The organism is Streptomyces sp. NPDC059524, assembly GCF_042749255.1.
GTDB lineage: Bacteria > Actinomycetota > Actinomycetes > Streptomycetales > Streptomycetaceae > Streptomyces > Streptomyces xanthii.
The window spans coordinates 1-51636 of record NZ_JBHYTK010000043.1; the positions used below are offsets into that span (position 1 = coordinate 1).

Genomic DNA, 51636 nt, shown 5'->3' on the forward strand with positions numbered 1-51636 from the left:
TCGCGCAGTTCCCCGCGCCCCTGAGATGCACACCCTTCGGGTGGCATCTCCCCGAGGAAGGCGCAGCCTTCCCAGGGGCGCGGGGAACTGCGCGAGCAACCCCCACTAAGCCGCACTCGGCAACGAACCGGTCGGCCCAGTCGAGACGCCGATCGCCCGCGCGGCGGCCACCTCTTGGCGGACGGGTTCCAGGACACCCTCGGGCGACCCGGGGTCACCGAAGTCGGCCCGGACCTCTTCGAGGACCACAGACTCCCGCAGCCCCTCGGAGAGCTCCCGCAACTGCGCGGAAACCCGGCTCACCTCCGCCGAAGAAGGCGGAGGTGAACCATGCCCCACGCGCACCCGCGCAGCGGTCGTCGCGTCCACGATCCGCTCGACCGCCACGACGAGCGGCCACCACGCCGCCGCCCGCTTCCCCATGGGCGGCGGCTCGGTCAGCGCCCGCTGGAACTCGGCCCGGATCAGCGACAGGTCCCGGTACAGACGGCGCCGCATCCGCGCCCGCGCCGCCGTGTCCCGCTCCCCCGGCGCGCCGAACGCGCTGTCCACGTACGCCGCCGTGTCCCGCACCGCGTCCGCGAGCCGGTCCCCGATCCGGGTGTGCCAGCTCTCCGGCCACAGCAGATAGCCGACGACCAGCGCGATCGCGCAGCCCATCAGGCTGTCCAGCAGCCGGGGCCACAGCAGGGCCGTGCCCTGGTGGTTGAGGATGTCGGACAGGAGCAGGATCACGGGGGTGATGGCGGCGGTCTGGAAGGCGTAGCCGCGCGGGGTGAGGGCCGGGATCAGCGGGGCGAGCAGCATCATCACCGGCACGGACCACCAGCCCAGCGGCACCTCGGAGAGGACGGCCGCCGCGACGACGAGCCCGGCGGCCGTGCCGAGAGCGCGCAGCAGGGCCCGCGAGAACACGGACCCGAAGTCCGGCTTGAGGACGAACGTGATGGTCAGCGCCACCCAGTACGAGCGCGGCACGGCGATCAGCGACACGAGGGACTGCGCGATGCCGATGCAGAGCGCGAGCCGCAGGCCGTAGCGCCAGGAGGCCCCGGACAGCAGCACCCCGCGCGCCGCCCGCCGGGCCCGCACCCGCAGCGCGGCGGGCCGGCCGAGCCGGTCGGCGACGTTGGTGAAGTCGGCCTCGCCGCGCCGGGAGGCCACCTCGGCGGCGTGCCGCAGGGCCTGGTCGACGGCGCGGGCGGCGGGCCCTTCGGGGGCGGGCAGGTCGCGGGCCGCGCTCTCGGTGGTCCGCCCGGCGGCGACGGCCTCGGCGATCTCGCGGACGGCGGCCGGGATCCGCGGCGACAGCGGCACCCCGCACTGGTGGGCGGCGGGGGCCGCCTCCAGGACCGGGGTGAGGGCGTTCAACTGGCTGACCAGCCGGACCTGTTCGGGGTTGCGGCCGTGGGCGAGGGCGCGCCGGGCGAGGACGAGGTCGTAGGCCTGGTTGAGGGACTGGGTGACCGCGATGCGGGTCTCCGCGTAGCTGAGGTCGTCGGTGCCGGCGGCTTCGAGGAGGTTGGCGACGCTGCGGTACGTGGAGGCGACCGCGGCCCGTTCGGGCACGCCGCCGCGCAGCGGCCACGCCAGCAGGGCGAGCAGCAGGACGAGGAGGCCGCCGGTGAGGATCAGGAGCGGGGCGAGCCACCAGTCGCCGGGCATCGGGAGGCCCGCGCCGACCACGCAGTTCAGCAGGAGCAGCAGTCCGGAGACCGAGGCGACCGCGCCGATCGTGGAGATCATCCCGGAGACCAGGGCGACGGTGGTGACGACGGCGACGGCGAGCCGGCCCTGTCCGTACACCTGGGTGCCGAGGACGACGCCGAGGGCGCCGAAGAGCTGCGGCACGGCGATGTTCAGGATGCGCATCCGGTACGCGTCGGCCGTGTCGCCGACGACGCCGGAGAGGGCGCCGAGGGCGACGACGGCGCCGTACGTGAAGTGGTGCGTGGCGAGGCCCACCGCCAGGGGGGCGGCCAGGGCGATCGAGGCGCGGGCCGCGGCGGCCCACGGGACGGGGGCGCGCTGCGGCCGAAGCGTTCTGACCAGCCAGTCTGGAGGTGGCATGGGCCCATTATGTGGCGGGTCCGGCATCCGGCCCGGGTCGTTCCCGTGAACGCGCCTTCCTCCGACCACGGGCTCCCCGCGCCTCGGCGGGGACCGGCGGAACTACGGCGTCTTCCGGGCCCGCGCGGGCTCCTGGGCCAGCGCCCAGATCACGAACACCCCGATGCCGATGGCGATGACGGACCAGACCGGCGCGTAGGGCAGGAACAGGAAGTACTCGATGACGTAGAGCACGGCGAGGACGATGCCGACGCCGCGCGCCCAGTCCGCGCCCTTGAGGACGCCCCAGCCGGTGACGGCCACGAGGACGCCGATGACGAGGTGGATCCAGCCCCATGTGGTGAGGCTGAACTCGTAGACGTAGTCGCCGACGCGGCCGTACACGTCGTCCTGGGCGATGCCCGCGATGCCGTTGAGGACGCCGAGGATGCCGCTGGTCATCATCAGGACGCCGGCGAAGACGGCGCCGCCGGCCGCCCAGTCGGGGTTGCCGGGTCCCTCGCCCCGCGTGGGGTCGGGCTCGCGGCGGCGCTGCGCGGCGGACCAGGCGGCCGGGTCGGGGTCCGGGGCGGATCCGGGGCCGGGGGGCGGTGTGCTCTGGCTCATCGAGGCCTCCTCGCGACGGCGGTCCGCCCTGCACGGCGAGCCGCCTCGTGTCGTCAGGGGAATGCTCGTCCGGGCCGGACCTCGCGGCACTCCGCGCGCGGCTGTTCGGGTGACGCGGGGCCCGCCTTCGCTCTCGTCCCGGCGGCGGCCCGTGCGCGCCGGCCGGGCGGCCCGTACCGGCCGAAGGCCCAGGATCCGAGGGCGACGGCGAGGCCGGTCCCGACGAGGATCCAGGACGCGGTCCGCATCGACGAGGTCAGCGCGTCGTACACGGCTCCGGCGGCCGCCTTGTCGGCGTCGGTGTCCAGGTCGTCGAGGGTGAGGGAGCGGGCGATCGTGAGGGCGAGCAGCAGTGCGGCGGCGCCGAGCGCGACGCCGACGGCGGTCGCGGTGAGCGCCCGGCCCCGGCGCAGCGCGAGCAGCAGGCCCGCGACGGCGCACACGACGGCCGCCACCGGCAGCCAGATCCCGGCCACCTGCAGCATGTGGAACACCTCGCGCAGATCGGCGAGTTCACCGGCGGACAGGACGGTGATCTCGGTGTGGGTCACCGGGATCTGTTCGGCGAACGGCACGCCGTCGTCGATGAGCTGCTGCCTGACCTGCGCGGTGACGGGCGCGAGGTCGAGCGTGACGGCGCCGGTGCTGCCGTCGTCCAGGGCGTCCTGCACGGCGTCGTGGGCGGCCCGGTTCGCCGTGTCCCAGGCCCGCTGGAAGGTGGCGGTGCCGGTGAAGGAGACGACGGCGTCGTGCAGGTACTGGTCGACGGCGCCGACGAGCGGGCCCACGTCGAGGGAGCGCATGATCCCGGTGGTGACGGCGTCGGCGACCGCGTTCTGCACGTCGGGGTCGGTGGCGAGCGGCGCCATGGCCTCCACGTACCGGTCGCTGTCGCCGATCGCGTACTTCGCCCAGGTGGAGAGCGTGCCGAGGGGGACGAGGAGGCAGGCGAGGACGAGGAGGACGGGCGCGAGCACGCGGCGGACGGCGCGGGCGGAGGGGGCGGGGCGGGTCACCCTTCCCAGGCAAGACCCCGGCCGCGCGGGGCGCGACCGGGGCTCGTGCAGACGGACCAAACAGGGGTCACTTCCGGTTGTAGAGGCGCATCGTGACCGGCCCGAAGACGGCGACGAGGACGGCGGCCCAGCCCAGGGACCACAGCACCTCGTCGGTGGGCCAGTCGCCCTCCATGAGGCCGCGGACGGCGGAGGCGACGTGGGTGACGGGGTTGTTGTTGACGAAGGCCTGGAGCCAGCCGGGCATGGTCTCGGGCTTGACGAAGATGTCGCTGAGGAAGGTCAGCGGGAAGATCACCATCATGCTGACGCCCATGACGGACTTCTCGGTGCGCAGGAGCAGCCCGAACATCGTCCAGATCCATGAGAACGCGAACGAGAAGACGAGCAGCAGGGCCACGCCCGCGAGGACGCCGGGGAACCCGCCGTCCGGCCGGAAGCCCATGATCAGGCCGACGGCGAGCATGACGACGGAGGCGATCGTGTAGCGCAGGGCGTCCCCGAGCAGGTAGCCGACCATGACGGCCGGGCGCCAGATCGGCAGGGTGCGGAAGCGGTCGAAGACGCCCTTCTCGATGTCGGTGTTGACCGAGACGCCCGTGTACATCGTGATCATGACGACGGACATCACGAGGATGCCGGGCAGCAGGTACTGGATGTACTCGCGCGGGGAGCCGGCGAGCGCGCCTCCGAAGAGGTACGTGTACATCAGCACCATCATGATCGGGAACGCCGTCACATCGAACAACTGTTCTGGTACGTGTTTGATCTTCAGGACCGCGCGCCAGCCGAACGTGAGCGAGGCGGCGAGCGCGCTCGGGCGCCGCGGCCGCTCCGTGGCGACCAGCAGCGCGGCCAGCGAGTCGGCGCTGACCGGAGCGAGGTCCTGTGCCTCGCCCGTTCCGGTACCGGTGGCGGTGCTCATGCCGGGTCCTCCTCGGGGGTCCGGTCGGTCAGGGCCAGGAACACCTCGTCGAGGCTCGGCTGGCCCAGGGAGAAGTTGTCGACGGTGATGCCGGCCGCGGCCAGCTCGGCGAGCGCCCGGGACGCGGCCTCCGCGGCGCCCCGCCCGTTGCCCGCGCCGCCCACCCGCGCGGTGAGCGCGACCGGGTCCGGCTCCAACTGCACGGCCGCGTCGAGCACCCGCGCCAGCAGCCGCTCCGCCTCCGGCCGCAGGTGCGCGTCCCGCAGCCGTACGTGCACGGCGCCCGCCCCGACCGAGGACTTCAGCTCGCCCTTGGTGCCCTCGGCGATGACCCGGCCCCGGTCGATGACCGCGATCCGGGCCGCCAACTGGTCGGCCTCGTCCAGGTACTGCGTGGTGAGCAGCACGGTCGTGCCCTGCGCGACGACGGCCCGGACGATCTCCCACACCTGGTTGCGGCTGCGCGGGTCGAGGCCCGTCGTCGGCTCGTCCAGGAACAGCAGGTCCGGGGTGTTGAGGATCGACGCGGCGATGTCGATGCGGCGCCGCATGCCCCCCGAGTAGTTCTTCACCTGCCGGCCCGCCGCCTCGGCGAGCCCGAACGCCTCCAGGAGCTGCTCCGCGCGGGCGGCCGCCGACTTCCTCCCGTGGCCGGTGAGGCGCGCGAGCAGCACCAGGTTCTCCTGGCCCGTCAGATCCTCGTCCACGGACGCGTACTGGCCGGTCAGGCTGACCCGCGAGCGCACCGCGTCCGCCTCGCGCACCACGTCGTGCCCGAACACATGGGCCTCGCCCGCGTCCGGCCGCAGCAGCGTCGCGAGCATCTTCACCGTGGTCGTCTTGCCCGCGCCGTTCGGCCCGAGCACGCCGTAGACCGTGCCGGCCGGGACGCTCAGGTCGACGCCGTCCACGGCGCGGTTCTCGCCGAAGGTCTTGACCAGTCCCGCCGTCTCGATGGCGAGCCCGGTACGGGTCCTCGCGGCGGCTGCCGTGCTGCTCATGTCGGGATGCCCCTCTCGCGGTCACGTCACAGATGCAGACCCGCCCGGGCCCGCGAACTCATCGGCGTACGGCCCTGTTGCCACTGGGGCAGAAGTGGCTCCGGTGGAGCACTGGGCCGAACGGGTGTTTCCTGGGTGTGGGGAGCTAGGAGGACGATCATGCGCCGAACAACTCCGGCCATCGCCGCGGCCACGCTCGTCGCGGGCGGCGTGCTCGCCGTGACCGCAGCGGCCCCGGCCAGTGCGGGCAGCGGCGTCGTCTGGGGGACCGTCGTCTCCCAGAGCGAACTCAACGTCCGCTCGGGCCCGAGCACTTCGGACCCGGTCGTCACCCGGCTCGAACCGGGCGACCAGGACCGCATCGAGTGCGCGACCAACGGCTCTCGGGTGCACGGCGATCCGGCCTGGTTCTGGCTGATCGGCGCCCGCGGCTGGGTCAGCGCCACCTACATCGACACCGACGGCCGCTCCGTGCCGAGCTGCGAGACGCCGTGCCCGCCCGACCACCCGCAGCGTGACAGCCACAGCACCGACTACCGCGACAGCCCGACCTTCTGGTTCCGCTCGGAGACCAGCATCGAGTTCGGCGTCACGTACTGAGCCGCCGGCCGGCCCCGCACGGGGGGAGGCGCCCCGGAGGTCCTGGACCTCCGGGGCGCCTCCCGTGCTGCCGGTCGTCCCGGCGCCGTCAGACGTACTCGCTCGCCGAGTAGTAGCGGTAGTAGACCGCGATGAAGACGCCCGCCGCGATGAACGCGCCGAGGAACACCGACCACAGGATCCCGCCGTCGGCCAGGCTGTGCAGGAACCCGATCGAGACACCGGCCATCACGCCCCAGGCGCCCGCGCGGGCGAAGAAGTGCCGGCCCGCCTGCGCCGCCGACCACTGGTGGATGCCGAAGCAGAGCACCGCCACGAGGATGCCGGTGACGAAACCGAGCGCGATGTTGCCGCCGGTGACGGCCTCGCCGTAGCGCTGGATGTTCGCCGCCCAGAAGCCGTAGGCGGTTCCCGCGACGAACGGCAGGACCACGGCCGGACTGGTCGGGGCGAGTGCCGCGCCGCCGGGGCGCCGCCGGGATGCGGGTGCCGCGTGCTGAGCCATGTCGGGCTCCTTTCTCACGTCCCCCGGGACCCCTTTGGGCCCGGGTTCCCCGTCTTTCCATTGACCGCTCGCGGCGGGCGTAGTGCAACATGCGGGGCCGTCGGGCCCGTGTTTCGCTGGGCCCATGAACATCGTGCTGTTCGGCGCCACCGGCATGGTCGGCAGCCGCATCGCCGCCGAGGCCCTCGCCCGCGGCCACCGGGTCACGGCGGTCAGCCGGTCCGGCGGCTCCCCGCTGCCCGGCGTCACCGCGGCCGCCGCGGACTGCTCCGACCCCGTGAAGGTGGGCGAGCTCGCGGAGGGCCACGACGCCGTCGCCAGCGCCCTCGCGCCGCCACGCGACGGCTCGGACCCGACGCTGCCCTTCCTGGCCCTCAACGAGGCGCTGGTGGCGGGAGTGCGCAGGTCAGGGGTGTCGCGGCTGGTCGTGGTGGGCGGCTCGGGCAACCTGTTCGCCGAACCGGGCCGGATGCTCCTCGACCAGCCCGGCTTCCCCGACGACTACCGTGGCGAGGCCCTGGCCCACCGCGACGTCCTGACCTATCTGCGCACCGTCGACGACCTCGACTGGACCTGTGTGTCCCCGGCCGCGGACATCGCCCCCGGTGAGCGCACCGGCGAGTTCCGCGTCGGCGGCGACCGCCTCATGACCGACGAGCACGGCAACAGCCGGATCAGCGCCGAGGACTACGCGATCGCCTTCGTCGACGAACTCGAACGCGACGCGCACTCCCGGGGCCGCATGTCCGTCGCCTACTGACCCGGGGCCTCCCGTCCGGATCAGGCGCGGCCGAGGAGCTCCACGACGCGGTCGAGGGCGGCCGGGGCCAGATGCCGGCGCAGCGCCTCGACGACGTCCTCCGGGGTGCCCCGGCTGTCGATCTTGATTACGCCGTAATCGCGGCCGCCGCGCCGCTCGCCCCGGGCGGCCGGCACGGACGGGGCCGGCAGCGCGCCGTGGTGCCCCGGCAGTGCCTGGTCCTCGCGGGGGAGCCGGGCGATCCGCCGGGCGTCCTCGACCGAGACGCGGCCGTCCGCGAGCGCCTCCTGGATGTCCTCGCGCAGCTTCATCAGCGACAGGCGCTGCGAGACGAAGCCCTGTGTCTTGCCGATCCGGGCCGCGACCTGGCGCTGCGAGTACCCGTACGCGGTGATCAGGCCCTGGATGGCCTGCGCCTGCTCCAGCTCCGTGAGGTCGTCGCGCTGCACGTTCTCGATGAGCGCGTCCTCGTCGGACCGGCTGGCGTCGTCCCGCACCAGCACCGGCACCTCGTCCAGGCCCGCCATCCGGGCCGCCGCGAGCCTGCGGTGCCCGTGCAGCACGACGTACGGGGCCGCTCCGACGGCCTCCCGGTGGTGCGGGTGGGCGGCCAGGAACACGGCCGCCGGGACCACGCCGAGCGCCTGGAGCACCCCGCGCTCGCGCACCGTCTCGGCGAGTCCGTCCAGGTCGCGCAGCTCGTGGCGGGGGTTGTCGGGGTTCTCGGCGAGGTCGCCGACCGGCACCGTGAGCGGCGTGGTGTCGGGCCTGCGGCGCGGGCCCGGGGCGGTCGCCGCCGGGGTGTCCGGGCCCGTGGCCAGCAGCGAGGACAGATCCGTGCGGCGCCCCATCAGACGTTCACCTTCTTCTTCTTGGGCGTGCTCTTCGGCGCGCTCTTCGTGCGGGGCTTGCGCGCGGGCTTCGGGATCGCGGCGAGCCCCACCTCCAGGGCGAGCCGGAAGAAGTCCTCGCGGGCCTGGAGCGCGACGCGGTTGGCCCCGTACTGGGTGACGACCAGGCCGTCGGCGCTGGCCCGCGTGTGCAGCTTGTAGTGGCGCACGACGGTACGGGCCAGGGGCCAGCCCTGGGCCTCGACGAACGCGCGGGTCTGCGTCAGGTCGGCCTTGCCGTCGCGCGGGTCCCAGTTGTTGATGACCACGCGGAACGGCAGCCCGCGCGGCTTCACGACCCGTTCGATCGTGCGCTGCGTCGGCTGGAAGCTCAGCGGCTCCGGCTCGACCGGCACGATGACGTCGGTGGCGTTGGACAGCACGGCGCGCAGGGCGTCGGCGGCGGCGCCCTTGCCGAGGGGGTCGGCGCCGTCGTCCTCGGCGAGGTCGAGCCAGCCCGGGGTGTCGACGAAGACGTGCTGGGCGGACGGGATGCGGGACAGTGCGGCGAGGCCGGCCAGGTCGTCGTGGGCCTGCACGAAGTCGAAGGGCAGGTCCTCGCCGACCCGCTCGGACCACCACACGGCGGAGCCCTGCGGGTCGATGGACACGGCGACGACGGGCGGCTGCCCGTCGCCTCCGGCGCTCTTGGCGGTGCCGGCGCCGAGGACGTCCGCGGTGACGGCGGCGAGGTTCACGGCGAGCGTGGACTTACCGACGCCGCCCTTCTGATTGAGGATCACGTGTACGTGCGCCACGAGGTACTCCCGTATGGGGCGAGTTTGGGGGGTTTTGCTCGTGGTTACTTTGGCAGTGCGGGTTCTTTTGGGCGCGGGTACACGCCGTGCGTGGGGGCGGGAACGGGTGTGTCGGCGGCTGCGGGTACGTCGTGGCTGGTCGCGCAGTTCCCCGCGCCCCTGAAGGCATGCGGCTTCGCCGCGCCTTCCCCGCAGCCCCACCGGGGCGCACCCGGTCGCGAAGGGCCGGAGCTACGGTGAGGCCTCCAGGGACGGGGGTGTCATCGGGCGGACCGAACCGCCCGCCCAGCCCAGGACACCGAGCACCAGGAACGCGCCGAGCAGCATCTTCGCCGAGGCGCCCAGGAAGAGCGGCCGCGTCCCCGAAGGCCCCCGGACCACCCCGATCGCCGAGTCCACCGACCCCTGGTCGCCGAACAACCGCTTGGGGTACGCCGAGGACAGCAGCAGCATGTACGCCCCGACCCGCATCCGATAGCGCAGCACCGCCGCACTCGCCCCGAACAGCGGCAACGGCATCCGCCCGAGCGCCAGCACCACCAGCCATGTCACGAACGACACGGCCCACCACCCGGCCGTCACCAGCGCGCACACGAGCGCCGCGGGCAGCACGAGCGGCAGCCGGAACAGCACGGCGAACCGGTTCAGCGCCGAGGAGTGCAGCCGCATCTGCACCGGGTAGCCGAAGGGCCGTTCCAGGGCGAACGGCGGCAGCCGGTCCGTGAGCAGCATCGCCGACGCCGACAGCCGCGTCTCGTAGCCGAGGAAGCCCGCGAGCCAGCGTTCCAGCCGGTCCGGTGCCCGGCCGATGAGCAGCGCCCCGCACCAGGCGGCCACGACGACGGGCACGGAGACGAGCGACAGCACGACGAGCACCACCGCGTGCGGCAGCAGCAGGAGCAGCCGGAGCAGCACGGTGAGCCGGTTCTGCCGGCCGGGCGGCGGCACCTCGAGTTCGGGGAGCGGTTCGGCGCCGGGGACGAGCGGGACCGTGCCGAAGCCGGGAGACGTGGACATGCCGCAACTGTGCACAGCGCCGCAGGTCACGGCATCCGCTCGCACCCGTTCAGGTGGCGGCCCGCCCGGAGCCAACGGGCGTTTCGGGCACAACTCCCTTATGTCGTACGGGAGTTGAGAGGGCGGAGCAGGAGTGGCGTGGCCAGCAGGAGGACTCCGGCGGCGGCCAGTGCCGTCCGCGTCCCGGTCAGCGCCGCGAGCGCGCCCCAGGCCAGGGTCAGCGCCGCCGTCACCGCCTTGCCCGTGACCGTCCAGGCGGACAGCACCCGGGCCACCCGGTCCGGCTCCGTGCGCCGCAGCCGCTCCCCGGCGAGCACCGGGTTGAAGACGCCGCAGCAGAAGATGAGACCCAGCTCGACGGCCATCACGGTGAACAGGCCGCCGGTCCCGGTCCCCACGAACGCCAGGCCCAGTGGCCAGCAGGCGCGGGCCGTGCCGCTGACCCGGAGCACACGGTCCGCCCCGTACCGCCGGACGAGCCGGGGCGTCAGCCGGGAGCCGAGCAGGCCGCCCAGGCAGGGCACCGAGAAGGCGAGGCTGTACTCCCACACGGGGAAGCCGAGTTCGCGCAGCATCAGCACCGCCATCAGCGGGGCGCCGACCATGATCAGAGCGTTCACCAGGGTCGTGTTCAGGAACAGGGCCCGCAACTCGGGCCGCCGCCACAGATACGTCCAGCCCTCCGCGATCTCCGCCCGGCTCAGCGCCTTCCCGCCCCGCGCCGGCTCCGGCTCCGGGCGGCGGATCGCACGGACGCCGAGCGCCGACAGGACGTAGCTGACCGCGTCGCCCACGATCGCGGTCAGCGGCCCGAACACGCCGATCGCCGCACCGCCCAGCGGCGGCCCGAGCGCCGTCGCCGTCCAGGTCGTCGACTCGAAGCGCGCGTTGGCGAGCAGCAGCCCCTCCGCCGGGACCAGCGCCTTCAGATGCGCCCCGCTCGCCGCGCGGAAGACGATGTCGGCGGTCGCCACGACCACCGAGACCAGGACCAGCTGCGCGAACGTCAGCGCGTTGAGCACGTACGCGAGCGGCAGCGTCAGCAGCGCCGCGCAGCGCGCCAGGTCCGCCGCGATCATCACGGGGCGCTTGCGGCGGAACTCCACCCACGGGCCCAGCGGCACCGCGAGCAGCGCCCCGACCGCGATCCCGGCCGCCGCCAGGAACGACACCTGCGCCGGGCTGCTGCGCAGCGTCACCACCGCGATCAGCGAGAACGCGTCCAGGGCCAGCCAGCTGCCCGCCGTGCTCACCGCGAACGCGGCCCACAGCCACCCGAAATCCCGCCCGAGCCCCGCCCGGGCCCGCTCTGTCCCTGTCGCCACCCGGCGATCCAACGCCCCGCGCGCCCCGCCCGGCAAACAACCGCCGGGCCGATCCGTACAACCCGTGGTTGTATGAACAGGGTGGACCTCGAAGCCGTACGCACCTTCGTCGCCGTCGCCGACGAGGGACAGATCCAGATCGCCGCGCAGGAGCTCGGCATCACCCAGCAGGCCGCCTCCAAGCGCATCGCCGCGCTGGAACGGCGGCTCGGGGTCCGCCTGTTCACCCGGACCCCGCGCGGCGCCCGGCTCACCCTGGACGGCCAGACCTTCCTGCCGCACGCCCGCGCCCTCACCGAGGCCGCCGACCGCGCCGCCGCCTCCGTACGCCCCGGCAGCCGCCCCCTGCGCGTCGACGTGCTCGGCACCAACCTCATCACCAATGGTCTGCTCCACGACTTCCACCGCGACCACCCCGGCGTCCCCCTCGACGTCGTCGCGCTCGGTGACGGCCGGGCCGCCCTCGAAGGCGTGCGGGACGGCGGGCTCGACGCCGCGTTCTGGGTGTCCCGGGTGCCCGACCGGCGGCTGCCGCCCGGGATGAGCGCCGCCCGCGTCGTCGACGAACCGGTCGTCCTCGTCACCGGCCCCGCCCACCCGCTCGCCGACGCGGCCGAGGTCACCCCCGGCGACCTCGCCGGGCACCGCCTCTGGATGCCGGGTCTCGCCCCGGGCTCCGAATGGGCCGCGTACTACGCGCAGTTGGCGTCCGAGTACGGGCTGACCATCGACACGGGCGGCACCAACCTCGGCGGCGGGCACCTGCTGCGCACCGTCGCCGACGCGCCCGACGTCGCCACGCTCATGGGCACCCGCACCCCGCTCGTGCGCCCCGCGGGCATCGAGCTGCGCACCATTCCCGTACGCCGCCCCACCCCGCTCTACCCGCTCGCCCTGATGTGGCGCGACGACAACCGGCACCCTGGCCTCGCCGCCCTGCGCACCGCCCTGACCGCCGGCTACCGGCCCCCGGATCCGGCCGCGCACTGGCTCCCCGACTGGGCGTGAGCCGCGGGCCGTGGCAGCGGGAGGGCCGTGACATTTGTACGGCTGAGCCGGGGACGCTTCGCTCTGCCGGACACCCCCGCCTCCCCGCCAGGATCGGTGGTGTCGGAGCACGGACACCACATCAGCGGCACCGGGGGACTGGCCATGACCACGTACACGGACACGGAAACGCGCACGGACACGGACACGGAAACGCGCACGGGCGCCGATTCGCACATGGAGAAGGGCGGTGCGGACGCCCGCTTCGAGGGGCTGCCCGCCTGGTACTTCCCGATCATGGGCTGTCTCGCCGGGGTCTTCGACATCGCCCGCGTCCACCCCGCGCTCTATGCGGTGATCCCGGTCGTCCTCGTCCTCAACCTCGCGCTCTCCCTCACCGTCCTGCGCACCCGGATGCGCCTGATGAAGGCCCTCTGGAAGAACAAGCGCACCCGGCTCCTCGCCCTGGCCCTGCTCGCCCTGCGCCTGCTGATCCGGCTCGGGCTCGGCGCGCTCGGCTTCTCCCTCGGCACCGCGACCGGCGGCGTCGTGGTCGGCGTCCTCATGGGCGTCCTCGCGACCGCCATGGCCTGGGGCGACCAGTGGCTGATCCTGCGCGCCCTGCGCCGCACCGCCACGGCCACCGCCTGAGCCCTACTCCTCGCCCGCCGTCTCCTCCTCCTCCGGAGGCTTCTGCGCCGAACGGCGCTTGCGGACCTGCCACATCCGGAACCCGGCCGCGAGGACGATCAGCCCGACGCCCGCCGCGACGACCACGATCGCGCCGGTCGACACCGACGTCACGTCGACCTCGAACGTGATCGGATCGCCCCACGGCTTGCCGTCGCTGCGGGTGTAGAGCTGCGCGGTCAGCTCCGCCTTGCCGTTGGCGCGGGCCGTCACCCCGATGTGCGTCGTGTGGTTCGCTGAGCCCGCGGCCTGCACCGCCACCGCCGGGTCGTTGACCCGCAGCCGCTCCGAGTCGCTGGACGTGACCCGCAGTTCGAGCCCCGCGACCGGCTGCTGGAGCGCGTTGTCGACGGACACCGGGATCTGCGCGTCGCCCGACGTGAGCGTCACCGTCGTCTTCGGCACCAGGCGCAGCGAGGCCACCGACGCCGTCAGGAAGTCCGTCGTCCGCTCCTGGAACGCCTCCTGCTCCGCGGCCGGCCGGCCCCGCCAGGCCGTGGACAGCGCCCGCGCCATCGCCGCGTGCACGGACTCCGTCGTGGCCCGCGGGTCGGCGAGCACCTTGGAGAGCGTCGCGAGCCCGTCCAGATCCCCCGCGGCGGCCGCGAGCTGCCGCGCCGACAGCTGCTTCGCCCGCAGCGCGGCCGGATACTCCGCGCTCGGCCCGGCCGTCCCGTCCACCGCCTCGTTCCCCGCCGAGCGGAGCGTCTCCAGCTCGAGCCAGCCGTCCTCGCCGCCCGCGTCGAGCGCCGCGGCGAGCGTCCGCGCCCCGCGCCCGGACAGTTCGCGGGGCGGTACGACGACGTGGTGCGAGCCGGTCCGCAGCTGCTCGGACAGGTCGGTCACGGCGCCCTCGTCGGGCTTCTCGGCCTCGCTTCTGGACGACGCGCTCTTCGACGGGCTCGGAGAGGCTCCGGACGCGTCCGGGCTCGGCGACCCGCTCGCGGACGGTGCCGCCGACGGGCTCGGGGAGGCGGTCGGCGACGGACGCTCCGGGTCCTTGATCGCGGTGAGCGCCTTGGTGACGGCGGCGTCGTAGGGCAGCGCCGTCAGCGCGTCGTCGCCCTTGCCGAGGGTCACCGGGTCGGCCTCGTCCGGGTCGAGCCCCTGCCCGGAGGTGAGCATCCGGGTCACGCCGAACCGGGTGCCGAGCGCGGTGATCCGGCGGTCGAGCGCGCCGTCCGCCGGCCAGCCGAGCCCGGCCCGGCTGCTGATGCCGAGCAGCTGGTCGACCTCGGTGCGGGCGCCGCTCGCGAGTCCCGTCACGGCCTCCGTCAGGTCGTCGCGGTCCGGCCCGGGGTGATGGGCGAGCGACGCCAGGTCGGGGTCCGCGTACGGCAGCAGCCACACGTCGTGGCCGTCGACGGCGTCCTTGAGCGCCGCGAGCCAGGCGCGGGCGGCGCCCTGCCCGGTGCCGCGGACGCTGTCCTGCGGGTTGCTGGAGCCGTCCGGGCCCGCGACCCGGTAGCCGTCGGCCATCTCGTGCGCGGCGATCACCAGGTCCGGGTCGACGACCCAGTTGACGTCGTGGCCCTTGCCCGCGTCGACGACCTCGCGCAGCCGCCCGCCCTCCGCGAACAGGCCCGCGAGCGCGTCGTCGTCGAACACCGCCTGCGCGGTGGGGCCCGCGCCGAGGGACGCCGCCGTCAGGTGCGGGGGAGCGGTCACCGGCCACACGACGGCCGCCCGCAGCGGGTCGTCCTCGGAGTGGTCCGCCGCGCGCGCCTGCGGCCCCGGCAGGGCCGCGGCCCCCAGCACCACGGCGGACACGACCAAGGCCCGTGCCGCCGCCCCGTATCCCGCTGCCGCCATCCCGTCCCCTGCCTTCCCTGAGGCCTTTCCCTGAGGCCCTTGTCCGAGGCCCTTCCTTGCGGCCTCGAAGCCCTGTGGCCCTTCCTTGAGGCCCTTGAGGCCTGAGGTAACACCGTGCGGCGGACCGTCGCCGGTACCGCGCGCGGGCGGCGCGTCGGCGCCGGACCCGCGCTCAGAGCGCCGCCGGTTCCAGGTCCGCACCGATCCGCAGCAGGTTCCCGTCCGGATCCACCAGGGCGAACTCCCGCATCCCGTACACCGTGTCGTCCGGTTCGACGAGTCGCGGCGTCGCGTACGGGTCCGCCGGCGGGCCCGCCTTCCGCCACTCCTCGTACAGCGCGTCCACCGTCCGCGCCCCGCCGTCCAGCCGCAGGTACGCGGCGTGCGCACCGGCCAGCGGGTCGGTCTCCGGGGCGTGGAAGAAGTGCAGTTCGACGGTGTCCCGTACGAGGATCAGATAGCCGTCGTCGGGGTGGTGCCCGGCGACGGAGAACCCGAGGCCGGCGTAGAACGAGGCGGTCGCCGTCAGGTCACGTCCGGGCATGACCGGTGCGACGCGGCCGGTCAGCGGGGTGCGGGGCATCCTGGCTCCCAGGGGCGCTCGGCGGGGCGGCCGATGTCGCCCGATAGAGTGCGGCTCCCGGCGCGGTCGCGCTTGACGCCCGCGCCGGTGACGTGTCCCTCCCGAGCATGACGCACCCCGTACGAGGTACCAGGCAATGACTGCGCCGATACACCCCCCGGTGACGGTCGTCGGGATCGGGGCCGACGGCTGGCCCGGGCTGCCCGAGACCTCGCGCGCGGCCCTGCTCGACGCGGAGAGCGTCCTCGGCGGCGCCCGCCAGCTCGCCCTGCTGCCCGACTCCTGCACCGCCGAGCGTGTCCCGTGGCCCACGCCGCTGCGGCCCGCCGTACCCGGACTGCTCGCGGAGCGCGCCGGACGCCGGATCGCCGTCCTGGCCAGCGGCGACCCCATGTTCTACGGCATCGGCCGCACCCTCACCGAGACCGTCGGCGCGGCCGCGCTGCGGATCCTGCCGCACCCCTCGTCCGTCGCGTACGCGTGCGCGCGGCTCGGCCGGCCCGTCGAGGACACCGAGGTCGTCACGCTGGTCGGCCGCCCCGCGGACCGGCTCGCCGCCGCGCTGCACGACGGCCGTCACGTCCTCGTCCTGTCGGCCGGCGCCGACACCCCGGCCCAGGTGGCGGCCCTGCTCACCGACCGCGGGTTCGGGCCCAGCCGCATGACGGTCCTGGAACAGCTCGGCGGCGAGGCGGAGTCGGCGCACGAAGGCGTGGCCGAGTCCTGGGACCACACCCCCGGCGACCCCCTGAACGTCATCGCGATCAGCTGCGTCCGCGCGCCCGGGGCCCTGCGCCTCGGCGCCGTCCCCGGCCTGCCCGACGAGGCGTACGAGCACGACGGCCAGCTCACCAAGCGCCACGTCCGCGCCGCGACGCTCGCCGCGCTCGCCCCCGCGCCCGGCGAGACGCTGTGGGACATCGGCGGCGGCTCGGGCTCGATCGCCGTCGAATGGCTGCGCACGCATCCGTCGTGCCGCGCGTACTCGGTGGAACGGCACCCGGAGCGGGCGGCCCGCATCGAGCGCAACGCGGCGCGGCTCGGCGTGCCGGGCCTGGCGGTGGTCCACGGCGCGGCGCCCGCCGCCCTGGCCGAACTCCCGTCCCCCCACGCGGTGTTCATCGGCGGCGGCCTCACCGTCCCAGGCCTCCTGGACGCCTGCTGGGAGGCGCTGGCCCCCGGCGGCCGTCTGGTGGCCAACACGGTCACCCTGGAATCCGAAGCCCTGCTGACGCAGTGGTACCGCCGTCACGGCGGCGACCTGACGAAGCTCTCGGTCGCGCACGCGGTGCCGGTCGGCGGGTTCACGGGTTGGCGCCAGTCGATGCCGGTGACGCAGTGGTCCGTGGTCCGTAACGAGAACCGAGTTGAGGAACGATGACCGTCTACTTCATCGGGGCGGGCCCCGGCGCTGCCGACCTGATCACCCTGCGCGGCGCCCGCACGCTCGCCGCCTGCGGCGTCTGCCTGTACGCGGGCTCGCTCGTCCCCCGCGAACTCCTCGCGGAGTGCCCGCAGGACGCCCGCCTGGTGGACACCTCACAACTCGATCTCGACGCGATCGAGCGGGAGTTCGTGACGGCGCACGAGGCGGGCCTGGACGTGGCCCGCCTGCACTCGGGCGACCCGTCGGTGTTCAGCGCGGTGGCCGAGCAGATCCGCCGCCTCGAAGCCCACGGCATCCCGTACGAGATCGTCCCCGGCGTCCCGGCGTTCGCGGCGGCGGCGGCCGCCCTCAAGCGGGAACTGACGGTCCCCACGGTCGGCCAGACGGTCGTCCTGACCCGCATCGCCCAGCAGGCCACCCCGATGCCCCCCGGCGAGGACCTCGCCACCCTGGGCAGGAGCGGCGCCCTCCTCGTCCTCCACCTCGGCGCCCGCTACGTCGACCGCATCGTCGGCGAGCTCCTTCCGCACTACGGCGCGGACTGCCCCGCGGCGGTCGTCGCGTACGCCTCCCGCCCCGACGAACTGGTCCTGCGCGGCACCCTCGGCGACATCGCGGCCCAGGTGAAGGACGCGGGCGTCCTGCGCACCGCCGTCATCCTGGTCGGCCGCACCCTGGCCGCCTCCCAGTTCCGCGACAGCCACCTGTACTCGACGGAGCGCGACCGGCACGTGTGCTGAGCCGGCGCCGTCAGTCGACGCCGGCCGACTCGGCCGCCGACGCGAAGGCGAGGATGTCGGCGGCGGCCTCGCGCAGGGTGCCGAAGTGGCGGTGCACGCCGTCCACCGGCGCCGGGGTGTTGACGCCCCACACCGTCATCCCGGCCCGCAGCCCCGACCGCACGCCGGACGGGGCGTCCTCGACGACCAGGCAGTCCTTCGGCTGAACACCGAGCCGCTCGGCGGCGAGCAGATACGGCACGGGTGACGGCTTGCCCTCCTCCACGGCGGCCGCGTCGACCACGACCTCGGGAACCGGCAGTCCCGTCCGCGCGAACCGTCCCCGCACCCGGTGCTCGTAGTTCGACGTCACGAGCGCCCAGGAGCCGGGGCGCAGGGCGTTCAGCAGTTCCGCGGCACCGTCGAAGGCCGTGTAGACGCCGGTGCGGACGTCGTCGTCCTCCAGCTCGTGCAGGGCGGCGAGGCACGCCCGGGGATCGCGGCCCGGAGCGACCTGCGCGAACGTCTCCAACGGCCGTGTCCGCAGCGCCACCCGGTAGACCTCGTCGGGGTCGAGCCCGTACCGCTCCGCCCAGGTACGCCAGACCAGCCGCTGATTGGCCAGGGCGTCGATCAACGTGCCGTCGACATCGAACAGAACGCGTCTGGCGGCACCGGCGGAACGGGATTCATCCATCACGCCCGCGATCCTGCCATCAGGCCCTCCGGCCCGGCCGAGAGACTCCGGCTTGACCCTGTCGCAGGCGGAATTCCGGCCGGTTCGAGCCGCACGACCGTATCGGCTGCTGCACATGTCTGCGATGACCGACCATCCGTTCGACAGGAACGACCGTGTGCCGACTCCCATCGGCCCACCAGCAGGCGGCCCCGCTGTCCGGCTCGCGTCGCGGCCCCACGGGCCGTCCCCGTTCGGGTCATGAACGCTCTCGATCCCGGCAGCCGCTCGTCCTCGACACCCCCGCTGAGCAGGCGAGACGACCCGGTGTGAAGAGGCTGGCCAAGATCGCCCGGTTGCGCTTCACCGTAACTGGACGATCACGTTCCGTATGTGGATGAATGCCCAGCGTCATATTTCTCTGTCATTCCCTCCTCTCGTGGGCCCCGCTGAAAGGGCACAGCCATGTCTTCGGCCATGCGTAAGACGACGACCACTCCCACGGCGCGGCGGCTGGCCGCCGCCACCATCGCGCTCGGCAGCTGCCTGGCACTCGCCGTCCCGGCGGGAACCGCCACCGCGGCGCCCGCCGACCCCGTACCGACCGTCTTCTTCGGCGACTCCTACACCGCCAACTTCGGCGTCGCTCCCGTGACCAACACGGACAGCGAGAGGGGCTGGTGTTTCCAGGCCAAGGAGAACTATCCCGCCGTCGCCACCAAGCGACTGGCCGACAAGAGCGTCACACTCGACGTCCAGGCGGACGTCTCCTGCGGAGGCGCGCTCACCCGTCACTTCTGGGAGAAGCAGGAGCTGCCCTTCGGCGCCGGCGAGCTCTCGCCGCAGCAGGACGCGCTCAAGCAGGACACCCAGCTGACCGTGGGCAGCATGGGCGGCAACACGCTGGGCTTCAACCGCATCCTGAAGCAGTGTTCCGACGAGCTCCGGAAGCCCTCTCTGCTGCCGGGAGAGCCGGTGGACGGGGACGAGCCGGCTGCCGAGTGCGGTGAGTTCTTCGAGACCGGGGAGGGCAAGCAGTGGCTGGACGACCAGTTGGAGCAGGTCGGATGGAGCCTGGAGGAGCTGCTCGACCGCATCGGCTACTTCGCCCCTGACGCGAAGCGCGTCCTGGTCGGCTACCCCCGGCTCGTGCCCGAGGACACCACCAAGTGTCTGACCGCGGCACCCGGTCAGACGCAGCTGCCGTTCGCCGACATCCCCCAGAACGCCCTGCCGGTCCTGGATCAGATCCAGAAGCGGCTGAACGACGTCATGAAGAAGGCCGCCACCGACGCCGACGGCGGCGCCGAATTCGTCGACCTCTACGCCGGAACCGGCAGCAACACGGCGTGCGACGGTGCCGACCGGGGCATCGGCGGCCTGCTGGAAGAATCCCAGCTCGAGCTGCTCGGCACCAAGGTCCCCTGGTACGCGCACCCCAACGAGAAGGGCCGCGACATCCAGGCCGAGCGCGTGTCCGCCAAGATCGAAGAAGTCCTCAACCGCTGACCGGCCACGCATGATCAGAACCGGAAGCGGCTGAACGACGCCATGAAGAAGGCGTCGCCCCCGCTGCGGTCCCACCAGGGGGGCGGGGGCGACGTCACCTCGCGGCGACGGCGCCCGGGAGGCGGGTGGGGTCCGGGACGGACTGTGCGGCGAGCCGCGTGCCGAGGGTGACCAGGGTGAGGCCCAGGCGGGTGCGCAGACCGGTCCTGAGCCCGGCCGCGCGGCGGAACTCGGCGGCCTCGGAACGGAGTTCGGCGGCGTGAGTCTCGTGCGCGTACGCGTGGTGGACCTGTTCGGGTGTCATGGCGTGGGGTCCTCTCCGGGGGGCGTGGCGACGGGGTCGATCGGGAACTGGTGGTGGTGCAGGCGGACCCGCTCGGCGCGGGGGTCGTCGTCGGCCTGTCCCGCCCGCCAGTACTCCTCGATGATCCGGCTGATCTCGTCGCGGAGTTCGCGGCTCTTCTCGGGAGTCAGGCGCAGCGTGTAGTCGCTCAGGTCGGAGGCACCGATCCACTCCTCGGAGCGGGTGTGCCGGGTGGCGATGAACGTCATCAGTTCGCTGGTGTGGCGGTCGGCGACGCTGTGCAGGAAGACGTCGGCCGCGCCGCGGACCGCCGGGTCCGGGTCGCCCATCAACGACTCGTCGAAACGGGTGCCCTGGATCGCCGCCCGCCACCACCGTTCCCGTCCCTTGCCGTGCTCGGGGGCGTCCTCGACGAAGCCGTGTGCGGCGAGCTGGCGCAAGTGGTAGCTCGTCGCACCGCTCGACTCGCCCAGGCGCTCGGCGAGTTGGGAAGCGGTGGCCGGACCGTCCGCCCGCAGCGACTGCAGCAGGTTCATGCGCAGCGGATGCGCGAGGCCGCGCAGCGAACGGGCGTCGAGAGTGCGGATCTTGTGGCCGGGGACAGGCTCTGAAGGGTCCGAGGGGATACCGGGCTGTTCGGGCATGGTTCCACCGTAGAGTTACAAAGAAGTCTTTGCAACAGGTTCTTTGCAGAGATTTCTTTGGAGAGGGATCCTCGGTGCCGCTGTCACGTTCCGTGCCGCTGTCCGGTTCTCGGTGGGGAGGGCGTCCGTACGGGCGTCGGCCGCCGACCTTGTGGGGTTCGGGTCCGGGGTGTTCCACGGGCGGATGCACGCCCGACTGACCCGGTTCGCCCGGGCGCTGCCCACCGCCCCGGCCCCGCGCGGCCGCGCCTTCGTGTTCGCCACGAGCGGGCTGCCCGAGCTGCCCTGGGCACCGTTCACCCGCCCGCTGGCCCGGGTGCTCGCCGCGAAGGGGTTCGGCCCGGCCGGCACGTTCAGCTGCCGGGCGTACGACACCTGGGCTCCGTTCCGCCTCGTCGGGGGCATCAACAAGCGGCGGCCCGACGGGCAAGACCTGGCCGCGGTGCGGGAGTTCGGGGCGCGGCTGCGCGAGCGGGGCTGACCGTCAGGCGCCGGGCGTCCGGCGCCGCTCGTACCGCCCCCGGGCGGCCTCATGCGCGTCCCGGAGCAGGGTGAGGGCGGTGGACGTCGTGCGCTCGCCCGGGTTCACGACGCAGACCCAGCCCTGGGCGCCGTACACCGGGTGGGGCTGGACGACGTCGACGGTGCTGTGGTCTGCGGTGGTCGGCAGGTCGGGGACGGCGGACGTGCGGCCGACCTGGATGTTCAGCCGCCAGCGGTCCGGGGTGTCGAGGTCGGAGGCGGCGTCGCCGGGGTAGTTCTTCGTGACGATCGTGGCGTACGGCTGGGCGTGCGCCGGGGGCCGGCCGTCCGGGGCGTAGAAGAAGAACGCGTCACCCCACGCGATCTCCGGGGTGCCGTCCCCGGGCGCGGGGAGCTGCACGTGCGCGCCGTCGAAAGCGCGCACCTCGGCGATGATCCGGTCCATGCTGGTGGTCGTCATGGCACAAGCTTCGCCTTCAAGTGCCTACGCCGGGTGTCAGTAGTGGTAGCGGGCGGCGATCACGATGATCTCCGAGTCCGTCACCACGTAGACCAGGCGGTGTTCGTCGTCGATCCGCCGTGACCAGGCTCCCGGCAGGTGGTATTTGAGAGGTTCCGGCTTGCCGATGCCCTGGAAAGGGTCCCGGAGCACGGCCTCGATGAGCTTGTTGACGCGCGCCAGCATCTTGCGGTCGACCTTGAGCCAGGAGGTGTAGTCCTCCCACCCCTGCTCCTCGAACACCAGCCTCACGCGACGTCGCCCTGCGAGGCGTCGTCCGCCGCGGCGGCGTCAGGGGCGATCAGTTCGCGTGGTGTCAGGTTCGCGCCGCGCAGGGCGTTCTCGTACGCGGTGAGCAGGCGGCGCGCATTGGCCGGCGAGCGGAGCAGGTAGGCGCCTTCCCGCAACGCGGCGTAGTCGTCCGCGGAGACCAGGACGGCGTTGCCGTGCTTCGAGACGATCTCGATGGAGTCGTGATCCTCGTTGACCTGCTTGATCAGCGGGAACAGGTTCTTGCGGGCTTCCGAAGCAGTGATCGACATGGCGTGCCCTCCTCCGTGAGTGGTACTGGATAACGTACCACTCGGGCGTTCATCCTCGGTCCGATCAAGGGCGGTCCGGGCCCCGCACGGCACTGCGCCCCACCACGTTCCCCGCCCGGTCGATGCAGATCACGTCCACCGTCACCGGGGCCCCGCGCAGGACGGAGAGGGCCTGGTCGCGGGCCTCCGCCGCGACGAGGTCGCCCAGCGGGACGCCCGCCGCGTCGCACAACTGGAGTGCCGCGAGGCCCGTGTTGGCCTCCGCGATCTGTTCCGCCAGTTCCGGGGACGCGCCGCCCCGGGCCGCCAGTGACGCGAGGAACGGCTTGTCGACCTGGGAGCGGGCCGAGTGGAGGTCGAGGTGGCCCGCCGCCAGCTTGGAGAGCTTGGCGAAGCCGCCGCAGATGGTGAGGCGGTCCACCGGGTGGCGGCGGACGTACTTCAGGACGGCGCCCGCGAAGTCGCCCATGTCGAGCAGCGCGTCCTCGGGGAGGGCGTACTCGCGGACCACCGTCTTCTCGGACGTGGAGCCCGTGCAGCCGGCGACGTGCGTACGGCCCGCCGCCCGCGCCACGTCGACCCCGCGCCGGATCGAGTCGATCCACGCCGAGCACGAGTACGGGACGACGATGCCGGTGGTGCCGAGGACGGAGAGGCCGCCGAGGATGCCCAGGCGCGGGTTCCACGTGGAGCGGGCGATCTCCGCGCCGTTGTCGATGGAGATCGTGATCTCGACGTCCCCGGAACCGCCGTGCCGGGCCGCGACCTCGGCGACGTGCGCGCGCATCATCTCGCGGGGGACCGGGTTGATCGCCGGTTCGCCGACGGCCAGGGGGAGCCCGGGGCGGGTCACCGTGCCGACGCCGGGCCCCGCCCGGAACACGACCCCGGACCCCGCCGGAAGCACCCGCACCGTCGACCGCACCAGCGCCCCGTGCGTGACGTCCGGGTCGTCGCCCGCGTCCTTCACGACCCCCGCCGTCGCACTGCCGTCGGTGCCCCGCTCCTCCACCGCGAGCGCGAACGCCGGCGTCTGCCCCTTGGGCAGCGTGATCGTCACCGGGTCGGGGAACGCGCCGGTCAGCAGCGCCGTGTACGCGGCGGTCGTCGCGGCTGTCGCACAGGCCCCGGTCGTCCAGCCGGGCCGCAGACCGGTGTGCTTGAGTTGGGCCCCGCGCCCGCCCTTCGGCTCACCCGGGCCGGCCGATTCAGACATGGAGCTCCTCGATGCACGTACTCGTTCTCGGTGGGACGACGGAGGCCCGTGAACTGGCCGGGGCCCTGCACCCCCTGCCCGGGCTCCGCGTCACCAGCTCGCTCGCGGGCCGCGTCGCCGCGCCCCGGCTGCCGGCCGGCGAGGTGCGGATCGGCGGCTTCGGCGGTCCGGAGGGCATGGCCCGGTGGATCCGCGAGAACGCCGTGGACGCGGTCATCGACGCAACCCATCCCTTCGCCGAGACGATCAGCTTCAACGCGGCCGAGGCGGCCGCCACCGCCCATGTTCCCCTGCTCGCCCTGCGCCGGCCCGGCTGGGTGCCGGGCGCGGGCGACGACTGGCGGGAGGTCGGCTCCCTGGAGGAGGCGGCGCGGGCGGTCGCGGGCGCCGGGCGGGTCTTCCTCACCACGGGCCGGATGGGTCTCGCCGCGTTCGCCGGGGTCGACGACGCCCACTTCCTCGTACGGTCCGTGGACGCGCCCGAGCCGCCGTTCCCGCCGCAGATGGAGGTGCTGCTCGACCGGGGCCCGTTCACCCTCGAGGGCGAGCGGGAGCTGCTGGCCCGGCACCGCATCGACGTCCTCGTCACCAAGGACAGCGGCGCCGCCGCCACCGCCCCCAAACTGGCCGCCGCCCGCGAGGCCGGCATCCCGGTCGTCGTCGTGCGCCGCCCGCCCGTGCCGCAGGGGACAACGGTCGTGGCGACCGTTGATGACGCAGTTCGGTGGGTCGGTGCGAACGCAGGGCACTGAGAGGTATTCATCGGTATTCTATCGCTATGGCTGACACGACGATCAAGATCAGTGACGACATAAGAGACCGTCTGCGGACGCTTGCGGAGGAGCGAGGGCTGAGCACGCGCGCCTACGTGGAACGCGTCGTCGCCGCCACGCCGACCGAGGAGGAACGAGCGGAGCGCACAGCGCGGGCGCTCGCCTACGTACGGGCGAACCTGCGGCCCGATCTCACCGACGAGGACGTCGCAGAGGCCCAGCTGTGGCGTGAGGCGATCGCTCGCCGTGACGTGGGGAGCCGCAGGTGATCCTGCTCGACCACACAGCGGTCATCGCTCTTTGTCGGGGGCACCGGCTGCTGTCCGGACTCGCCGTCGTGGAGACGGACGTGCCCGAGCAGCGTGCCCACGTCCCGGCCCTCTGCCTGGTCGCGGCCAGCCTCGAACTCCCGGGCGCAGCCGCCCACGTCGGGGCGTTGCCCGGGCTCGAGTTCCTGCCGCTGGATTTTGCAGCGACCGCATCGGTGGAGCACACGGTCGGCAGAGGGGTCGACTGGAGATACGCCCACGCCGTGCACGCAGTGGCGCTCGACCCGCAGGAGGGCCAGATCCTCACCGCGACGCCCGAGGCGTACGACGGCACGGGCGTCTGGGCGGTCGACATCGGGAAGCCCTGACCTACTGGACCCCCTCCGGGTAGCGGCGCGGCGTCCACGCGATCGTGCGGCCGTCCCCGCGCACCGTCGCCTGCGTCTGCGACGAGCCGACGATGAGCAGGGTGCGCATGTCGACGACCGCCGGGTCCAGGTCGGCGAGCCGCACCACGCGCACGGACTCCTCCGGGCCGCCCACGTCGCGGGCGAGGACCACCGGGGTGTCCGGCAGCCGCAGTTCGAGCAGCAGCTCGCGGGCCTTGCCGACCTGCCAGGTGCGGCTGCGCGAGCCGGGGTTGTACAGCGCCAGGACCAGATCGGCCGCCGCCGCCGTGCGCAGCCGCTCCGCGATGACCTCCCACGGCTTGAGCCGGTCCGAGAGGGAGATCGTCGCGTAGTCGTGGCCGAGCGGGGCGCCCGCCTTCGCCGCCGCCGCGTTCGCCGCCGTCACCCCGGGCAGCACCCGCACCGGCACGTCCGCGTACGCGTCCTGCGCCGCGACCTCCAGGACCGCCGTCGCCATGGCGAAGACGCCCGGGTCACCGCCCGACACGACCGCGACGCGGCGCCCGCGCCGGGCCAGGTCGAGCGCGAACTCGGCTCGCTCCGACTCCACCTTGTTGTCCGAACCGTGCCGCGTCTGCCCCGGCCGGTGCGGCACCCGCGCCAGGTACGTCGTGTAGCCGACCAGGTCGTCGGCGTTGGCGAGGGCGCCGCGCGACTCGGGCGTCAGCCACGGAGCGCCCGCGGGACCGGTGCCGACGACGACGACCTCGCCGCGCTCCGGCGCCGGGTCCTCGACCGGTGCGGCCTCGATCCGCGACGGCAGCACGGCCACCGAGAAGTACGGCACCGACTCCGGGTCGATGTCCGCGAGGCGGCCCGTGCGCTCGCCCGCCATGAACGCCCGCTCCACGTACCGCGCGTCGTCGAGGCGGCCCGCGTTCTCCACCGCCGAGCGCACCTTGGTGAAGGTCCGGCCCAGCTTCATCACGACCGCCGAATCGGCCGCCGCGAGCCGGGCGTTCAGCTCGTCCTCCGGGAGCGTGCCCGGGATGACGGTGAGCGTCTCCTTGTCCTCGCACAGCGGTTCGCCGAGCCGGGCGGCCGCCGCGCTGATGGACGTCACACCGGGAATGACCGTGGTCTCGTACCGGTCCGCGAGGCGCTTGTGCATGTGCTGGTACGAGCCGTAGAAGAACGGGTCGCCCTCGGCGAGGACCGCGACCGTGCGGCCCGCGTCCAGGTGCGCGGCGAGCGTCGCCGCGGCCTCCGCGTAGAAGTCGTCCAGCGCGCCCCGGTAACCGCCCGGATGGTCCGTGGTCTCGACCGTGAGCGGGTACATCAGCCGCTCCTCGATCTGGCCCTCACGGATGTGCTCCGCGGCGATCGAGCGCGCGATGGAGCGGCCGTGGCGCGCGCAGTGGTACGCGATGACATCGGCGCCGGCGATCGCGCGGACCGCCGCGACGGTCATCAGCTCCGGGTCGCCGGGCCCGAGCCCGACCCCGTACAACTTGCCTGCACTAGAAGGGGAGTTGGTGTCGCTCATGCCTGGATCTCCTCCTCCGTCGCGATGGCGTTCAGGGCGGCGGCCGTCATGGCGCTGCCGCCTCGCCGGCCGCGCACGATCAGGTACTCGAGGCCGAGCTCGTTCACCGCGAGCGCGTCCTTCGACTCGGCGGCGCCGACGAAACCGACCGGGATGCCCAGCACGGCCGCGGGGCGCGGCGCGTCGTCCTTCGCCAGCATCTCCAGGAGGTGGAACAGGGCGGTCGGCGCGTTGCCGATCGCCACGACCGCGCCGTCCAGCCGGTCCCGCCACAGTTCGAGCGCGGCGGCGCTGCGCGTCGTGCCCAGGTCGGCGGCGAGCGCCGGGACGCGCGGGTCGCGCAGGGTGCACAGCACCTCGTTGTCGGCGGGCAGACGCTTGCGGGTGACGCCGCTCGCGACCATGTGCGCGTCGCAGAGGATCGGCGCGCCGGCCCGCAGCGCGGCGCGGGCCTTCGCCACGACGCCGGCCGAGTGGCCGATGTCCTGTACGAGATCCACCTGGCCGCAGGCGTGGATCATGCGGACCGCGACCTGCGCGACATCGGCGGGCAGCGCGGCGAGGCCGGCCGCGGCCTCCGCGCGGATGGTGGCAAAGGACTCGCGGTAGATCGCCGCGCCGTCCTTCTCGTAGTCATACACGGGGTTCGGCTCTTTCCTCGGTCGTTCGGTACGTGCCGTCGGGCAGCGCGGTTACGTCCAGGTACGGGCCGGCCGGGTGACCGCAGCGGCGCTCGCAGCCGGACCAGTAGGTGGGGAGGGTGGGGTGGCGGGGCTCGGCGTCCCGGCGTACGTCGGTACGGGACTTGGCGCAGCCCGGGGTGCCGATGCACGCGCCGAGCCTCGCCTCGGGCGACGCGGGGTCCGTGATCAGGCCGGCCGCCGCCAGTGCGGGGCGGTCGGCGGGCCCGGCGCCGGGGACGACGACGGTCCGCCAGGGGGTCATCCGCAGTTCCCTCTGCGGGAGGCGCTCGGCGAGGTCGGTGAGGGCCGCCCATTGGTCCGGGGTGAACGATCCGAAGGGGGCCGTCACGATGAGGGGGGCAGCGCCGTTGGTGGTGGTTGGTTCGTCGCCGGGTGACGCGTGCGTCGTGGCTGGTCGCGCAGTTCCCCGCGCCCCTGAGGGCGCACTTCGTGCGCCCCAGTAGCGGCGGGTCACCTCATCAAGCCCCTGGGGGTCCCCCCGGACGAAGTCTGGGGGAGATTGAGGAGCGGGGGCCGGGGCGGAGCCCCCGGGGGTGCTCATGCGCAGCCCCGTCGCCATCAAGTCCCGGGATATCAACTCGGCCAAGGGCGCGCCCAGTTCGGCGACCCGCCAGACCCGACGTCCCGTCACTTCCGAAGCCGCCGCCAGGAAGGACTCGGCCGCGATCACCGCCGCCCGCGCCGCGTCCTCGTACCGCACGACGAACTCCGCGTCCCCGACGACCAGTTGGGCCGATCCGTCGGAACGGCCACGCAGCAGGACATCCGGCCCGAGCGAGGAGACGTCCCCGCGGCCGTCGTCCAGCGCGAAGAGGAAACGGCCCGACAGACCCGGCGTCACCGAGCTGGCGCACAGCGCGGAATCAAGCCCGGTCAGCCAGGGCCGCACGTCCACGAAACCCGCGCCGTCGAGCCCCGACAGCGGCGAAGCCACCACGTTGCGGATCCGCTCGTGGAGCGGCGACGGCAGCAGCCCGGCCTCGCCGAGCACCTCCGCCAACTCCCCGCCGCACCCGTCCCGCAACCCCCGCAGCTGCACGTTCCCGCGCGAGGTGAGGTGCAGCACCCCGTCCCCGAGCCGCCCCGCCGCGTCCGCGAGCGCCCGCGCCCGCACCGCGGTGAGCACCCCGCCCGGCACCCGGACCCGCGCGAGGAATCCGTCGTCGGCGGCGTGCAGCCGCAGCGCGCCGGGGCAGGCGTCACCCCGGGACGTACCGGACGTACCGGGACCGAGGGGTATGGGGGCGGGGGACATGCCGGGGAGCATACCCATCCCCACCAGCGCTCCCGCTGTGAGCAGCGTCCCGTATCGGGCTTCCCGCCCGCCCCGTACGATGAGCGGCGGCGGTCCCGTCCGGGCCGTCACATCGCCAGCGACGGCGACAGGGGAGGAAGCCCGGTGCGATTCCGGCGCGGTCCCGCCACTGTGAGCCCCCACCGGGGGCGAGCCAGGAACTCCCGCCGTCAGTAACCACCCGGGGCGCGGACACCCCGAGGAAGGCCAGACGACGCATGTCTCAGCAGCCCTCGCAGCCGGCACAGCCCGCGCAGCGCATCCTGCTCCTGTCGACGTCCGACACCGACCTGCTCAGTGCCCGCGCGGCGAACACCTCCGCCGACGCCCCGGTCACGTACCGCTTCGCGAACCCGTCCCGCATCGACGCCGGGACCGGTCTCGACGCGCTGCTCGACGGCGCCGACCTCGTCGTCGTCCGCCTCCTCGGCGGAGTCCGCGCCTGGCAGGACGGCATCGACCGGCTGACCGCCGCCGGGATCCCGCTGGTCGTCCTCACCGGCGAACAGGCCCCGGACGCACAGCTCATGGCCGCCTCCACCGTGCCCGTCGGCATCGCCGCCGAGGCCCACAAGTACCTGGCGCACGGCGGCCCGGCGAACCTCGCGCACCTGGCCCGCTTCCTGTCCGACACCGTGCTGCTCACCGGCCACGGCTTCGAGCCCCCGGCCGCCGCGCCGACCTGGGGCCCCCTCGACCGCACCGCCCCGCGGGCCGACGGCCCGACCGTCGCCGTGCTCTACTACCGCGCCCACCACATGAGCGGCAACACCGCGTTCGTGCACGGCCTGTGCGACGCGATCGAGCAGGCCGGCGCCCGCCCGCTGCCCCTCTACGTCGCCTCCCTGCGCGCCCCCGAGCCCGAGCTGATCGACGCGCTCGGCGCCGCCGACGCCGTCGTCACGACCGTCCTCGCGGCCGGCGGCACCCGCCCCGCCGAGGCGAGCGCCGGCGGGGACGACGAGTCCTGGGACGCGGGCGCGCTGACCGGCCTCGACGTGCCGATCCTCCAGGCCCTGTGCCTGACCTCCTCGCGCGCCGACTGGGAGGAGAACGACGAGGGCGTCTCCCCGCTGGACGCCGCGAGCCAGATCGCCGTGCCCGAGTTCGACGGACGCCTCATCACCGTGCCGTTCTCGTTCAAGGAGATCGACGAGGACGGGCTCCCCGCCTACGTCGCCGACCCCGAGCGCGCCGCCCGCGTCGCCGGGATCGCCGTGCGCCACGCCCGCCTGCGCCACATCCCGGCCGCAGAGAAGAAGCTCGCGCTCGTCCTGTCCGCGTACCCGACCAAGCACTCCCGCATCGGCAACGCGGTCGGGCTCGACACCCCCGCCTCCGCCGTCGCCCTCCTGCGCCGGCTCGTCGACGAGGGCTACGACTTCGGCGACACCGCCGAGATCCCCGGCTTCGTCTCCGGCGACGGCGACGAGCTGATCCGCGCGCTCATCGACGCGGGCGGCCACGACCAGGACTGGCTCACCGAGGAGCAGCTCGCCAAGAACCCGGTCCGCATCCCGGCCGCCGACTACAAGCGCTGGTACGCGACCCTGCCCGAGGAGCTCCGCGAGGGCGTCGAGCGGCACTGGGGCCCGCCGCCCGGCGAGATGTTCCTGGACCGCTCCCGCAACCCGGAGGGCGACATCGTGCTCGCCGCCCTGCGCCGCGGGAACCTCCTCGTCCTCATCCAGCCGCCGCGCGGCTTCGGCGAGAACCCGATCGCGATCTACCACGACCCCGATCTCCCGCCGTCCCACCACTACCTCGCCGCCTACCGCTGGATCGCCGCGTCCTGCGACGACAACGGCTTCGGCGCCGACGCGATGATCCACCTCGGCAAGCACGGCAACCTGGAGTGGCTGCCCGGCAAGAACGCGGGCCTGTCCGCCGCCTGCGCCCCCGACGCCGCCCTCGGCGACCTGCCGCTGATCTACCCGTTCCTGGTCAACGACCCGGGCGAGGGAACCCAGGCCAAGCGGCGCGTCCACGCCACGCTCATCGACCACCTCGTACCGCCGATGGCCCGCGCCGACTCCTACGGCGACATCGCGCGCCTTGAGCAACTCCTCGACGAGTACGCCCAGATCGCCTCGATGGACCCGGCGAAGCTCCCGGCCATCCGCGCGCAGATCTGGACGCTCATCCAGGCCGCCAAGCTCGACCACGACCTCGGCATGGCCGACCGGCCCGACGACGACGGCTTCGACGACTTCCTGCTCCACGTCGACGGCTGGCTGTGCGAGGTCAAGGACGCGCAGATCCGCGACGGCCTGCACGTCCTGGGCGCCGCGCCGCAGGGCGAGGCCCGCGTCAATCTCGTCCTCGCGATTCTGCGGGCCCGCCAGATCTGGGGCGGCACGACCGCCCTGCCGGGGCTGCGGGAGGCTCTGGGGCTGGACGAGTCGGCGGCGACCCGTACCGCGGCGGACTCCGTCGAGGAGCAGGCCCGTGCGCTGGTCGAGGCGATGGAGGCCGCCGGGTGGGAGCCTGGCGCGGTGTCGGATGCCGTGGCCGCGATCGGCGCACCGTCACGGGGCTCCGCCCCGGACCCCGCTCCTCAATCGCCGGAGGGGCTTGAATCGGTCCGCCGGATCCTCGACTTCGCCGCCCGTGAGGTCGTGCCCCGCCTCGACCGGACCACGGACGAACTCGACCACTCCGTCCGCGCCCTGGAGGGCCGCTTCGTTCCCGCGGGCCCCTCCGGCTCCCCGCTGCGCGGGCTGGTCAACGTCCTCCCGACCGGCCGCAACTTCTACTCCGTGGACCCGAAGGCCGTCCCGTCCCGCCTCGCGTGGGAGACCGGCCAGGCCCTCGCCGACTCGCTCGTCGAGCGGTACCGGCAGGACAACGACGGCGCGTACCCGACCTCCGTGGGCCTGTCCCTGTGGGGCACGAGTGCCATGCGCACCGCCGGCGACGACGTGGCCGAGGCCCTCGCCCTGCTCGGCGTCCGCCCGGTCTGGGACGACGCCTCCCGCCGCGTGACCGGCCTGGAGCCGATCCCGCACGAGGAGCTGAACCGCCCCCGCATCGATGTGACGCTGCGCATCTCCGGCTTCTTCCGCGACGCGTTCCCGCACGTCATCGGCCTGCTCGACGACGCGGTCCGGCTGGCCGCTTCGCTCGACGAGCCGGACGAGCACAACCACGTACGGGCCCACGTCCGGGCCGACCTCGCCGAGCACGGCGACGAACGCCGCGCCACCACCCGCATCTTCGGCTCCCGCCCCGGCACGTACGGCGCCGGTCTGCTCCAGCTGATCGACTCCAAGGACTGGCGCACCGACGCGGATCTCGCCGAGGTCTACACGGTGTGGGGCGGCTACGCCTACGGCCGCGGCCTCGAAGGACGCCAGGCCCGCGGCGAGATGGAGACGGCCTACAAGCGCATCGCGGTCGCCGCCAAGAACACGGACACCCGCGAGCACGACATCGCCGACTCCGACGACTACTTCCAGTACCACGGCGGCATGGTCGCCACCGTCCGCGCCCTGCGCGGCACCGCCCCCGAGGCGTACATCGGCGACTCCACCCGCCCGGAGACGGTCCGCACCCGCACCCTGGTCGAGGAGACGTCCCGCGTCTTCCGCGCCCGTGTCGTGAACCCCAAGTGGATCGAGGCGATGCGCCGCCACGGCTACAAGGGCGCCTTCGAACTCGCGGCGACCGTCGACTACCTCTTCGGCTACGACGCCACGACGGGCGTCATCGCCGACTGGATGTACGACAAGCTCACGGAGACGTACGTCCTCGACGAGACGAACCGTCAGTTCCTCTCCGAGGCCAACCCCTGGGCCCTGCACGGCATCGCCGAGCGCCTCCTGGAGGCCGAGTCCCGCGGCATGTGGGAGAAGCCCGACCCCCAGGTCCTGGAGGCCCTGCGCCAGGTCTACCTGGAGACCGAGGGCGACCTGGAGGACGACGCGTAGGACGGTGTGCGGGACGGGGCGGAAGAAGGCGGACGGAACCCACTGTCCGCCGACCCCCTGGGTGACTTACGATGCAGCCGTCTTCGAGCCCGCGTTGACCAGTGGCTTCTCCGGTGGGGGGTACCTCCGGCGCCCGGACGTCCGCGTGCTCCCACAGCATCACCGGCGTCGCTCCGGCGCCGGTCCACCCAGGGGGGTTCGACACCCTTGCGCAGACGCGCTCTCTCCACCGCGACCGCCGTCGCGGTCCTCGCAGGTTCGGCCGCGCTCGGCGTCGCCGGATCCGGCACCGCCGTCGCCGACTCGGCGAAGGCCCTAGGCGTCAAGTCCGTCGGCGACATGGCCGTCGACGGGGTGCACAAGCGGATCTATCTTTCCGACCCGCAGAGCGACGCCATCGTCGTCACCGACTACGCCGGCGCCCAGCTGCGGCGCATCACCGGCCTGGACGGGGTGCGCGGCCTCGCCCTGTCGGCGGACTCCTCGCGGCTGTACGCGGCCGTGACGGACACGGACACCATCGCAGAGATCGACACGGCCGCCGGAACCACGGTGGGCTCCTACGCGCTGGGCGGCGCCGACGCACCGCTGGACCTCGCGGTGGCGGGCGACGTCCTGTGGTTCAGCTACGGCCCGTCCGGCGACGGGGCGCTCGGCTCCCTCGACACCACGCAGCCCACCCCCGAGCCCGCCCTCGGCCAAAAGGGCTCGTACACCTTCTACGGGGCACCGGTCATCGCCGTGTCGCCGGACGGCAAGGAACTGGCCGCGGGGGACCCGAACACCTCCGGCGGGGTCGCCGCCGTGTACGACCTGTCCGGCACCACCGCCACCGAGCGGGTCGTCAAGGGCCTGGAGGGTGCCTCCTTCCACCGCCAGCTCGCGTTCTCCCCGGACGGCACCGAGCTGTTCGTGGCGGGCGGCAGCGGGTCCGCGCCCTCGGCCTACGCGACCACCGACCTCAGCCCGGTGCGCACCTACCCCGCCGGTGGCTTCGGCTCCGCCGTCGCGGTCTCGCCCTCCGGGAACGTGGCCGAGGGCAGCTCGCCCTCGTACGACTCCACGGTCCACGTCTACCGTCCGGGCGGGACCACCGCGATCCGCAGCTACGCGCTCGGGCACACCTCCACCATCTCCAGCGGCGACGACACCCTGGTCCCCGGGGCGGTGGCCTGGACGCCCGACGGTTCCCTCCTGTTCGCGGTCTCCGACAACTACGAGGGCGCCTTCCGCCTGCACACCTACACGGACCCGAACCGCACGGCCCCCACCCTGACGGTGAACGCCCCGTCGACGGCCACCCGCGCCACGTCCCTGACGGCCACCGGCAAGATCAGCTCGGTGGTGCCGTTCACGGCCCCTGTCCAGCTGACGGTCACCAGGTCGGACCTGGAGACTCCGAGCGGCAAGGTCGTCAAGACCGTCACCACCAAGGCCGACGGCACGTACTCGTTCACCGACACCCCGCCCGCCGGCGGCAAGGTCACCTACAAGGTGTCCTACGCGGGCGACGCGGACCACGCCCCCGTCAGCAAGTCGGACGCGGTCGAGGTCTCGCGCAACAGCACCACGCTCACGCTGAACAAGAACAAGAACGTCTACGAGTACGGCAGCGACGTCACGTTCACCGCGCACCTCGGCACCACCTACAAGAACCGCAAGGTGGACATCTACGCCAACCCCTACGGCAGCGACCGGCCGAACAAGCTGGTGAAGTCGGGCACGGTCAACTCCAGCGGCAACCTGTCCGTCACCCTCGACCTGACCCGTGACGTCACGCTCTCGGCGGTCTTCGCGGGCGACGCCCGCTACAAGCCCAAGACGGTCACCAACACCGTCTACACCCGGGCCCGTTCCTCGGTCACGCCGTCGAACCACTACAAGACCGGGACCATCGGCTCGCACAAGTACTACTGGTTCCACAAGAGTTCGACGATCTACGTGACGACGTCGATGAACTACTACACGGGCCGGCAGTTCCGCCTCGACCTCCAGGTCTACGCGGGCGGCGCCTGGCGCTCGGGCGGCAGTGAGTACTTCAATCTCGGCACCGCGGGCACGACGAAGGTCAACATGGGCGCGGTCGGCGCCTCCGGCTACAAGTTCCGGGTCCGCGCCGTGTACGTCAACGGCAGCTCGGGCGACAACGTCAACACGACGAAGTACAGCTCCTGGAAGTACCTGTACTCGACGAACTAGCCCGTCAGACGGGCGGTGAGACTGCGCCCGTACACGTGGTGCGTGTCCACGTCGAGCCGGGTGCCGCCCGGCACGGCACGGACGCGCACCGCGTCGTCTCCGGAGACCTTGCGCAGGGTCCGCCCGCGCAGGGTCACGGTGACGGTGTCGCGGGTGGTCGTCGGGTCGGCGACGGCGACCGCCACCTCGTCCCCGCTCTGGCGCACCAACACGGATGCGGCCCCGTCGACGCTCAGCCCGGCCACGTGGTGCGTCCCGGCGCCGAAGCCGTTCAGCGCGGTCAGGCCGAGGCCCTCGTGGCGGACCGCCTGGAGGCGCGGGGTGTTGGCGAGGACGCGGACGGCGTCGTACGAACGGACCGCTTCCGCCGTGGCGCCGGGAAGCAGCGCCCACGCGAAGGCGATCGGGCCGGCGCCGGGCGGTTGCGCCGTCGTCAGGGAGAAGACCTGTTTCGTGACGGCCGTGTCCGGGTTCGAGAGGCGGACGGTGCGGCGGCTGCGGGTGACGGTCGTCAGGCGGGGCTCGGCGGCCGGGCCGGCGAGCCGGACGTAGCCGACCGCCGTGCCCTGCGTGGCATCCGCCCAGCGCACCCAGGAGTCCCCTTCCGTCACGGACACCGCGTCGCCCGCCGCCGCGATCCGCGCGTCGAGCGTCGTCGTGACCGCGCGGCCCGCGCCCGGCGCGTCCCCGACCCCCGCACCGAGCAGCACGACCTCGTCGTCCAGCAGGAACCAGGAGCGGGTGGCGCGGGCGGAGCGGTACGCCACGAAGTCGTCCGGCAGGATCCCGGCCGCCTTGTCCCGCCACGGCACGTCGTCCGTGAGCACCCAGCCGACCGCCCCGTACGCGCCGAGCACGGCGCCGCCGGAGTGCGCGCCGGTGGCGGTCGGGAAGTAGACGTACGCGTTCTGCGACTCGCTGGACGCCGTGAAGTTCAGCGGGTGGCCGGGGTTGTCGTAGAAGAGCTTGCCGCCGTACGCCTCCGGGACGGTGGCCCGGTGCTCGACGGGCGCGGTGACGCCCGCGAGACCGTACGGCGAGACGGTGGCGAGGTGGTCGACGCCGTACGCCTGCCGCTGGTCCTGCCCGGACAGGTACAGCTGGTGCGCGCCGTCGCCCTGGAACCACGGCATCAGGTTCTCGCCGCTCATGTACTCGTACTTGGAGATCCGGTCCGAGCTGCGGGAGAGCGTGAACGCGTAGCCGGGGCGGCGGTGCACGGTGCGGTCCATGGCGTTGAAGGCCACCGACCGGGCGGGCGGGTTGAGGTCGGCGGCGGGGACCGAGGCGTCGGCGAGCAGGTCCGCGTACCGGACGATGCTGAGCGGGGAGACGAACGAGGTGGGGTCGAGCGCGCTGCGGGAGCCGGCCCGGATGTGCTTCACATAGCTCTTCAGGGCCCGGGCCGGTTCGCCCGCGGACAGGGAGGCGAGGTCGACGACGGCCTCCACGATCACGGCCACGTCGTCGTACCCGGTGCCGGTGCGCGACACCGCGCGTCCCTTCACCGCCTCCATCATCCAGCCCTCGAAGATCAGCGGCGCGAACCCGTCCGCGACCCACCCGTGCACCACCGGCACCAGCTCGTCGCCGTGCGCGAACCCGCTCCCGTCGAGGACCTTCAGCGTCTGCACGACCCGGCTGAGCAGGCCCTTCCCGTACGAGCCGGTGTACGCGACGGAAGAGTGCTGGAGGAACGATCCGTCGGCGTAGTACCCGTCCGTCACGCCGTGCCGCAGGTCGTACGGGTCGATCGTCGCGAACACGGTCAGCTGGTCGGTGAGCGCCTTGCGGATGCGGGCCTCGTCGGCGGTGAGGGCGCCCTGGAGGATGCGGTTGGTGGTGATGTCGGCGAGGTTCGCGCCGGTGTGGAACCGGGAGTCGAGGTCGACGTCACCGTCCTTGCCGTTGCGCAGGTACGCGTCCATCGAGGCGAGGCACGCGGTGACCAGTTCGGCGGGGGCGCGGCCGGCGAGCAGGACGAGGGTGCGGGTGAGGTGCTGGGAGATCCCGATCTCCCAGGAGAACCAGTTGCCGTAGTAGCCCTTGGACTGGTCGCCGTAGAAACGCTCGTGCAGCCACGCCAGCCGGTCGAGCACCCGGTCCTGCACGGCCGTGCTCCCGTACAGATCGGCCGGGACGCCGGGCGTGCGCGTCGCGAGCGCGATCTCGTACAGCTTCTGGAAGCTCGCGGTCAGGTTCGGGTCGCTGGTGCCGAGGGGGAGACCGGCGAACAGTTCGGTGTCGCCGCTCGCGGCGTCGAGCGCGGCGAGGTTCGTGCGGGCGGTGCGCTCGATCGCGGCGCGCTTGGCGGCCGTCTCCGCACGGGAGTTGGAGTCCTCGGTGCCGGCGAACACGGCGACCGTGTTGGCGAGTACCCGTGCCGCCCCGTCAGCGGCCCGAGCGGCCCCGGCCCACCCGACCGGCACGGCCCCGAGCACTCCGGCCGCCCCCAGCATCCCCAGCACGTTCCTGCGACTGAGTCCCATCCGCCGGACGATGACAGACCATCACCTCCCTCACAAGGGGTCTCACTCCCACCAGGCGCTCCGCACCCGCAGGGACCCCGTGCTCTCGCAGCCCGCCCCGTTCACCACTTCCTCTGTGTCGAGGCTCCAGCCGACCACCCCGTTCCCCTTCCGGCCGAGCTCGATGACCCGCTGTGCGTCGACGTGCCGCCCCTCCTGCACCTGGCAGCGCAGCACCGAGGTCCAGGCCCGCCCGTCGAGCGCGGTCCCGACGGCCAGGAGCGGGAGCACCAGGACGGTGAGCACGGCCGCCACCCACCGCTCGGTGCCGCTGATCCGCCGCAGCCAGGGGGCCGGTTCGTACGAGGGGTCGTGATGGTGGCGCCCGCGCCGCCCGGCCCGGTACTCGACGACGACCCCCTCGCGGAGCGCGAACGCCGCGAGCCCGGTGCCGAGCCCCCACCAGGGCCCGTAGAAGCATCCGGCGAGGATCCCGACGGCGAGCGGGTTCGCGACGGTGAGGGCGAGGCGGCGGGCGGTGCCGAGCAGCCCGCCGCCCTTGGGCACGGCACCCCGCGCGGCGAACAGCGCGAACACGACCCGGGAGGCGACGATCCCGAGCACGGCGCCGAGCAGCGGTTCGGTGAGGACCATCCCGATGAGCACGTCCGGCCAGTTCCCGAACTCCATGCCGACGAACACGTCCCGGGCCCCCTCGGCACCGCCCACGGTGTACGCGACCTTGATCGCGGGCACGGCGAGCGCGAGGGCGAGGAGCACGGTGTGCCCGGGGCCGCCCTTGCGGTCCATGGAGCGGACCTGTTCCGGCTGTCGCTGTTCCTGCACCTGCTCTGGCATGCGGCCCACTGAAACACCTGCTCCGGGCCTGCTCGGGGAGGCGGCGCCGGGGCGGGCCCTCACCCGCACGGCCGGGTCCCGGGTGCGCGGGGGGCCCGCCGCGCCGATGGTCGTAGCACCGGTGCGCACCGGAACGCACCGGAGTCGGCACGGGACGGGGGACGGTGTTGGGACAGGCAGGGACGCTCATCCTCGTCATGGCGGCGGCGGTCGTGGCGCCGTTGCTCGCGCACGGGGTGGGCCGCTGGGCGCGGATCCCCGTCGTCATCTTCGAGATCGTGCTCGGCATCCTGATCGGGCCGGACGTGCTGGGCTGGGCGCACGGCGGTGAGGTCGTCGACGTGCTGTCCGACCTGGGCCTGTCGATGCTGATCTTCCTGGCCGGCTACGAGATCGAGTTCGCCGCGATCAAGGGCGACACCCTGCGCCGTTCGGTCGCCGCGTGGGTCGTGTCGCTGGCGCTGGGCCTGGCGATCGCGCTGGCCCTCACCGGGCTCGACCTGGCCCGTACGGTCATCATCGGCACCGCACTGACGAGTACGGCGCTCGGCACGGTGCTGCCGATCCTGCGGGACAGCGGCGATCTGGAGGGCCGGTTCGGCACGGTGATGCTGGCGTTCGGCGCGGTCGGCGAGTTCGGGCCGATCATCGCGATGGCGGTGCTGCTGAGCGGGCGCAGCCCCGGCACGGCCACCGTCGTCCTCGCGGTGTTCGCGGCGATCACCGCGGCCGCCGTGTTCTGGGCGCTGCGCCCGCGCCCGCCCTGGTTCAGTCAGGTGATCCGGACGACCCTGCACACGAGCGGCCAGTTCGCGGTGCGGTTCGTGATGCTGTTGCTCGTGGCGATGCTCGCGCTGTCGCAGGCGTTCGGCCTGGACGTGCTGCTCGGCGCGTTCGCGGCGGGCCTGCTGACCCGGCTGGTGCTGGTGGGGGCGGCGCCGGAGAGCAGCGAGGAGGTGCTGGAGAAGGTCGAGGCGATGGGCTTCGGGTTCCTGGTGCCGCTGTTCTTCATCGTGACCGGCATCGAGTTCGACCTGGCCTCGCTGCTCGACGGGGGCCGCACGCTGCTTCTGCTGCCGGTGTTCCTGGTGCTGTTCCTCGTGGTCCGCGGCCTGCCCGCGTACTTCCTGGCCCCGCGTGACCTGAGCCCGCTCAGCCGGCGCGCCCTGACCGTGTACTCGGCGACCTGTCTGCCGCTCGTCGTGGCGATCACCGCGATCGGCGTCGACGACGGGGTGCTGGCGCAGAGCGACGCGGCGGCGCTGGTCGGCGCGGCGATGATCTCCGTCCTGGTCTTCCCGCTGGTCGCGATGCGGCTGCGGGCGCGGGCCCGGGGCACGGCGCCGGAGCTGCCGCGCGGGGCGGGGGAGACGGAGACCTGGTGAGCCGGGGCCCGGTTCAGCCCGGGCTGCGGGGCAGGTCCCAGACGACCCGCCGCTTGCGCGGTCCGCGCAGCAGCCCCTGCGTCTGGGTGGTGATCGCGGCGAGCGCGTTGATGGTCCAGTGGGCGAGCGGATACAGGGGCAGCAGCAGACACGCGTAGAGGAGCCGTGGGTCGAGGCGGAGTTCGACGGCGACCGCGATGGCGATCTGGAGCATCGCGACGACGGCGATCCCGACGCCCCACGCGATCATCCAGCGGAACTTGGTGTCGCCCGGGTGCCCGATCCAGTGCACGACGCCCCACACGGTCGCCGCGAGCATCGTGAGCACCCAGACGTAGGAGAGGAGGGCCTCGACGGCGATGGGCCACATGCCGCGGTGCCGGGCGCGGGCGACGGTACGGCCGTGCGTGCGCAGCACCTCGCCCTGGCCGCGGGCCCAGCGGGTGCGCTGCGCCCAGATGCCGCTCAGGGTCTGCGGGACCTGCATGCCGACGAGGGCGTGCGGGGCGAAGCCGGTGAGGTGTCCGGCCTCCAGGAGCCGCCAGGTCAGTTCGATGTCCTCGGTGGCCATGCGGGGGTCGTAGCCGCCGACGGCGAGGACGGCGTCGCGGCGGAACAGTCCGAGGACGCCCGCGACGGTGCCGACCCGTCCGGCGAGCGCGTGGGTGCGGCGCATCAGCCCGATCAGCGAGGCCGTCTCCAGCATCTGCATGGTGGCGAGGACGCTGCCCCGGTTGGTGACGCGGGGGCTGCCGGCGACGGCGGCGTAGCGCGGGGAGCGCTGGATGCGGGCGACGAGGTGCCGTACGGCGTCGGGGTGCAGGTGGGTGTCGGCGTCGGTGACGAGGACGAGGTCGTGGCGGGCGCGGCGCATCCCGTCGTTGAGGCGGTCGGCCTTGCCGAGGTTCACCCCGTCGTCGACGACGGTGACGCGCGGGTCGTCCCCGGCGGCGGCGCGGGCGGCGGCGACGGTGGCGTCCTTGGAGCCGTCGTTGAGGACGAGGATCTCCAGGCCGGGGTAGTCGACGCGGCGCAGGGCCGCGACGCAGCGCGCGATGACCGCTTCCTCGTTGTAGGCGGGGACGAGGACGGTGACGCCGGGCCAGCCGCCGTCCGGCTCGACCGCGTCGGGCCGCTCGTCGAGGAGCCGGAAGGCGACCCCGCCGACCATCCAGGCGGCGCCGGTCACGACCGGGTAGAACGCGAGGAAGACGAGCAGGACGTCGAGGAAGCTCACGGGGCCTTCCCCTCCTCACGGCGCCGGGAGGCGCTGCCGAAGGCCAGGGCGATCCCGAAGACGCACCAGGAGATCAGGACGGCGAGCAGCAGGTGCCGCAGGATGAACGACTGCCCGAGCAGCACGACCGCGAGGACACCGGCCGCCAGCCAGATCAGCGTGCCGAGCAGGAACGCGAGGACCTTGCGGCGGCCGGGGGCGGGCCGGGCCGGCTCGAAACGGAGCGGCGGGCGGCTGGGGCTGGTGCTCATACACGGACCGACCTTCTCGTGCGGCTCACGCGTCACGTAGCGGCAACCCTATGGCGCCCCAGGCCGGGTATGCACCTTATGTCCGTCGCGGGGGGTGCGGGCGACGGCTGTCGTCGGGGGTGCGGGCGGCGGACCGTCAGGGGGTGCAGGCGGCGGCGACCGACACGCTGTTCTCGTACAGGTGGAAGCGCGTGATGCGGCCCTCCTCGACGGTCAGGCGCAGCGCGTAGGGCCCCTCGAAGGACTTGCCGGTGGCGCGCACGGTGCCGGAGAGGTGCCCCATCAGCACGGCGTCCGTGCCGTCGACGAGCAGCGTGTCGACCGAGGCGCGGGCGTCCTCGGCGACGGTGTGCGCGGCCAGCTCCTCGAACTGCGCGGCGCACTCGGCGGCGGTGCGGCGGGGCCGGATCCACGGGACGACGGGGTTCTCGGCGAGCAGCCAGTCGACCTCGTCGGCGAACAGCGCGGTCAGCCGCTCGGTGTCGGCGGCGGCCCGTGCGGCGAAGAAGGCGTCGACGGCGGTGCGGGTGGCCCGGGCGGCGTCGGTGCGGCGGGTGTCCTCTGTGGTGGTCATGCACCGATCGTGGCCCGGGCCGCCGGAATGGGCGATGACCCGGGAGGTAATGCCGCCCGTCAGCCCCGCAGCGCCGACGCGAGGATTCCCGGCAGGCGCCGCATCCTGCCGTCGGCGGCGTACGCGGTCAGGCGGCGCATCGTCGTGCGGCCGGTGCGGTTGGTGACGTAGTACGGCGGGCGGGGCGACAGCGAGGGCGAGCCCGTGAACAGGCCGCGGGGCGCGGGCGCGAACGGCGCGCGCAGCACCGTCTTCTCCACGTCCTCCAGCTGGAAGGCGTTGTGCACGAACCCGATGCCGCTGCCGATGTCCTGCCGGGTGTGGCCGGGGAACGCGCCCCACGGCGTGTAGCCGAGCAGGAAGCCGAACGCCGACCAGCAGTTGACGCCGAGCGTGCCGTAGCGCAGCGCGGCGATCGCCCCGTCGACCGCCGTGCGGTGGGCGCGCTCGGTGCGGGGGTGGACGAGGAGCGTCGCCCCGAGCGTGCCCGGCAGCCTGTCGTTGGCGAACTCGACGGCTGCGGCGAGGAATTCGGGGGCGTCGGCGCCGGGCAGGCGCACCACGCCGAGCGCGCTCGCGAACACCTCGATGGTGAGCATCGGGTCGTCGGGGTCGCTGATCTCGGGGACCAGGACCCGGCAGCCGCCGTCCCCGTAGGCCTCGGCGTCCGGGTGCGTCCCGGCCGTCGCGGCGATCCGGTCGGCCGCACCCGGGTAGTGATCGGCGCGCTCGGGCAGTTCGCGCAGGACCCGGCGGATCTCCTCGAGCAGCCGCTCCGTGCCGTCCCAGTCCCGTGGCACGACCAGGACCTGGGTGGCGACGCAGTTGTGGCCGGAGTTGTTGAGCTTGCTCGTGACGATGTGCTCCGCCTGGAAGCGGAAGTCCGCCGCGCTCCACGGTCCGGGCGTCACGATGCACGGACTCACCCCGCCCAGCTCGCTCGTGAACGGCTTGCCGTTGAGCGGGGCGCCGGCCGCGCGGCGCTGTGCCGCCCGCTCGTCCGTGCCCCACACGATCGCGTCGTGGGTGCGCTCGCTGCCGGTGACATGGATGGTGTCGACGCCCTCGCGCCCGGTCAGGTACGCGCCCTCCGCCGCGCCACCGTCCACGAAGCGCACCCAGCCGCGCTCCACGAACTCGGCGAACACCGCCTCGAAGTGCGGCCGCAGGTAGGCGTTGACCGGGTTCATCTTGGCGAGGACGACCTGGCCCTCGGCGTACAGCTTGTGCAGGACGTCGAGCGGGGTGATCGCGGCGACGTTGCCCGCGCCGAGCACGAGCGCGACTCCGCTCGCGCCCGCCCGGCCCCGGTACTCCCCGGCCGCGCGGGCCAGGACCTGCTCACGGGTGGTGCCCGGCAGCGTCCACACCTGGGCACCGAAGCCGCTCAGGAGCAGCCGGTCGGAGCCGGTGACCGGGAAGACGTCGACGACCGTACGACCCTCGCGGGTCCGGACCGCCCTGTCCGGTACGGGAGTTCGGCCCGCGTCGAGGCGGCGCAGGACGTGCAGGGTGGCGCGCACGCCCTGCGCGAGCGCCCAGGGCGCAGCCACCCAGTCCTCGGCCGCCCAGCCGGAGTCCTCCGGATACCCCTTGGCGCGGGCCGCGTCGGCGACCATGGCGGCGGCGCCGGCCGCGATCCGCGGCAGCATGCGCTCCAGCAGGGCGATCCGCTCGGGCAGCGCGGTCCTGGTCCAGCTCCCGGCGCGCTCGCGCAGGTCGTGGACGGCCCGGTCCAGCGGGGCGGTGTCCAGCGCCGATGCGGTGGTGCTCACAGGTCGACTCCTCTTGTGTTCACGGGCGTTCAGGTGGTCAGGCGGGTCCGGTCGCGCTCCGGGTCGACGAGCGCGTACGCGGCCACGGCGCCGGCCGTGAGCAGCACGCCGGACAGCAGCACGGCGTGCCGGTAGCCCGCGGTGCCCTGGGCGTCGACGAGGGCGCCGACGACCGCGGGCGCGACCAGGCCGGCAGCCGTGACCAGCGCGTTCATCAGGCCGAGGGCGCCGCCGCCGCGGCCCGGCGGGGCGAGAGCGGCGACGGTGGTGGCGGCCACGGTGGCGTAGGCGCCGCCGAAGCCGAAGCCCAGCGCGATCAGCACGGTCTGGGACGCGCGCCCGTCGGTCAGCGGCGTGAGCAGCAGGCACACCGCGCCGATCGCGAGCAGGCCCGCGCCCACCCGCCCGCGCGCGGCCTTCCCGCTCGCGCCGCGCCGCATCAGCCGCCCGGTCAGCCCGGCCTGCCCGAACAGGACGGCGGCGCCGACCGCCCAGGGCGCGACGATCACCAGTCCGGCGGTGCCGGCCGCGTAGCCGAGGGCGTGGCGCAGGTACGACGGCAGCCACACCAGCATCAGCGCCACGGTCCAGTAGCTGGTGAAGTACGCGAGCGTCGTGCCGATCCAGGTGCGGCTCGCGAAGATCCGCCGGTAGGGGACCTGAGGTCCGGTGCCCGTGGCGCCGCCGCCGGCGGGGCGCGGGCTGTCCGCGCCGAGCGCCGCCCAGGCGAGACCCCACACCGCGCCGGCCGCCGCGAGCAACCACAGGGCCGAGCGCCAGCCGTGGTGCTGGATCAGCCAGGTCAGGGTCGGGGCCGAGACAATGACGCCGAGCGTGATGCCGACCGTGATCAGGGCACCCGGCAGATTGCGCCGGTGGTCGGGGAACCAGGACAGCGTGGCCTGCTGGGCGACGGGGAACGCGGGTCCCTCCGCCGCGCCCAGGAACACCCGGGAGCCCACGAGGACCGCGAGCCCGCCACCGATCGCGGGCGGCACCTGCGCCACCGACCACAGCGCGGCCATGACCAGGAGCAGCACCTTCGGCGACACCCGGTCGGCGGCGAGCCCGACCACGATCGCGGCGACCGAGAACAGGAGGAAGAACGCGCTGTTGGCGAGCCCGAACTCGGTGGCGCTCAGGTGCAGATCGGCGCGGATCTCGTCACCGGCGAGCCCGAGGACGGACTTGTCGGCGAAGTTGACCATCATGAAGACGACGAGCAGGCCGGTCACCGTCCAGGCCCGCCGGCCGCCGCCCTCGCGGTCCGCGACTCCCTTGCCGGGCGCGGCGGTCGTGGCGGTCATGCGAGCGGGACCCCGGCGATGGCGATGCGCTCCATCACCCGGCGGTGCGGGAAGTAGTCGTTGACCGCGTAGTGCTGGACGGCGATGTTGTCCCAGATCGCGATGGAGTCCGGCTCCCAGTGGAAGCGGATCTGGAACTCGGGGATGCGCGCCTGGAGCACCAGGATGTCGAGCAGTTCGCGGTTCTCCCGCTCGGACAGGCCCTTGATGTACCGGGTGAAGGGCTCGTTGACGTACAGCGTCCGGCGGCCGCTGCGCGGGTGGCGCACGACGACGGGGTGCTCGACCTGCGGCCAGTTCGCGCGGAAGGCGGCCTTCTGGTCGTCGTCCATGAGCGCGCCCCAGCTGGCCTCCCAGTCGTGGACGGCGGTCAGTCCGTCGATGCGCTCCTTCAGGTCCTCGGGCAGGTTGTCGTAGGCGGCCGCCATGTCGGCCCACATGGTGTCGCCGCCCGCGGCGGGCACCTCCACGGCGCGCAGCACGGCGCCGAGCGAGGGGTTGGCCATGAACGAGTGGTCGCTGTGCCAGATGTTCTTGTTGCCCGCGGCCTTGGCGTCCTTGGCGAGCCGGGAGATGCCGGGGGTGCCGGTCCGCGCGAAGAACGGGTTGGGCTCGGGCGGGCCCCACACACCCGAGAGGGCCAGCTGGTGCTCGGCGGTGAAGCCGTGCTGCCCCCGGAAGAAGATCACCTTCCACTCGAGGAGCGCCTGGCGCAGCTCCCCGGCGAGCTGCTCGGTGACGGGCCGGGTCAGGTCGACGCCGCCGAGCACGGCGCCGAAGTGCGGGGTGAGCGGGGCGACCTCGAAGCAGGTGTACGCGGGCTGTTCGGTGCCCGGGGCGAGCCGGTCCAGGGTGCGGCGCCCGTAGTGCATCAGGGGCTTGTCGAGCACCGGGCGGGGATCGGCCACGGAGGCCGAGGCGACGTCGTGCATGAGGAAGTCCTCCCGACAGCGCACGCGTGAACGCGGGCGGCTGGATGACAGACACGGATTACGTAACCGGCAGTATCGATATTGCCTCGCGACGAGGCAAGGGGGTGCGCCGGGTTGATTTCCGGGGGGCCGGGAGAAGGGACGGCAGGGACCGGGAGACGGGGCGGCCTGGGGCTGGGGGCGGGACGGCCCGGGGATGGGCGGAGTCATGGCCCGGGGCCGGGCGGTGTGACGGCCCGAGGAGGGGAGGCAGGGTGGCCTCGGGCTGGGGGCGGGACGGCCCGAGGCGGGGAGGCGGGGCGGCCTGGGGCTGGATGGTGGGGTGGCCCGGGTCGGGAGGCAGGGCGGCCTCGGGCTGGTGGGCGGGACGGCCAGGGACCCGGCGGTGCGACGGCCCGGGGCTGGGCGGTGTGATGGCCCGGGGGCGGTAGGCAGGGTGGGCTGGGGCTGGGGCGGCCCGGGGCCCGGAGGCGGGGTGGCCCGGGATCGGGCGGTGGGCCGGCCCGGGGCCGGGGTGGTGTTGCCCTGGGTCAGGAGGCGACCGCGCGCCCCACGAGGTCCACCACCGAGTCGACCAGCGCCTCGTCCGGCAGCCGCTGCTCGGCGACCAGGCGGAACAGCAGCGAGGAGGCGACCAGCGTCGTCGCCGTGGACAGATCGGCGTCCGGCCGCACGTCGCCGCGCGTCACGCCGCGCTCCAGGACGTGCCGGGTCTCGCTCGTCACGCGCGCCGTGTACGCGCCGTACCCCTCGGGCACCATGTCCTGCTCGGCGGCGGCGCCGATCACCCCGGCGAGCAGCCGTGCGATGCCCGGCTGCCGGTACGCGGTCATGCGGGCGGTCAGGACGGCCCGCAGCTCGGCGCGGAAGTCCCCCATGTCGGGCACGCTCAGCGGCCCGATCCGGGACTCGGCCGCCGCGATGACGAGATCCTGCTTGGTCGGCCAGCGCCGGTACATGGCCGGCTTGCTGACCCCGGCGCGGGCCGCGACGGAGTCCATCGTCAGCGCGGCCATGCCGCTCTCCGCGACCAGTTCGACCACGGCGTCCAGGACGGCGCGCGTGACGTGCTCCTGGCGCGGCCGTCCCGGTCCCCGCCGCGTGCCCTGCCCCTGATCGTCGGCCATGCGGCGACCCTACGCGGCCGTGAGCTCCGCCCGCAGCACGTGCTTGGTGACCTTGCCGGAGGGGGTGCGCGGCAGCTCGGCGCGCAGGACGAGTTCGCGGGGGATCTTGTAGCGGGCGAGCCGGGGCTCCAGCCAGCCGCGCAGCTCGTCCAGGGTCGGCCCGGTGCCCTCGCGTGCGACCACGTACGCCACGACGGTCTCGCCCCACTGCGGGTGCGGGCGGCCGACGACGGCGACGTCGAGGACGTCGGGGTGGCCGCGCAGCGCCCCCTCCACCTCCTGGGAGGCCACGTTCTCGCCCCCGGTGACGATCACGTCCTTCATGCGGTCCACCACGGTCACGAACCCGTCCTCGTCGGTGCGCCCCAGGTCGCCGCTGCGGTACCAGTCGCCGGCGAACACCTCGGCGGTGGCGGCCGGATCGTCGAGGTAGCCGACCATGCGGGTGTCCGAGCGCAGCCAGATCTCGCCCGTCTCGCCCGGCCCGGCGTCCGTGCCGTCGGGCGCGACCACCCGCAGTTCCACCCCGGGCATGCCGCCCCGCCCGATCGACCCCGCCTTGGTGACCTGCTCGGCCGGCGAGAGCGAGGCCCCGACCGGTCCCGTCTCGCTCATCCCGTACACCTGGTGGAAGGCGTCGGAGCGGTACGCCTTCATGAGCCGGCGCGCGCTGTCGGCGTCCAGCGGTCCGGCCCCGTAGATCCAGGCCCGTACGGAGCTCAGGTCGAAGGAGTCCAGGTCGGGGACGGCCTGGAGCGGGGCGAGGAAGGCGATCGGGGCGCCGAACAGGGCGGTGATCCGCTCCCGTTCGATCGTCTCCAGCATGCCGCGCGGCGTGTACTCGCGCTGCAGCACGACCGTGGCGCCGAGCAGCAGCGTGCTCAGCGTCCAGTTGTTGAGCGGCGACGCGTGCCAGATCGGCATGCAGATCAGGAACCGCTCGTCCCGGTGGAGCGGGACCGTGGCCGCCGTGTACGTGGCCGCGAGGGCGACCGAACGGTGCGTGTGGACACAGCCCTTGGGGGTCCCGGAGGTGCCCGACGTGTACAGGATCTGGGCGATGTCCGTGTCGGGGCCCGGCTCGCCAGCCCAGGGCCCGGCCCGGTCCAGCAGCGACTCGAAGCTGTCGGCGGGGCGCTCGCCGGCCGCCGCGTCCGGGTGGCTGACCAGCCAGGTCACCTCCGCGTCGGCGGCTGTCGCACGCTCCCCGATCTCCGCGTCGACGACCGCGAGCCGGGCCCCGCAGTGCCGCAGCTGCCGGGCCACCTCGCCGGTCCGGAACTTGTGGTTCACCGGCACCAGCGTCGCGCCCGCGTACCAGGCGCCGAACGCCGCCCACAGGAACGCCGGGGTGTTGTACGTCATCACCGCGAGCCGGTCGCCGGGCCGCAGCCCGGCCTCCCGCAGCACGGTCGCGGCGCGCCGGGCCGCTTCGGCGAACTCCCGGTAGGTCCACCGCCGGGCACCGTAGACCACCGCCTCTTGGTCGCCGGCCGAGCGAACCGCGCTGTCCAGCAGGGCACTGAGGTGCATGTCGTTCTCCTTGCGCTCTTTGCGGGCCGGGCCGGTCGGGTGCCGGCCATGGCGCGAAGCTCTGAATGATGGTTCACTGCTTGTATGGCCTACCGCAAGACCCCCGCCGAGATCGGCCGGCTCGAAGCCGCGCGCGAGCACCTCGTCGCCAGCGCCACCGCCGTCGTCGCCGAGGTCGGCTGGGCGCAGGCCTCGGTCACCGCCGTCGCCGCCGCGGCCGGGATCGCGGCCGGGTCCGTGTACCAGCACTTCCCGTCCAAGGCCGCGCTCGCCGTCGAGGTGTTCCGGCGCGCCGCCGGACGCGAGGTCGAGGTCCTCGGGCAGGTGCTGCACGAGCCCGGCGACCCCGTCGAGCGCCTCGCCCGCGGCGTCGAGGTCTTCGCCCGCCGCGCCCTGGAGAACCGGGGCCTGGCCTACGCCCTGCTCGCCGCCCCCGCCGAACCGGCCGTCGGCGCCGAGCGCCTCGACTTCCGCCGCCGCTACCGCGCCCTGTACGCCGAGGTCGTACGGGAGGGCATCGCGGCCGGCCGGCTCCCCGCACAGAACGCGGAGATCACCGCCGCCGTGCTCACCGGCGCCATCGGCGAGGCCCTCGTCGACCCTCTCGCCGACCCCGACCCGGACGGCACCGGACAGCTCCTCGCCGACCTCACCGCCGCCGCGCTGCGCTGCGCGGGCGCGCCGACACCCTGACCCCACCCCGTCCCGTCACAGGAGGCACGCACCGTGCAGAGCAAGCCCACCGCCGTGACCCACGAAGTGGCCAACCAGGCACCGCCGTTGACCGGCCACGACGTCGCCGACGACCCGGTCCTCCTGGAGGGCGTGCGCCGCGAGGGCGCCGCCTGGTCCCTCGACGACCTGCACCGCATCGGCCGCCGCGCGGGCAGCGAGGAGGTCCGCCGCTGGGCCGAGGAGGCCAACACCTACGAGCCGGCCCTGCGCACCCACGACCGCTACGGCAACCGCGTCGACGAGGTCGACTTCCACCCCGCCTACCACTCCCTCATGGACGTGGCGATCTCCGAAGGCCTCGGCGGCAGCGCCTGGGCCGACGAACGGCCCGGCGCCCACGTCGCGCGCGCCGCCGGGTTCATGGTGTGGTCCAGCACCGAGGCCGGACACGGCTGCCCGGTCTCCATGACGTACGCCGTCGTGCCCGCCCTGCGCCACGCCCCCGACCTCGCCAAGACGTACGAACCCCTGCTGACCAGCCGCGTCTACGAGCCCGGCCTGCGCACCCCCACCGAGAAGGCCGGGCTGCTCGCCGGCATGGGGATGACCGAGAAGCAGGGCGGCACCGACGTGCGCGCCAACACCACGGCCGCCGTCCCGCAGCCCGACGGCACCTGGCGGCTGCGCGGCCACAAGTGGTTCACCAGCGCCCCCATGAACGACCTGTTCCTGGTCCTGGCCCAGGCCCCCGGCGGCCTGTCCTGCTTCCTCGTGCCGCGCGTCCTGCCCGACGGCAGCCGCAACACCTTCCGGATCCAGCGCCTCAAGAACAAGCTCGGCAACCGCTCCAACGCCTCCAGCGAGCCCGAGTTCGACGACACCGTCGCCTGGCTCGTCGGCGCCGAGGGCAAGGGCGTGCGCACCATCATCGACATGGTGACGAGCACCCGCCTCGACTGCGTCCTCGGCTCCGCCTCCGGCACCCGCGCCGCCCTCGCCGAGGCCGCCCACCACGCCCGCCACCGCTCGGTGTTCGGCGCCAAGCTCATCGACCAGCCGCTCATGCGCAACGTGCTGGCCGATCTGTCCGTCGAGTCCGAGGCGGCGACGACGGTCGCCCTGCGTCTCGCGGGCGCCGCCGACCGCGCCCAGCAGGGCGACGAATCCGAGCGCGCCTTCCTGCGCCTCGCCACCGCCGTCGCCAAGTACTGGGTCTGCAAGCGTCAGCCCGCCGCCGTCGCCGAAGCTCTGGAATGCCTCGGCGGCAACGGATATGACGAACTGTCAGGCATGCCGCGCCTCTACCGCGACGCCCCCCTCAACGGCATCTGGGAAGGCTCCGGCAACGTCAACGCGCTCGACATGCTCCGCGCCCTCGCCCGCGAACCCGCCTCCCTCGACGCGTTCCGTGCGGAGATCGAGGCCGCGTCCGGCGCCGACGCGCGGCTCGACACCGCCTGGCGCGAGCTCCAGGGCGAGCTGACGCTCACCGAGGACGCCCCGCTGCGCGCCCGCCGCGTCATCGAACGCGCCGCGCTCGTCCTGCAGGGCTCGCTCCTCGTCCGGCACGCGCCGGCCGCCGTCGCCGACACGTTCTGCGCGACACGGCTGGCCGGCGACCGCGGACAGGCCTTCGGCACGCTGCCGCCGGCCTCGGACTTCGCGGCGCTCCTCGACCGGCTGCCCGCGGGCCTCTGACCGGGGGACGCGGACGGATCAGTCGTCGGCGCTGTCGGCGGCGGCCTTCGCGTCCACCACCCCGAGCCCGAGTTTCTCCACGTGGTCCGGGTTCTTCGCCGTGTCCCGGATGATCCGCATGATCTCGTCCGGGTCCTTGCCCTCGCCGTGCAGCAGCGCGGCGACGGCCGCCACGTACGGGGCGGCCATCGACGTCCCGTCCAGCTCCCCGTACCCGGAGTCGTTCACCTCCCCGTTCTTCTTCTCGGTGAGCTGCACCCCGTACGTCGGCAGCGTCGACATGATGCCGACACCGGGCGCCGAGACGGCGTCCTGCGCACCGAAGTTGGAGAACTCGGCCGGCTGCCCGTCGCGATCGCTCGCCCCGACCACGAGCACCGGAGTCTGCACCTTGTACGGCTGGGTCGCGGCGCCGTCGTTCCCGGCGGCGGCCACGACCACGGCGCCCTTGTCGTGGGCGTGCTGGATCGCGGCGTTCAGGATGCCGCCCTGGAGGAGGTTCGACATCAACGGGCCTTCGCCGAGGGAGAGGTTGATGACGTCGGCGCCGTGGTCGGCGGCCCAGACGATGCCCCGGGTGATGTTCCCGTTGCTGCCGCTGCCGTCGGCGCCCAGGACCCGTACCGGCATGATCTTCGCGGCGGGGGCGCCGCCCGCGACGCCGATGCCGTTGTCGGTGTGGGCCGCCGCGATGCCCGCGACGTGCGTGCCGTGCCCGAAGCCGTCCTGCGGCTTCTTGTCGCCGTCCACGAAGTCGTACCCGCCGACGAGACGGCCCTTCAGATCCGGGTGCTTCAGGTCGACGCCGCTGTCGACGACCGCGATCACCGTGTCGTCGCCCTCCGCGTCCTTCCACGCGTCCGGCAGCCGCAACGTGTCCAGCGCCCACTGCCGGCCGCGCAGCGGGTCCGCCTTCTTCTCGTCGTCCCCGCACGCCGTGGTGAGCCCGCCGACCATGACCCCCACAACGATCCCCACGCAGATCCTCCGGACGGCAGCACGGGTCATCGGGGCCTCTTCTCGATCGGCGCGTTCTTCTCTCGGGCTGCTTCCAGGGGACGGCCCGCCCCTCGCGACGGCGACACGGGTTCCTCCGGACGGGTGAGCCTCTCGTCGCCGGGCGCGGGCCGGTGGGGCTTCTCGCGCATTTCCCCGCGCCCCTGAAATGCAGACCCTTCGGGTCGCCTTTCCCCGATCAAGGTGCGGGGCGCCTGTGGTCGGGGAAAGG

The 51636-nt window shown here is 73.6% G+C and carries 49 protein-coding genes and 1 riboswitch; of the genes, 16 read left to right on the top strand and 33 right to left on the bottom strand.

Features of this window, described 5'->3' with window-relative positions:
* Positions 1-105: 105 nt before the first annotated feature.
* From ACFW9D_RS14875 to ACFW9D_RS14895, 5 genes are all read right to left on the bottom strand, one after another.
* Complete coding sequence (locus ACFW9D_RS14875; protein ID WP_384621918.1) at positions 106-2070, bottom strand: FUSC family protein; 1965 nt, start codon at positions 2068-2070, stop codon at positions 106-108.
* Positions 2071-2172: 102 nt separating this feature from the next.
* Positions 2173-2676, bottom strand: a complete 504-nt coding sequence (locus ACFW9D_RS14880; protein WP_384621920.1) for a hypothetical protein — start codon at positions 2674-2676, stop codon at positions 2173-2175.
* Positions 2677-2729: 53 nt separating this feature from the next.
* Positions 2730-3692 carry a hypothetical protein gene (locus ACFW9D_RS14885; RefSeq protein WP_384621922.1) on the bottom strand — a complete coding sequence of 321 codons (963 nt, stop codon included), beginning with the start codon at positions 3690-3692 and terminating at the stop codon, positions 2730-2732.
* Between the two features lie 67 nt (positions 3693-3759).
* Positions 3760-4617 carry an ABC transporter permease gene (locus ACFW9D_RS14890; protein ID WP_188338059.1) on the bottom strand — a complete coding sequence of 286 codons (858 nt, stop codon included), beginning with the start codon at positions 4615-4617 and terminating at the stop codon, positions 3760-3762.
* A complete protein-coding gene (locus tag ACFW9D_RS14895) occupies positions 4614-5618 on the bottom strand; it encodes an ATP-binding cassette domain-containing protein (RefSeq protein ID WP_384621925.1) in 1005 nt (334 codons plus the stop codon). Before ACFW9D_RS14895 ends, ACFW9D_RS14890 begins: the two co-directional genes overlap by 4 nt.
* 159 nt (positions 5619-5777) lie before the next feature.
* On the opposite strand from ACFW9D_RS14895, the gene ACFW9D_RS14900 reads away from it, so the two are divergent.
* Positions 5778-6218, top strand: coding sequence for an SH3 domain-containing protein (locus ACFW9D_RS14900; RefSeq protein WP_188338061.1), 441 nt, complete (start codon positions 5778-5780; stop codon positions 6216-6218).
* 88 nt (positions 6219-6306) lie between these two features.
* On the opposite strand, the gene ACFW9D_RS14905 is transcribed toward ACFW9D_RS14900, so the two are convergent.
* Positions 6307-6723 carry a hypothetical protein gene (locus tag ACFW9D_RS14905; RefSeq protein WP_188338062.1) on the bottom strand — a complete coding sequence of 139 codons (417 nt, stop codon included), beginning with the start codon at positions 6721-6723 and terminating at the stop codon, positions 6307-6309.
* Between the two features lie 124 nt (positions 6724-6847).
* Between ACFW9D_RS14905 and ACFW9D_RS14910 the strand changes: the two genes are divergently transcribed.
* Positions 6848-7483: an NAD(P)-dependent oxidoreductase gene (locus ACFW9D_RS14910; RefSeq protein WP_188338063.1), complete on the top strand. Its 636-nt coding sequence runs from the start codon at positions 6848-6850 to the stop codon at positions 7481-7483.
* 20 nt (positions 7484-7503) lie between these two features.
* Here the strand turns inward: ACFW9D_RS14910 and ACFW9D_RS14915 are convergent, their stop codons facing one another.
* The 4 genes from ACFW9D_RS14915 to ACFW9D_RS14930 form a co-directional block, all read right to left on the bottom strand.
* Positions 7504-8334 (bottom strand): ParB/RepB/Spo0J family partition protein, encoded by an 831-nt coding sequence (locus ACFW9D_RS14915; RefSeq protein ID WP_384621928.1) that lies wholly within the window; start codon positions 8332-8334, stop codon positions 7504-7506.
* Positions 8334-9332, bottom strand: a complete 999-nt coding sequence (locus ACFW9D_RS14920; RefSeq protein ID WP_384621930.1) for a ParA family protein — start codon at positions 9330-9332, stop codon at positions 8334-8336. Before ACFW9D_RS14920 ends, ACFW9D_RS14915 begins: the two co-directional genes overlap by 1 nt.
* Before the next feature lie 30 nt (positions 9333-9362).
* Entirely contained in the window at positions 9363-10148 is a 786-nt protein-coding gene (locus tag ACFW9D_RS14925) for a DUF4389 domain-containing protein (RefSeq protein ID WP_384621933.1), read from the bottom strand.
* 98 nt (positions 10149-10246) lie between these two features.
* Positions 10247-11473: an MFS transporter gene (locus ACFW9D_RS14930; RefSeq protein WP_384621936.1), complete on the bottom strand. Its 1227-nt coding sequence runs from the start codon at positions 11471-11473 to the stop codon at positions 10247-10249.
* A gap of 81 nt (positions 11474-11554) precedes the next feature.
* On the opposite strand from ACFW9D_RS14930, the gene ACFW9D_RS14935 reads away from it, so the two are divergent.
* The gene (locus ACFW9D_RS14935; protein ID WP_188341459.1) at positions 11555-12481 is read left to right on the top strand and encodes a LysR family transcriptional regulator; all 927 of its coding nucleotides are present in this window, start codon (positions 11555-11557) and stop codon (positions 12479-12481) included.
* A gap of 99 nt (positions 12482-12580) precedes the next feature.
* Positions 12581-13111 (top strand): hypothetical protein, encoded by a 531-nt coding sequence (locus ACFW9D_RS14940; protein ID WP_384621938.1) that lies wholly within the window; start codon positions 12581-12583, stop codon positions 13109-13111.
* Positions 13112-13114: 3 nt separating this feature from the next.
* Here ACFW9D_RS14940 and ACFW9D_RS14945 read toward each other — a convergent pair whose 3' ends face one another.
* Together ACFW9D_RS14945 and ACFW9D_RS14950 are read right to left on the bottom strand one after the other, a co-directional pair.
* Entirely contained in the window at positions 13115-14962 is a 1848-nt protein-coding gene (locus tag ACFW9D_RS14945) for a DUF6049 family protein (RefSeq protein ID WP_384621941.1), read from the bottom strand.
* A 172-nt stretch (positions 14963-15134) separates the two neighbouring features.
* Entirely contained in the window at positions 15135-15545 is a 411-nt protein-coding gene (locus ACFW9D_RS14950) for a VOC family protein (protein WP_188338067.1), read from the bottom strand.
* A 136-nt stretch (positions 15546-15681) separates the two neighbouring features.
* On the opposite strand from ACFW9D_RS14950, the gene cbiE reads away from it, so the two are divergent.
* Together cbiE and cobM are read left to right on the top strand one after the other, a co-directional pair.
* On the top strand, positions 15682-16926 hold the full coding sequence (gene cbiE, locus ACFW9D_RS14955) for a precorrin-6y C5,15-methyltransferase (decarboxylating) subunit CbiE (RefSeq protein ID WP_384621943.1): 1245 nt from the start codon (positions 15682-15684) through the stop codon (positions 16924-16926).
* A complete protein-coding gene (cobM, locus tag ACFW9D_RS14960) occupies positions 16923-17672 on the top strand; it encodes a precorrin-4 C(11)-methyltransferase (protein ID WP_188338069.1) in 750 nt (249 codons plus the stop codon). Before cbiE ends, cobM begins: the two co-directional genes overlap by 4 nt.
* A gap of 10 nt (positions 17673-17682) precedes the next feature.
* Here cobM and ACFW9D_RS14965 read toward each other — a convergent pair whose 3' ends face one another.
* Positions 17683-18348 (bottom strand): HAD family hydrolase, encoded by a 666-nt coding sequence (locus ACFW9D_RS14965; protein ID WP_384622011.1) that lies wholly within the window; start codon positions 18346-18348, stop codon positions 17683-17685.
* A 444-nt stretch (positions 18349-18792) separates the two neighbouring features.
* On the opposite strand from ACFW9D_RS14965, the gene ACFW9D_RS14970 reads away from it, so the two are divergent.
* Positions 18793-19836: an SGNH/GDSL hydrolase family protein gene (locus ACFW9D_RS14970; protein WP_384621946.1), complete on the top strand. Its 1044-nt coding sequence runs from the start codon at positions 18793-18795 to the stop codon at positions 19834-19836.
* Between the two features lie 94 nt (positions 19837-19930).
* On the opposite strand, the gene ACFW9D_RS14975 is transcribed toward ACFW9D_RS14970, so the two are convergent.
* Positions 19931-20140: a hypothetical protein gene (locus ACFW9D_RS14975; RefSeq protein WP_384621949.1), complete on the bottom strand. Its 210-nt coding sequence runs from the start codon at positions 20138-20140 to the stop codon at positions 19931-19933.
* The gene (locus ACFW9D_RS14980; protein ID WP_384621952.1) at positions 20137-20784 is read right to left on the bottom strand and encodes an ArsR/SmtB family transcription factor; all 648 of its coding nucleotides are present in this window, start codon (positions 20782-20784) and stop codon (positions 20137-20139) included. Before ACFW9D_RS14980 ends, ACFW9D_RS14975 begins: the two co-directional genes overlap by 4 nt.
* Before the next feature lie 184 nt (positions 20785-20968).
* On the opposite strand from ACFW9D_RS14980, the gene ACFW9D_RS14985 reads away from it, so the two are divergent.
* Entirely contained in the window at positions 20969-21265 is a 297-nt protein-coding gene (locus ACFW9D_RS14985; protein ID WP_384621954.1) for a flavodoxin, read from the top strand.
* A gap of 3 nt (positions 21266-21268) precedes the next feature.
* Here ACFW9D_RS14985 and ACFW9D_RS14990 read toward each other — a convergent pair whose 3' ends face one another.
* From ACFW9D_RS14990 to ACFW9D_RS15005, 4 genes are all read right to left on the bottom strand, one after another.
* Positions 21269-21712, bottom strand: a complete 444-nt coding sequence (locus ACFW9D_RS14990; RefSeq protein WP_384622014.1) for a DUF6194 family protein — start codon at positions 21710-21712, stop codon at positions 21269-21271.
* 51 nt (positions 21713-21763) lie between these two features.
* The gene (locus tag ACFW9D_RS14995; protein WP_384621958.1) at positions 21764-22018 is read right to left on the bottom strand and encodes a Txe/YoeB family addiction module toxin; all 255 of its coding nucleotides are present in this window, start codon (positions 22016-22018) and stop codon (positions 21764-21766) included.
* Entirely contained in the window at positions 22015-22308 is a 294-nt protein-coding gene (locus ACFW9D_RS15000) for a type II toxin-antitoxin system Phd/YefM family antitoxin (protein WP_384621960.1), read from the bottom strand. Before ACFW9D_RS15000 ends, ACFW9D_RS14995 begins: the two co-directional genes overlap by 4 nt.
* Positions 22309-22372: 64 nt before the next feature.
* Positions 22373-23524: a cobalt-precorrin-5B (C(1))-methyltransferase gene (locus ACFW9D_RS15005; RefSeq protein ID WP_384621963.1), complete on the bottom strand. Its 1152-nt coding sequence runs from the start codon at positions 23522-23524 to the stop codon at positions 22373-22375.
* Between the two features lie 11 nt (positions 23525-23535).
* Between ACFW9D_RS15005 and ACFW9D_RS15010 the strand changes: the two genes are divergently transcribed.
* Genes ACFW9D_RS15010 through ACFW9D_RS15020 form a run of 3 tightly spaced genes read left to right on the top strand, consistent with a single transcriptional unit; the run spans position 23536 to position 24934 of the window.
* Complete coding sequence (locus ACFW9D_RS15010) at positions 23536-24276, top strand: cobalt-precorrin-6A reductase (protein ID WP_384621966.1); 741 nt, start codon at positions 23536-23538, stop codon at positions 24274-24276.
* Positions 24277-24302: 26 nt separating this feature from the next.
* Positions 24303-24566, top strand: a complete 264-nt coding sequence (locus ACFW9D_RS15015) for a hypothetical protein (RefSeq protein WP_384621967.1) — start codon at positions 24303-24305, stop codon at positions 24564-24566.
* Positions 24563-24934 (top strand): hypothetical protein, encoded by a 372-nt coding sequence (locus tag ACFW9D_RS15020; protein WP_384621970.1) that lies wholly within the window; start codon positions 24563-24565, stop codon positions 24932-24934. The genes ACFW9D_RS15015 and ACFW9D_RS15020 overlap by 4 nt, the downstream gene beginning before the upstream one ends.
* A 1-nt stretch (position 24935) precedes the next feature.
* Here the strand turns inward: ACFW9D_RS15020 and ACFW9D_RS15025 are convergent, their stop codons facing one another.
* The 3 genes from ACFW9D_RS15025 to ACFW9D_RS15035 are packed head-to-tail and all read right to left on the bottom strand — an operon-like array spanning position 24936 to position 28421.
* The gene (locus ACFW9D_RS15025; protein WP_384621972.1) at positions 24936-26462 is read right to left on the bottom strand and encodes a precorrin-2 C(20)-methyltransferase; all 1527 of its coding nucleotides are present in this window, start codon (positions 26460-26462) and stop codon (positions 24936-24938) included.
* A complete protein-coding gene (locus ACFW9D_RS15030) occupies positions 26459-27103 on the bottom strand; it encodes a precorrin-8X methylmutase (protein ID WP_188338076.1) in 645 nt (214 codons plus the stop codon). Before ACFW9D_RS15030 ends, ACFW9D_RS15025 begins: the two co-directional genes overlap by 4 nt.
* A complete protein-coding gene (locus ACFW9D_RS15035) occupies positions 27096-28421 on the bottom strand; it encodes a cobalamin biosynthesis protein CobG (RefSeq protein ID WP_384621974.1) in 1326 nt (441 codons plus the stop codon). The genes ACFW9D_RS15030 and ACFW9D_RS15035 overlap by 8 nt, the downstream gene beginning before the upstream one ends.
* A 133-nt stretch (positions 28422-28554) precedes the next feature.
* A riboswitch (cobalamin riboswitch) is annotated at positions 28555-28624 on the top strand.
* 54 nt (positions 28625-28678) lie between these two features.
* Between ACFW9D_RS15035 and cobN the strand changes: the two genes are divergently transcribed.
* Together cobN and ACFW9D_RS15045 are read left to right on the top strand one after the other, a co-directional pair.
* Positions 28679-32389, top strand: a complete 3711-nt coding sequence (cobN, locus tag ACFW9D_RS15040; protein WP_384621976.1) for a cobaltochelatase subunit CobN — start codon at positions 28679-28681, stop codon at positions 32387-32389.
* Positions 32390-32596: 207 nt separating this feature from the next.
* Positions 32597-34588, top strand: a complete 1992-nt coding sequence (locus ACFW9D_RS15045) for a WD40 repeat domain-containing protein (RefSeq protein WP_384621980.1) — start codon at positions 32597-32599, stop codon at positions 34586-34588.
* Here ACFW9D_RS15045 and ACFW9D_RS15050 read toward each other — a convergent pair.
* Complete coding sequence (locus ACFW9D_RS15050) at positions 34585-37077, bottom strand: polysaccharide lyase family 8 super-sandwich domain-containing protein (protein ID WP_384621982.1); 2493 nt, start codon at positions 37075-37077, stop codon at positions 34585-34587. The two genes, ACFW9D_RS15045 and ACFW9D_RS15050, sit on opposite strands and share 4 nt — an antisense overlap.
* A 42-nt stretch (positions 37078-37119) precedes the next feature.
* Positions 37120-37914: a hypothetical protein gene (locus ACFW9D_RS15055; protein ID WP_384621983.1), complete on the bottom strand. Its 795-nt coding sequence runs from the start codon at positions 37912-37914 to the stop codon at positions 37120-37122.
* 167 nt (positions 37915-38081) lie between these two features.
* Between ACFW9D_RS15055 and ACFW9D_RS15060 the strand changes: the two genes are divergently transcribed.
* On the top strand, positions 38082-39299 hold the full coding sequence (locus tag ACFW9D_RS15060; protein ID WP_384622017.1) for a cation:proton antiporter: 1218 nt from the start codon (positions 38082-38084) through the stop codon (positions 39297-39299).
* Between the two features lie 13 nt (positions 39300-39312).
* Here the strand turns inward: ACFW9D_RS15060 and ACFW9D_RS15065 are convergent, their stop codons facing one another.
* From ACFW9D_RS15065 to ACFW9D_RS15100, 8 genes are all read right to left on the bottom strand, one after another.
* Complete coding sequence (locus ACFW9D_RS15065; RefSeq protein WP_384621986.1) at positions 39313-40536, bottom strand: glycosyltransferase; 1224 nt, start codon at positions 40534-40536, stop codon at positions 39313-39315.
* Positions 40533-40787 carry a hypothetical protein gene (locus ACFW9D_RS15070; protein WP_384621988.1) on the bottom strand — a complete coding sequence of 85 codons (255 nt, stop codon included), beginning with the start codon at positions 40785-40787 and terminating at the stop codon, positions 40533-40535. The genes ACFW9D_RS15065 and ACFW9D_RS15070 overlap by 4 nt, the downstream gene beginning before the upstream one ends.
* Before the next feature lie 136 nt (positions 40788-40923).
* Positions 40924-41361, bottom strand: a complete 438-nt coding sequence (locus ACFW9D_RS15075; protein ID WP_384621990.1) for a nuclear transport factor 2 family protein — start codon at positions 41359-41361, stop codon at positions 40924-40926.
* A 59-nt stretch (positions 41362-41420) separates the two neighbouring features.
* Positions 41421-43136: an aldehyde dehydrogenase family protein gene (locus tag ACFW9D_RS15080; RefSeq protein WP_384621993.1), complete on the bottom strand. Its 1716-nt coding sequence runs from the start codon at positions 43134-43136 to the stop codon at positions 41421-41423.
* 29 nt (positions 43137-43165) lie between these two features.
* The gene (locus tag ACFW9D_RS15085; protein WP_384621996.1) at positions 43166-44443 is read right to left on the bottom strand and encodes an MFS transporter; all 1278 of its coding nucleotides are present in this window, start codon (positions 44441-44443) and stop codon (positions 43166-43168) included.
* Complete coding sequence (locus ACFW9D_RS15090) at positions 44440-45375, bottom strand: TauD/TfdA dioxygenase family protein (RefSeq protein WP_384621997.1); 936 nt, start codon at positions 45373-45375, stop codon at positions 44440-44442. Before ACFW9D_RS15090 ends, ACFW9D_RS15085 begins: the two co-directional genes overlap by 4 nt.
* A gap of 530 nt (positions 45376-45905) precedes the next feature.
* Positions 45906-46502 (bottom strand): TetR/AcrR family transcriptional regulator, encoded by a 597-nt coding sequence (locus ACFW9D_RS15095; protein ID WP_188338088.1) that lies wholly within the window; start codon positions 46500-46502, stop codon positions 45906-45908.
* 9 nt (positions 46503-46511) lie between these two features.
* A complete protein-coding gene (locus tag ACFW9D_RS15100; protein ID WP_384622001.1) occupies positions 46512-48035 on the bottom strand; it encodes a class I adenylate-forming enzyme family protein in 1524 nt (507 codons plus the stop codon).
* A gap of 84 nt (positions 48036-48119) precedes the next feature.
* On the opposite strand from ACFW9D_RS15100, the gene ACFW9D_RS15105 reads away from it, so the two are divergent.
* Together ACFW9D_RS15105 and ACFW9D_RS15110 are read left to right on the top strand one after the other, a co-directional pair.
* A complete protein-coding gene (locus ACFW9D_RS15105; RefSeq protein ID WP_384622002.1) occupies positions 48120-48728 on the top strand; it encodes a TetR/AcrR family transcriptional regulator in 609 nt (202 codons plus the stop codon).
* A 33-nt stretch (positions 48729-48761) separates the two neighbouring features.
* Positions 48762-50408: an acyl-CoA dehydrogenase family protein gene (locus tag ACFW9D_RS15110; RefSeq protein WP_384622004.1), complete on the top strand. Its 1647-nt coding sequence runs from the start codon at positions 48762-48764 to the stop codon at positions 50406-50408.
* A gap of 18 nt (positions 50409-50426) precedes the next feature.
* Here the strand turns inward: ACFW9D_RS15110 and ACFW9D_RS15115 are convergent, their stop codons facing one another.
* Positions 50427-51386 (bottom strand): S8 family peptidase, encoded by a 960-nt coding sequence (locus ACFW9D_RS15115; protein ID WP_384622007.1) that lies wholly within the window; start codon positions 51384-51386, stop codon positions 50427-50429.
* Positions 51387-51636 lie beyond the last annotated feature (250 nt).

Bases quoted from the DNA above. Each gene is read 5' to 3' on its own strand.
- ACFW9D_RS14900 (WP_188338061.1), top strand. From the start codon at position 5,778: ATGCGCCGAACAACTCCGGCCATCGCCGCGGCCACGCTCGTCGCGGGC.
- ACFW9D_RS14975 (WP_384621949.1), bottom strand. From the start codon at position 20,140: ATGACACCCGAACAGGTCCACCACGCGTACGCGCACGAGACTCACGCC.
- ACFW9D_RS15095 (WP_188338088.1), bottom strand. From the start codon at position 46,502: ATGGCCGACGATCAGGGGCAGGGCACGCGGCGGGGACCGGGACGGCCG.
- ACFW9D_RS14950 (WP_188338067.1), bottom strand. From the start codon at position 15,545: ATGCCCCGCACCCCGCTGACCGGCCGCGTCGCACCGGTCATGCCCGGA.
- ACFW9D_RS14965 (WP_384622011.1), bottom strand. From the start codon at position 18,348: ATGGATGAATCCCGTTCCGCCGGTGCCGCCAGACGCGTTCTGTTCGAT.
- ACFW9D_RS15090 (WP_384621997.1), bottom strand. From the start codon at position 45,375: ATGCACGACGTCGCCTCGGCCTCCGTGGCCGATCCCCGCCCGGTGCTC.
- ACFW9D_RS14925 (WP_384621933.1), bottom strand. From the start codon at position 10,148: ATGTCCACGTCTCCCGGCTTCGGCACGGTCCCGCTCGTCCCCGGCGCC.
- cbiE (WP_384621943.1), top strand. From the start codon at position 15,682: ATGACTGCGCCGATACACCCCCCGGTGACGGTCGTCGGGATCGGGGCC.
- ACFW9D_RS14890 (WP_188338059.1), bottom strand. From the start codon at position 4,617: ATGAGCACCGCCACCGGTACCGGAACGGGCGAGGCACAGGACCTCGCT.
- ACFW9D_RS14880 (WP_384621920.1), bottom strand. From the start codon at position 2,676: ATGAGCCAGAGCACACCGCCCCCCGGCCCCGGATCCGCCCCGGACCCC.
- ACFW9D_RS14875 (WP_384621918.1), bottom strand. From the start codon at position 2,070: ATGCCACCTCCAGACTGGCTGGTCAGAACGCTTCGGCCGCAGCGCGCC.
- ACFW9D_RS15070 (WP_384621988.1), bottom strand. From the start codon at position 40,787: ATGAGCACCAGCCCCAGCCGCCCGCCGCTCCGTTTCGAGCCGGCCCGG.
- ACFW9D_RS15010 (WP_384621966.1), top strand. From the start codon at position 23,536: ATGCACGTACTCGTTCTCGGTGGGACGACGGAGGCCCGTGAACTGGCC.
- ACFW9D_RS15055 (WP_384621983.1), bottom strand. From the start codon at position 37,914: ATGCCAGAGCAGGTGCAGGAACAGCGACAGCCGGAACAGGTCCGCTCC.
- ACFW9D_RS14980 (WP_384621952.1), bottom strand. From the start codon at position 20,784: ATGCCCGAACAGCCCGGTATCCCCTCGGACCCTTCAGAGCCTGTCCCC.
- cobN (WP_384621976.1), top strand. From the start codon at position 28,679: ATGTCTCAGCAGCCCTCGCAGCCGGCACAGCCCGCGCAGCGCATCCTG.
- cobM (WP_188338069.1), top strand. From the start codon at position 16,923: ATGACCGTCTACTTCATCGGGGCGGGCCCCGGCGCTGCCGACCTGATC.
- ACFW9D_RS15035 (WP_384621974.1), bottom strand. From the start codon at position 28,421: ATGTCCCCCGCCCCCATACCCCTCGGTCCCGGTACGTCCGGTACGTCC.
- ACFW9D_RS15100 (WP_384622001.1), bottom strand. From the start codon at position 48,035: ATGCACCTCAGTGCCCTGCTGGACAGCGCGGTTCGCTCGGCCGGCGAC.
- ACFW9D_RS14895 (WP_384621925.1), bottom strand. From the start codon at position 5,618: ATGAGCAGCACGGCAGCCGCCGCGAGGACCCGTACCGGGCTCGCCATC.
- ACFW9D_RS15005 (WP_384621963.1), bottom strand. From the start codon at position 23,524: ATGTCTGAATCGGCCGGCCCGGGTGAGCCGAAGGGCGGGCGCGGGGCC.
- ACFW9D_RS14990 (WP_384622014.1), bottom strand. From the start codon at position 21,712: ATGGACCGGATCATCGCCGAGGTGCGCGCTTTCGACGGCGCGCACGTG.
- ACFW9D_RS14985 (WP_384621954.1), top strand. From the start codon at position 20,969: ATGCACGCCCGACTGACCCGGTTCGCCCGGGCGCTGCCCACCGCCCCG.
- ACFW9D_RS15015 (WP_384621967.1), top strand. From the start codon at position 24,303: ATGGCTGACACGACGATCAAGATCAGTGACGACATAAGAGACCGTCTG.
- ACFW9D_RS15075 (WP_384621990.1), bottom strand. From the start codon at position 41,361: ATGACCACCACAGAGGACACCCGCCGCACCGACGCCGCCCGGGCCACC.
- ACFW9D_RS14945 (WP_384621941.1), bottom strand. From the start codon at position 14,962: ATGGCGGCAGCGGGATACGGGGCGGCGGCACGGGCCTTGGTCGTGTCC.
- ACFW9D_RS15025 (WP_384621972.1), bottom strand. From the start codon at position 26,462: ATGAGCGACACCAACTCCCCTTCTAGTGCAGGCAAGTTGTACGGGGTC.
- ACFW9D_RS14915 (WP_384621928.1), bottom strand. From the start codon at position 8,334: ATGGGGCGCCGCACGGATCTGTCCTCGCTGCTGGCCACGGGCCCGGAC.
- ACFW9D_RS14905 (WP_188338062.1), bottom strand. From the start codon at position 6,723: ATGGCTCAGCACGCGGCACCCGCATCCCGGCGGCGCCCCGGCGGCGCG.
- ACFW9D_RS15085 (WP_384621996.1), bottom strand. From the start codon at position 44,443: ATGACCGCCACGACCGCCGCGCCCGGCAAGGGAGTCGCGGACCGCGAG.
- ACFW9D_RS14910 (WP_188338063.1), top strand. From the start codon at position 6,848: ATGAACATCGTGCTGTTCGGCGCCACCGGCATGGTCGGCAGCCGCATC.
- ACFW9D_RS14970 (WP_384621946.1), top strand. From the start codon at position 18,793: ATGTCTTCGGCCATGCGTAAGACGACGACCACTCCCACGGCGCGGCGG.
- ACFW9D_RS15050 (WP_384621982.1), bottom strand. From the start codon at position 37,077: ATGGGACTCAGTCGCAGGAACGTGCTGGGGATGCTGGGGGCGGCCGGA.
- ACFW9D_RS15105 (WP_384622002.1), top strand. From the start codon at position 48,120: ATGGCCTACCGCAAGACCCCCGCCGAGATCGGCCGGCTCGAAGCCGCG.
- ACFW9D_RS15000 (WP_384621960.1), bottom strand. From the start codon at position 22,308: ATGTCGATCACTGCTTCGGAAGCCCGCAAGAACCTGTTCCCGCTGATC.